General features: G+C 35.5%; 60 protein-coding genes (2 of these 60 cut by a window edge). 7 read left to right on the top strand and 53 right to left on the bottom strand.

The annotated features are described in order from the left end of the window. The 22 genes from Q4Q55_RS00210 to Q4Q55_RS00315 form a co-directional block, all read right to left on the bottom strand. A protein-coding gene (locus Q4Q55_RS00210) for a right-handed parallel beta-helix repeat-containing protein (RefSeq protein ID WP_303370809.1) crosses the window boundary here: on the bottom strand, positions 1-3,479 show its 5' end (the start). The gene continues 10,498 nt to the left of window position 1, outside the view; the window shows 3,479 of its 13,977 coding nt (coding positions 1-3,479); it begins with the start codon at positions 3,477-3,479; its stop codon lies off the left edge, out of view. 272 nt (positions 3,480-3,751) lie between these two features. Then, the gene (gene bsh / locus Q4Q55_RS00215; protein WP_303370810.1) at positions 3,752-4,729 is read right to left on the bottom strand and encodes a choloylglycine hydrolase; all 978 of its coding nucleotides are present in this window, start codon (positions 4,727-4,729) and stop codon (positions 3,752-3,754) included. A 9-nt stretch (positions 4,730-4,738) separates the two neighbouring features. Continuing rightward, entirely contained in the window at positions 4,739-6,148 is a 1,410-nt protein-coding gene (locus Q4Q55_RS00220) for a nicotinate phosphoribosyltransferase (protein ID WP_303370811.1), read from the bottom strand. A 70-nt stretch (positions 6,149-6,218) separates the two neighbouring features. Then, complete coding sequence (gene rbr, locus Q4Q55_RS00225) at positions 6,219-6,764, bottom strand: rubrerythrin (protein ID WP_303370812.1); 546 nt, start codon at positions 6,762-6,764, stop codon at positions 6,219-6,221. Positions 6,765-6,855: 91 nt separating this feature from the next. Next, entirely contained in the window at positions 6,856-7,401 is a 546-nt protein-coding gene (gene rbr, locus Q4Q55_RS00230; protein WP_303370813.1) for a rubrerythrin, read from the bottom strand. A 57-nt stretch (positions 7,402-7,458) separates the two neighbouring features. Next, positions 7,459-8,004 (bottom strand): rubrerythrin, encoded by a 546-nt coding sequence (rbr, locus tag Q4Q55_RS00235; protein ID WP_303370814.1) that lies wholly within the window; start codon positions 8,002-8,004, stop codon positions 7,459-7,461. Positions 8,005-8,117: 113 nt separating this feature from the next. After that, on the bottom strand, positions 8,118-8,945 hold the full coding sequence (locus Q4Q55_RS00240) for a DUF4013 domain-containing protein (RefSeq protein WP_303370815.1): 828 nt from the start codon (positions 8,943-8,945) through the stop codon (positions 8,118-8,120). Positions 8,946-9,063: 118 nt separating this feature from the next. Next, positions 9,064-10,035: a methenyltetrahydromethanopterin cyclohydrolase gene (mch, locus tag Q4Q55_RS00245; RefSeq protein WP_303370816.1), complete on the bottom strand. Its 972-nt coding sequence runs from the start codon at positions 10,033-10,035 to the stop codon at positions 9,064-9,066. A 347-nt stretch (positions 10,036-10,382) separates the two neighbouring features. Then, on the bottom strand, positions 10,383-13,241 hold the full coding sequence (locus tag Q4Q55_RS00250) for a hypothetical protein (RefSeq protein ID WP_303370817.1): 2,859 nt from the start codon (positions 13,239-13,241) through the stop codon (positions 10,383-10,385). 123 nt (positions 13,242-13,364) lie between these two features. Beyond that, entirely contained in the window at positions 13,365-14,009 is a 645-nt protein-coding gene (locus Q4Q55_RS00255) for an Ig-like domain-containing protein (protein WP_303370818.1), read from the bottom strand. A gap of 24 nt (positions 14,010-14,033) precedes the next feature. Further along, entirely contained in the window at positions 14,034-15,986 is a 1,953-nt protein-coding gene (locus tag Q4Q55_RS00260) for a HEAT repeat domain-containing protein (RefSeq protein WP_303370819.1), read from the bottom strand. A 13-nt stretch (positions 15,987-15,999) separates the two neighbouring features. Next, positions 16,000-16,500, bottom strand: a complete 501-nt coding sequence (locus Q4Q55_RS00265) for a nitroreductase family protein (protein WP_303370820.1) — start codon at positions 16,498-16,500, stop codon at positions 16,000-16,002. Beyond that, entirely contained in the window at positions 16,501-18,057 is a 1,557-nt protein-coding gene (locus Q4Q55_RS00270) for a ClC family H(+)/Cl(-) exchange transporter (protein ID WP_303370821.1), read from the bottom strand. It abuts the gene before it with no gap. Positions 18,058-18,071: 14 nt separating this feature from the next. Continuing rightward, a complete protein-coding gene (locus Q4Q55_RS00275; RefSeq protein ID WP_368660123.1) occupies positions 18,072-18,473 on the bottom strand; it encodes a methylated DNA-protein cysteine methyltransferase in 402 nt (133 codons plus the stop codon). A gap of 243 nt (positions 18,474-18,716) precedes the next feature. Then, positions 18,717-18,944, bottom strand: a complete 228-nt coding sequence (locus tag Q4Q55_RS00280; protein WP_303370822.1) for a hypothetical protein — start codon at positions 18,942-18,944, stop codon at positions 18,717-18,719. A gap of 94 nt (positions 18,945-19,038) precedes the next feature. After that, the gene (locus Q4Q55_RS00285) at positions 19,039-19,926 is read right to left on the bottom strand and encodes a hypothetical protein (protein ID WP_303370823.1); all 888 of its coding nucleotides are present in this window, start codon (positions 19,924-19,926) and stop codon (positions 19,039-19,041) included. A gap of 190 nt (positions 19,927-20,116) precedes the next feature. Further along, the gene (locus Q4Q55_RS00290; RefSeq protein WP_303370824.1) at positions 20,117-20,434 is read right to left on the bottom strand and encodes a transcription factor S; all 318 of its coding nucleotides are present in this window, start codon (positions 20,432-20,434) and stop codon (positions 20,117-20,119) included. A 55-nt stretch (positions 20,435-20,489) separates the two neighbouring features. Then, positions 20,490-20,921 carry a hypothetical protein gene (locus Q4Q55_RS00295; protein WP_303370825.1) on the bottom strand — a complete coding sequence of 144 codons (432 nt, stop codon included), beginning with the start codon at positions 20,919-20,921 and terminating at the stop codon, positions 20,490-20,492. A gap of 105 nt (positions 20,922-21,026) precedes the next feature. After that, positions 21,027-21,353, bottom strand: coding sequence for a DUF2149 domain-containing protein (locus tag Q4Q55_RS00300; protein ID WP_303370826.1), 327 nt, complete (start codon positions 21,351-21,353; stop codon positions 21,027-21,029). A gap of 7 nt (positions 21,354-21,360) precedes the next feature. Next, positions 21,361-22,005 carry a MotA/TolQ/ExbB proton channel family protein gene (locus Q4Q55_RS00305; RefSeq protein WP_303370827.1) on the bottom strand — a complete coding sequence of 215 codons (645 nt, stop codon included), beginning with the start codon at positions 22,003-22,005 and terminating at the stop codon, positions 21,361-21,363. Positions 22,006-22,021: 16 nt separating this feature from the next. After that, entirely contained in the window at positions 22,022-22,732 is a 711-nt protein-coding gene (locus Q4Q55_RS00310; protein WP_303370828.1) for a DUF2162 domain-containing protein, read from the bottom strand. A gap of 218 nt (positions 22,733-22,950) precedes the next feature. Beyond that, complete coding sequence (locus tag Q4Q55_RS00315) at positions 22,951-24,825, bottom strand: hypothetical protein (protein ID WP_303370829.1); 1,875 nt, start codon at positions 24,823-24,825, stop codon at positions 22,951-22,953. Positions 24,826-25,047: 222 nt separating this feature from the next. On the opposite strand from Q4Q55_RS00315, the gene Q4Q55_RS00320 reads away from it, so the two are divergent. Both Q4Q55_RS00320 and Q4Q55_RS00325 read left to right on the top strand, forming a co-directional pair. Next, positions 25,048-26,349 (top strand): phenylacetate--CoA ligase family protein, encoded by a 1,302-nt coding sequence (locus Q4Q55_RS00320; protein WP_303370830.1) that lies wholly within the window; start codon positions 25,048-25,050, stop codon positions 26,347-26,349. Between the two features lies 1 nt (position 26,350). Beyond that, positions 26,351-26,791, top strand: a complete 441-nt coding sequence (locus Q4Q55_RS00325) for an acetolactate synthase (protein WP_303370831.1) — start codon at positions 26,351-26,353, stop codon at positions 26,789-26,791. 19 nt (positions 26,792-26,810) lie between these two features. Here the strand turns inward: Q4Q55_RS00325 and Q4Q55_RS00330 are convergent, their stop codons facing one another. From Q4Q55_RS00330 to Q4Q55_RS00350, 5 genes are all read right to left on the bottom strand, one after another. Continuing rightward, complete coding sequence (locus Q4Q55_RS00330) at positions 26,811-27,971, bottom strand: MFS transporter (RefSeq protein ID WP_303370832.1); 1,161 nt, start codon at positions 27,969-27,971, stop codon at positions 26,811-26,813. Positions 27,972-28,021: 50 nt separating this feature from the next. After that, entirely contained in the window at positions 28,022-29,011 is a 990-nt protein-coding gene (locus Q4Q55_RS00335) for an NADH-dependent flavin oxidoreductase (RefSeq protein ID WP_303370833.1), read from the bottom strand. Between the two features lie 84 nt (positions 29,012-29,095). Continuing rightward, complete coding sequence (locus tag Q4Q55_RS00340; protein WP_303370834.1) at positions 29,096-30,079, bottom strand: beta-ribofuranosylaminobenzene 5'-phosphate synthase; 984 nt, start codon at positions 30,077-30,079, stop codon at positions 29,096-29,098. A gap of 213 nt (positions 30,080-30,292) precedes the next feature. Continuing rightward, complete coding sequence (locus Q4Q55_RS00345) at positions 30,293-30,943, bottom strand: adhesin (RefSeq protein WP_303370835.1); 651 nt, start codon at positions 30,941-30,943, stop codon at positions 30,293-30,295. A 40-nt stretch (positions 30,944-30,983) separates the two neighbouring features. After that, the gene (locus Q4Q55_RS00350) at positions 30,984-31,484 is read right to left on the bottom strand and encodes a ferritin (protein ID WP_303370836.1); all 501 of its coding nucleotides are present in this window, start codon (positions 31,482-31,484) and stop codon (positions 30,984-30,986) included. A 181-nt stretch (positions 31,485-31,665) separates the two neighbouring features. Here Q4Q55_RS00350 and nudC point away from each other — a divergent pair, with 181 nt between their 5' ends. Then, positions 31,666-32,457: an NAD(+) diphosphatase gene (gene nudC, locus Q4Q55_RS00355; RefSeq protein WP_303370837.1), complete on the top strand. Its 792-nt coding sequence runs from the start codon at positions 31,666-31,668 to the stop codon at positions 32,455-32,457. Here the strand turns inward: nudC and Q4Q55_RS00360 are convergent. From Q4Q55_RS00360 to Q4Q55_RS00405, 10 genes are all read right to left on the bottom strand, one after another. After that, positions 32,428-33,606, bottom strand: coding sequence for a MalY/PatB family protein (locus Q4Q55_RS00360; RefSeq protein ID WP_303370838.1), 1,179 nt, complete (start codon positions 33,604-33,606; stop codon positions 32,428-32,430). The genes nudC and Q4Q55_RS00360 overlap by 30 nt on opposite strands. Beyond that, positions 33,593-34,111 carry a nitroreductase family protein gene (locus Q4Q55_RS00365; RefSeq protein WP_303370839.1) on the bottom strand — a complete coding sequence of 173 codons (519 nt, stop codon included), beginning with the start codon at positions 34,109-34,111 and terminating at the stop codon, positions 33,593-33,595. Before Q4Q55_RS00365 ends, Q4Q55_RS00360 begins: the two co-directional genes overlap by 14 nt. A 39-nt stretch (positions 34,112-34,150) precedes the next feature. Next, a complete protein-coding gene (locus Q4Q55_RS00370) occupies positions 34,151-34,399 on the bottom strand; it encodes a hypothetical protein (protein ID WP_303370840.1) in 249 nt (82 codons plus the stop codon). A gap of 171 nt (positions 34,400-34,570) precedes the next feature. Beyond that, positions 34,571-34,714 (bottom strand): hypothetical protein, encoded by a 144-nt coding sequence (locus Q4Q55_RS00375; protein WP_303370841.1) that lies wholly within the window; start codon positions 34,712-34,714, stop codon positions 34,571-34,573. A gap of 83 nt (positions 34,715-34,797) precedes the next feature. Beyond that, entirely contained in the window at positions 34,798-35,589 is a 792-nt protein-coding gene (locus Q4Q55_RS00380) for a hypothetical protein (RefSeq protein WP_303370842.1), read from the bottom strand. A gap of 129 nt (positions 35,590-35,718) precedes the next feature. Further along, positions 35,719-36,321 carry a flavodoxin family protein gene (locus tag Q4Q55_RS00385; protein ID WP_303370843.1) on the bottom strand — a complete coding sequence of 201 codons (603 nt, stop codon included), beginning with the start codon at positions 36,319-36,321 and terminating at the stop codon, positions 35,719-35,721. Beyond that, positions 36,322-36,960 carry a flavodoxin family protein gene (locus tag Q4Q55_RS00390; RefSeq protein ID WP_303370844.1) on the bottom strand — a complete coding sequence of 213 codons (639 nt, stop codon included), beginning with the start codon at positions 36,958-36,960 and terminating at the stop codon, positions 36,322-36,324. It abuts the gene before it with no gap. A 112-nt stretch (positions 36,961-37,072) separates the two neighbouring features. Next, complete coding sequence (gene acgM, locus Q4Q55_RS00395) at positions 37,073-38,095, bottom strand: radical SAM/SPASM domain protein, ACGX system (RefSeq protein ID WP_303370845.1); 1,023 nt, start codon at positions 38,093-38,095, stop codon at positions 37,073-37,075. A gap of 427 nt (positions 38,096-38,522) precedes the next feature. Further along, positions 38,523-39,800 carry a serine--tRNA ligase gene (serS, locus tag Q4Q55_RS00400; RefSeq protein WP_303370846.1) on the bottom strand — a complete coding sequence of 426 codons (1,278 nt, stop codon included), beginning with the start codon at positions 39,798-39,800 and terminating at the stop codon, positions 38,523-38,525. Between the two features lie 333 nt (positions 39,801-40,133). Then, entirely contained in the window at positions 40,134-40,505 is a 372-nt protein-coding gene (locus Q4Q55_RS00405) for a helix-turn-helix domain-containing protein (protein WP_303370847.1), read from the bottom strand. A 174-nt stretch (positions 40,506-40,679) separates the two neighbouring features. On the opposite strand from Q4Q55_RS00405, the gene Q4Q55_RS00410 reads away from it, so the two are divergent. Both Q4Q55_RS00410 and Q4Q55_RS00415 read left to right on the top strand, forming a co-directional pair. Beyond that, positions 40,680-40,865 carry a hypothetical protein gene (locus tag Q4Q55_RS00410; protein WP_303370848.1) on the top strand — a complete coding sequence of 62 codons (186 nt, stop codon included), beginning with the start codon at positions 40,680-40,682 and terminating at the stop codon, positions 40,863-40,865. 353 nt (positions 40,866-41,218) lie between these two features. Continuing rightward, positions 41,219-41,542, top strand: a complete 324-nt coding sequence (locus Q4Q55_RS00415) for a hypothetical protein (RefSeq protein ID WP_303370849.1) — start codon at positions 41,219-41,221, stop codon at positions 41,540-41,542. A gap of 60 nt (positions 41,543-41,602) precedes the next feature. Here Q4Q55_RS00415 and Q4Q55_RS00420 read toward each other — a convergent pair whose 3' ends face one another. The 8 genes from Q4Q55_RS00420 to purF all read right to left on the bottom strand — a co-directional run bounded on the left by Q4Q55_RS00420 (position 41,603) and on the right by purF (position 49,332). Further along, positions 41,603-41,953 (bottom strand): arsenate reductase family protein, encoded by a 351-nt coding sequence (locus Q4Q55_RS00420; protein ID WP_303370850.1) that lies wholly within the window; start codon positions 41,951-41,953, stop codon positions 41,603-41,605. Between the two features lie 39 nt (positions 41,954-41,992). After that, on the bottom strand, positions 41,993-42,637 hold the full coding sequence (locus Q4Q55_RS00425; protein WP_303370851.1) for an HAD family hydrolase: 645 nt from the start codon (positions 42,635-42,637) through the stop codon (positions 41,993-41,995). A gap of 52 nt (positions 42,638-42,689) precedes the next feature. Beyond that, positions 42,690-43,769 (bottom strand): acyltransferase, encoded by a 1,080-nt coding sequence (locus tag Q4Q55_RS00430; protein ID WP_303370852.1) that lies wholly within the window; start codon positions 43,767-43,769, stop codon positions 42,690-42,692. Positions 43,770-43,873: 104 nt separating this feature from the next. After that, on the bottom strand, positions 43,874-45,058 hold the full coding sequence (locus tag Q4Q55_RS00435; RefSeq protein WP_303370853.1) for an MFS transporter: 1,185 nt from the start codon (positions 45,056-45,058) through the stop codon (positions 43,874-43,876). A 312-nt stretch (positions 45,059-45,370) separates the two neighbouring features. Continuing rightward, positions 45,371-45,865 carry a methylated-DNA--[protein]-cysteine S-methyltransferase gene (locus Q4Q55_RS00440; RefSeq protein ID WP_368660125.1) on the bottom strand — a complete coding sequence of 165 codons (495 nt, stop codon included), beginning with the start codon at positions 45,863-45,865 and terminating at the stop codon, positions 45,371-45,373. 4 nt (positions 45,866-45,869) lie between these two features. Next, a complete protein-coding gene (cfbC, locus tag Q4Q55_RS00445) occupies positions 45,870-46,664 on the bottom strand; it encodes a Ni-sirohydrochlorin a,c-diamide reductive cyclase ATP-dependent reductase subunit (protein WP_303370855.1) in 795 nt (264 codons plus the stop codon). Beyond that, positions 46,657-47,904 (bottom strand): peptidase U32 family protein, encoded by a 1,248-nt coding sequence (locus Q4Q55_RS00450; protein WP_303370856.1) that lies wholly within the window; start codon positions 47,902-47,904, stop codon positions 46,657-46,659. The genes cfbC and Q4Q55_RS00450 overlap by 8 nt, the downstream gene beginning before the upstream one ends. 6 nt (positions 47,905-47,910) lie before the next feature. Further along, complete coding sequence (purF, locus tag Q4Q55_RS00455) at positions 47,911-49,332, bottom strand: amidophosphoribosyltransferase (RefSeq protein ID WP_303370857.1); 1,422 nt, start codon at positions 49,330-49,332, stop codon at positions 47,911-47,913. A 185-nt stretch (positions 49,333-49,517) separates the two neighbouring features. Between purF and Q4Q55_RS00460 the strand changes: the two genes are divergently transcribed. After that, entirely contained in the window at positions 49,518-49,901 is a 384-nt protein-coding gene (locus tag Q4Q55_RS00460; protein WP_303370858.1) for a hypothetical protein, read from the top strand. 103 nt (positions 49,902-50,004) lie between these two features. Here the strand turns inward: Q4Q55_RS00460 and Q4Q55_RS00465 are convergent, their stop codons facing one another. The 6 genes from Q4Q55_RS00465 to Q4Q55_RS00490 all read right to left on the bottom strand — a co-directional run bounded on the left by Q4Q55_RS00465 (position 50,005) and on the right by Q4Q55_RS00490 (position 55,483). Next, positions 50,005-50,898 carry a hypothetical protein gene (locus Q4Q55_RS00465; RefSeq protein ID WP_303370859.1) on the bottom strand — a complete coding sequence of 298 codons (894 nt, stop codon included), beginning with the start codon at positions 50,896-50,898 and terminating at the stop codon, positions 50,005-50,007. Between the two features lie 9 nt (positions 50,899-50,907). After that, entirely contained in the window at positions 50,908-51,876 is a 969-nt protein-coding gene (galE, locus tag Q4Q55_RS00470; RefSeq protein WP_303370860.1) for a UDP-glucose 4-epimerase GalE, read from the bottom strand. A 10-nt stretch (positions 51,877-51,886) separates the two neighbouring features. Then, entirely contained in the window at positions 51,887-53,065 is a 1,179-nt protein-coding gene (locus Q4Q55_RS00475; protein ID WP_303370861.1) for an NAD(P)/FAD-dependent oxidoreductase, read from the bottom strand. 4 nt (positions 53,066-53,069) lie between these two features. After that, complete coding sequence (locus Q4Q55_RS00480; RefSeq protein WP_303370862.1) at positions 53,070-53,237, bottom strand: 4Fe-4S binding protein; 168 nt, start codon at positions 53,235-53,237, stop codon at positions 53,070-53,072. A gap of 113 nt (positions 53,238-53,350) precedes the next feature. Next, positions 53,351-53,776, bottom strand: a complete 426-nt coding sequence (locus tag Q4Q55_RS00485) for a universal stress protein (protein WP_303370863.1) — start codon at positions 53,774-53,776, stop codon at positions 53,351-53,353. Further along, a complete protein-coding gene (locus tag Q4Q55_RS00490; RefSeq protein ID WP_303370864.1) occupies positions 53,777-55,483 on the bottom strand; it encodes an ATP-binding cassette domain-containing protein in 1,707 nt (568 codons plus the stop codon). 86 nt (positions 55,484-55,569) lie between these two features. On the opposite strand from Q4Q55_RS00490, the gene Q4Q55_RS00495 reads away from it, so the two are divergent. Beyond that, positions 55,570-55,866 carry a hypothetical protein gene (locus Q4Q55_RS00495; protein ID WP_303370865.1) on the top strand — a complete coding sequence of 99 codons (297 nt, stop codon included), beginning with the start codon at positions 55,570-55,572 and terminating at the stop codon, positions 55,864-55,866. A 4-nt stretch (positions 55,867-55,870) separates the two neighbouring features. Here Q4Q55_RS00495 and Q4Q55_RS00500 read toward each other — a convergent pair whose 3' ends face one another. Both Q4Q55_RS00500 and uvrC read right to left on the bottom strand, forming a co-directional pair. Further along, entirely contained in the window at positions 55,871-56,413 is a 543-nt protein-coding gene (locus Q4Q55_RS00500) for a zinc ribbon domain-containing protein (RefSeq protein WP_303370866.1), read from the bottom strand. Between the two features lie 99 nt (positions 56,414-56,512). Next, on the bottom strand, positions 56,513-57,671 hold the 3' portion of the coding sequence (gene uvrC / locus Q4Q55_RS00505; RefSeq protein WP_303370867.1) for an excinuclease ABC subunit UvrC. The gene runs 593 nt beyond the window's last position; only the last 1,159 of its 1,752 coding nucleotides appear in the window; its start codon lies off the right edge, out of view — the gene reads right to left on this strand; the stop codon is at positions 56,513-56,515.

Genomic DNA, 57,671 nt, shown 5'->3' on the forward strand with positions numbered 1-57,671 from the left:
CCACCTGCTGTGGCTGTATTTTTTAATGCGTCTGATAGGCTGAATCTTAAATCATGTGTTGCATTGTTGTCTTCGAATTTGGAATTTATAATTGCACTGTCCTGTCCGTCTATAAATCCTGCACCACCTTTGATTGCATGATTGTCTGTGAAGTTGGATTGTTCAATTACAGTAATACCGCCTTCCAAATAGAAAGCACCGCCTTCAATAGCTTCATTGTCTTCAAATGAAGAATTGAATATGTAATTGTAAGAACCGTTTACTGCAACAGCACCTCCAAGACCGCCGTTTTCATATATTCCAACAGCAGTGTTGTTGATGAATGTTGAATTGTAAATATTAACGTCCTGACCTGAAATTGCAATACCTCCTCCAAGAGTTGTGAGTTGATTCAATACATCATTAACCTCAAATCTTAAATCATGAGTTGCAGTGTTGTTGTCAAAGACAGATCCTAAAACTGTAGTGTTAGATGCCTTGATGTATGCTCCTCCTCCACGGATAGCCTTGTTGTTAGTGAAGTTTGTATAGTTAAGGGAGTTTAAAGTACCGTTAACATAGATTGCACCTCCAACAATTGCCTGGTTTGAAGTGAAGTTTACATCTTTAATTGTGGTATCATAACCATTTACAGCAATTGCACCACCATGACCACCATCAGGATTAATACCTATAGCATCGTTTTCATAAAACAATACATTGTCCAATAAGGTATTGTTTCCGTCAATAGCGATTGCACCACCTTCAGTTGTGAAATCATCCAATATTGGGTTTAAGTTGTAGGTCAGCTTGTGAGTTGCATTGTTAGCTATGAATTGTGAATTTATGATTGAAGTATTGATACCCTGGATAAATACAGCTCCACCTTTAATAGCCCTGTTGTTTGTAAAGTTGACATTATCCACAGTGGTATTTGTACCGGTCACATAAAGCGCACCGCCTGCAACGGCTTCATTGTCATCAAACAGGTTATCGGTAACATTTGTATAATAACCGTCAATAGCAATAGCACCACCATGACCACCGTCAGGATTAATGCCTATAGCTGCATTGTATGTGAAGTTATTATCATAGATATTTGAATAATTACCGCTTATAGCAATAGCACCACCTCTAGTGGATAGCTTATTTACCTCACTTGATATAGGGAATATCAAATCATGTGTAGCATTATTATGATAGAATGTGTTGTTGGTAATATTAGCATTAGTACCTTCAATATATATTGAACCACCCTGAACAGCATTATTGGAAGTGAAGTACATATCCCTAACAGTAGCATTAGCACCATCAATATAAATTGCACCACCACTAACCGCTTCATTCAAAGTGAAATGACTGTCATAAATGGTAGCATTGTCACCTTTTATAACAATAGCACCACCATGTCCTCCATTAGCATATCCACCCATAGCGGTGTTTCGTGTAAATGTAGTGTTGTCATAAACGTTTACATCATTACCTTCAATAAATATGGCACCACCCCAGGTACGGAGAGTCTCAGCACCCGGTTTAATCAAATCGACATCACGGGTAACATTATTCCATTCAAATGTTGAGTTTGTTACATATGTGTCGTCACCTTCAATATAGATTGCTCCACCCTGAATAGCTTTGTTTTCTAAAGCAGTGATATTGTTAATGCCAATATCATAACCTTTAATGTAGATAGCACCACCTTTAATAGCTGTGTTTGAATCAAATTCAATATCTTCAGCAGTAATATAATCACCATGAATATATACTGCACCACCAAAGATAGCATCATTTTCAGTGAAGTTATTGCTGTTGAAAGTAGGAGAACTACCTTCCAAGTATAAAGCACCACCTAAACCTGTGCCATCTGAATAATTGCCTTCAGCAGTGTTATTATTGAAATTGTTGTTAACGATTATTGCATAATCACCATCAATATAGATTGCACCGCCTGAGGTAACTAAAGCTGAATCATCATGAACAGAGCCTGTAAAATCATGAGTTGCCCCATTGCCGTTGAAGGTTGAAGTTGAAACCTCTACGTTATATCCTTCAATCTTGCATGCTCCTCCGGCAATTGCACTGTTATTTGTAAATGTGGAATTGTCGATTTTAATATAATCACCACTTAACTGAACAGCACCTCCCATAGGAGCCTCGTTCAATTCAAAAGTACAATTGTGAACATAGGTGTTCTTTCCGGAAATTGATATCGCACCACCATATTTCAAATCGGCAGTGTTGTTGTAAAATTTACAGTCGAGAATTACTGTATTATCCCCAACGATATCGATTGCACCGGCATAGGAAGCAGCTTTGTTTGAAATGAATGTACAATTTTGAACAAAATTGTTTCCATCACCATGATTTTCATCTGAAAATGCTATGGCCGCACCACTTCCGTCCCTGGAAGGTTCACGGGAATGATTGCCGTAAGCATAATTTGAAACGAATGTTGTGTTATACACTTTGATATAACCATGATGCGCTTCTATACCTGAACCATAGACAGCCTCGTTTCCTTCAAGATAATTATTTGTGATTACAACATTCTGTGCCAACAGACAGTATGCTGCACCGTGTACCGCATTGGTATTGTTAATGAAAATATTGTTGTCGAAATATGATGAACGCACCTTGTCATAAACTTTAATACATAATCCTAAAGACTGTTTTACACTACTGAATTGTTTTGTACCTGTATTGTTAATGAATACATTGTCATATCCTTTAAAACCATCAGAATATTCACTGTTGGATTGTCTTGTTGAAACATCAACCAACAAAGAACCAGTATTATTGTAAAACTTACATTTGGACAATTCGTTATTTGATCCGTATGTGATGAACCTGATAACAGAACCAGTATTACTTACTGTATTGTTGATAAAAGTACAGTTGTTTATAATGCTTCTGGTCATGTATGATTTTGTCATTCCGGCTGTAATCATATAAGCACAAGCCTTATTGTAATAATTCTTAAAGACAATGTTGTTTATGCTGAAATCTGTACAGCCGTTAGTATCTGTCTGTAAAACTACGTTATTAGTGAACTGAGACAAATCAAATACTGCAGGTGTAGGGTCATCTATACTGCTTCCACCATAGATGTTTACATTTTTCTTAATGATAATTGAACCTGATGGAGCACCTGAAAATGTAAGTCCGTTGAGGAAAACATTATCCCCGTTATTTACATTGTTCATTAGAGCTGACCTTAATGTTGCATACGAACCGTCAGTAACATATACATTTCGACCCAGAACATCTTCATCACTAATTCCTAAAACATCATTTTGAGAGCTTTCGCTGATATTTTCTGAAGCAATCTCATTATCATCCAATATTACCTCATCAACACTATCAATTTGAACATCATTATCTCCAATATCAGTTGTTTGTGTTAGATTAAAGTCATTATCATCATCAAGCGCACATGACGCCTGAATAGCAAATATAAGAATAATTATAGCCATTATCACGATTAACTTTTTGCCTTTCATTTTGCGTTTTCACCCCCTGGTCCAGTCAATTAATAAAAAAGAATACTAATCGGCAAAAGAATCATTATTCATTTATATATTTGCTTTAAAGAATATATAAGCATGCCTAAAATTTAAAAAGCAATATTGGAAAATTAATAAAAAATATCCATTTAGAACTGAATTTTATTGAACATTATTCAATAATAAAATAAAAATTAAATGTTAAATGCAAATTACATAAAAAAAGATGACAAGACTGATAAAAAAATATCTGAAAAATAAAAAAAAGTTTAATTAATGAAATTTATTTGTTCTTCATTAATTAAATCATAATTTACCAACTCGCTTGAATCCAAATCCTCTTTATTCAAATCCAAAGCTGTGATTTGTGAGTTATGATAAGTTCTGTAATACAGCATACATTTATTTGTATTATAGCATGATGTGTATATGGTATATTCATACAAATTTGGATCTGCTATGAAAGTGCATCCGTTTTGCTGTTCAACAGAACCTAAAATATGGAAAAACTGACCAACGCTACTTGCTTCATCCATATCTGAATATGAATTTGCACGGGTAAATGCAACTTTTGCAAATCTGGATGCGGATGAGAGATCTCCTGGAAGGCCAATGCCACCCATTCCACGGGAATATTCATCCAAATCAATATCTCCTCCAAAGGTATTTTTCGGATTTTTGTTTGACAGGCTTCTGTAGTTATTTAAATAGAAAAGCTGTTTATCAAATGGAGGGTTATTGGTAAGCACCCCTACAGGATTGTCATATACTTTCAAACCGTCTTCAAGAGGTTCAATTACAATAGCTTCCTTTTCATCAGACATCATCCAATGAAGGGGAGACAACGGCAATTGCTCTGAGAAATTAATGTTTACCAGATTGATTTCCTTTAACAATTCGCGGGCTTCACTTACGCTTGCAGCCTTTGAAAGCAGATACGGAATAAACTCAAATGGAGTCACATTAACCATATTCTCTTTTTCTTCCAGATAACAGGCGTTTCCGGCAAAGTTCAAACCGGCAATAGCCAATCCTTTTTCATTGCATGCATCATAGTATAAAGGATAGCCATCCACACCTGCAGCTATACCGATTATTGCATAATGTGATTCAATATCATCAATTTTCCTGAATTCGAATTTATAATTTCTAGGAGTAACTGTAACCCTTTCATGATATGAAATTTCATAATCGAAGTTACGGCCAAAATAATGGTCATCAGTTATATAATTGCTTGCAGTACACATATTTTCACCTCATAAGAAATTAGAATAGTTTAAAGCTCTTGCTTTAATGTCACCAAATTTTTCATCAATCAAGAATTCCCCATCCTTAAATACAGTTTGAAGATAGTCTTCACCTTCACTGTCAATTGAAACTGTTTTAAATGAATTATTTTCACTTATCAATTTAAATCTACCTGTTTTTGACTTTTTACTTGAATCAAGTGGATTTTTAAATATATCCTGCCATTCGCCATCCCTTAACTGGGCAGAACATTTGAATGCATTTCTTTGGGTGTCTCTGTTAACTGCGCTGTGCAGTCCTCCACCCATACCGAATATGATGTTTTCTGCAGCCCATCCATTGGACTTCATGGCAAAAAGAATATCCCTTATCTTTTGATAGTTTAAACCATCACCCCACAGCAATCCAATATTCAAATCAAATACCTTGTAGCCTTTATCTGTCAGATGACTTCCGAAACCTTCAGAAAGCAAATTCAAACAGTCGATTGTGGTGGAAACAGGCTCTCCACTATCCGGTCTGAATACTACCTTATTGTTTTCCCCATCAAGGAAATTCAAAATGGCTTCGTTCAATTCACCGCCTGACCTGCCGGCTTCTGTTAGGAAGTTTCTGTAATTATATGAATCAATTACAATTGACAAAACACCTTCCTTGGCCTTGTTTATTACATTCAAGACCTGGTTCATTTCACCATCAGGTCCGAGTGAAGTCATTACACTGTGTTCTGTTGCCTGAACAGAAAATCCATACAGGTTGGAATCATTATAGTAATTTTCTGGAATTGTAAGAGCTGGAATTGTGTCGGTTCCGGAAAAACTGAGCAAATGAGCAGATCCACAAAGCATTGCAGATTCTGTTGAAGTTGCACCTCTATATCCGAAATCATGCAACATGAAATCAAGATTGTCTTTGACGGATCCTGTTATTTCAAGATAGAAATTGGAAAGCTTTCTAACTTCCGCAGACAATGTTGCAACGGTTGACGGATACCAGACTTGCAGAAGCAGGGATTCAAGATAATTCGGCAGCCAATAAGATTTCTTATCTGTATTTTCAACAGTCATGAGCACATTGCTTACATCGACTGGTGTTCCTTCACTAACTGCCTTGATTTCAATCGGAAGTTTTCCTTCATGCTCATCGAGAATATATTCCCAACCCTTTCTGTTGAATATTCCTTCTCCAATGTGGTTGGCAATCAATTCATCCGCCTGATTGATTTTCTCTTCAGTTACTACGTTGCCTTCAAGATACTTCTTGATAATGTATTGAAGGCCGTAAAAAATAGTTTTGTTAAATTCGGCACCCACCCTACTTTCAAGATAGGAATATATTTTTTCTGTACCCTTAGGGTAGAAGTAGTGATGAGTTACCTTATAACTATCTGTTAGCAAACAAATATTGTTTTCAATCATAATACCACTTAAATACATATTAATATTTAATATGATAAATAAATTTACTAAAAAAAAATAAAAATTAGGGTTATTTGTAACCCATGGTTTGTTTTCTGTAATGTGCCTGAGGATGGTCGCACATCGCACAGACATCTGGAGCGGCCTTTCCCTTATGCAAATATCCGCAATTGTTGCATTTCCATGTAATCTCACCGGATTTTTTAAAAACCCTGTCCTTCTGGATATTTTTTGCAAGAATTTTATATCGCTCCTCATGTGCTTTTTCGATTGTTGAAGTCAACTCAAAAAGCTCCGCAATTTCCCTAAATCCTTCTTCACGGGCAGTTTTAGCAAAGTTTTTGTACATGTCTGACCATTCGTATTTTTCAACTTCCACGGATTCCTTTAAGTTGGTTAAGGTATCCGGAACGGCACCGCCATTCAACAGCTTAAACCATACCTTTCCATGTTCCTTTTCGTTGGCTGATGTTTCAAGGAATATGTCCTTAATCTCTTCAAAGCCGTCCTTTTTGGCCTGAGAAGCGTACCATTCATATTTTATGTGCGCATATGCTTCGCCTTGAAGGGCGATTTTTAAGTTTTCTTCAGTTTTAGAACCTTTTAATTTAGGCATATTATCAACTCCTAAACTTAAAGGCTTTTTTATCATATAAAAAGATTTGGTGAGTGTTTGGTTACAAAAAAAGAAAAAAAAGAAAAGAAAACTAGATATAACTGGTATCTTGTTTTCTGAAGTGTGCTTGTGGGTGATCGCATAACGGACATACTTCAGGAGCGTCGGTTCCATAATGGATGTAACCACAGTTATTGCATTTCCATGCAATTTCTTCATCTTTTTTAAATACTTTATCAGCTTTTATTTTATCAGACAATGCGTTGTATCTGTCTTCATGTGCCTTTTCGGTAGCGCCAGCTGCATCAAATAAATCTGCAATATCATCAAAGCCTTCTTCACGTGCAGTTTCAGCGAATTCCTTATACATTGAAGTCCATTCTTCGTGTTCACCTGCTGCTGCATCTGCAAGGTTGGTTAATGTATCCGGTACTTTACCGCCATTCAACAATTTAAACCAAATTTTAGCGTGTTCCTTTTCATTGTCAGATGATTCCTGGAAAATATCTTTAATCTCGACATAACCATCCTTTTTAGCTTGGGAAGCGTAAAATTCGTATTTGACACGTGCCTGGGATTCACCGGCAAGTGCTGCTTTTAGATTTTCTTCAGTTTTAGTGCCTTTTAAATCTGCCATAATATCATCCTCGAAAATTAGATTATATTAAAAAAATAAGAAAATGAAAGAGTTAAATTATTTGTAATTTTGAGCTCTTTCTTCGAAGTGTGCTTTTGGATATCCGCAAACAGGACACATTTCAGGTGCTTGAGGACCTTTGAATATAAATCCGCAGTTTTCACATTTCCATTCGATTTCATCTTCTTTTTTGAATACGGATTCAGCTTCGACATTTGCAAGTAAAGTTCTGTATCTTTCTTCGTGTTCTTTTTCAATTTCTCCGACTTTTTCGAACAGGAATGCGATTTTAGCAAATCCTTCTTCACGTGCGGTTTCAGCGAATTCCTTATACATTGAAGTCCATTCTTCGTTTTCACCGTCTGCTGCTGCATTGAGGTTTTCTATTGTGTCTGGAATCTCTTCATCGTGCAAAATTTTATACCAAATTTTAGCATGTTCCCTTTCGTTTTTGGAAGTTTCCATGAAAATATCGTGGATTTGTACGTATCCTTCTTCTTTTGCTTTAGCTGCAAAGTATTGGTATTTTGTGTGTGCTTGAGATTCGCCAGCAAATGCTGCTTGTAAATTTTCTTCAGTTTTAGTACCTTTTAAATCAGTCATAATTAACATCTCCACTGATATACTATATGATGATTATCATTTAAAAATATTTTCAAACAATCATAAAATATGAAAAAAATTCAAAAAAAAAAGAAAAAAGATAATAGCCTAATTTAAGCTATATCTGAATATAATAAACCTATTGCCCTTTGTGAAGCGAAAGTCAAGTAAGGAGTTATAATAACTGAAAGAATTGAGAAGGATGGAACTTGTCCGTATAAATAAGTTAAAATTGATTGTATTACAGCAATAATGATTGCCATTAAAAGAACAACACCAAGAACCTTACCAAAGCCTATTCTTGAAATGTCCCTGAATGATTCCGGAATGTTTAATGCTTCACCTAAATCGCCTGTATTTGCAAGTCTTGATTCACCCATGGTATAAAGGAATGCAAAGATTATAATTAAAACAACAGCAATTAAAGAAGTTATTGCAATTGAAGTACCTAAACTTGCTAAAGCAGATTCTGATACGTTTGAAAAAATAGAAGCGCCTGCAACAGTTGCATTGGCTGGAGCTAAAGCCATCTGCTGTGAAATGTTAATAATTTGTCCAGGAATGTTGGTAATTAAAGCAACGATAGCTATAATGACCGCAGGAATTATAAAATAGACTATACTTACGACTAACAATAATATACCGGTTACTAAATCATTCTTCCAGTCAAAACTTGGGGCATCATCAACCTTATCAATACCGGATTTTAGAATTCCTACCTGATAACCTGAGATGATTAAAGAAATAATTAAGGCAACAACGGCCAAAATAGCTGTAATGGCTAAATATGCCACATCATAATATGCACCGAATACACCAGCAACGATTCCACCTGCAATCACTATCCCCATAACAAATGTTAGTAAAATATAAATTACAAGTTTTTCCAAGTTCTGTGATGGAAAAATAAATGCTTCTTTGATAATATCCATGATTTCCATATGTATACACCTTTAAATTAAAAAAAAACTCATCTGAGTAATGAATATATTTAAAATTAATACTATTTAAAATTAAGCAAAGAAAATAAAAAAAAGAAAAAAAGAATAGATGAAAAATCTATTCATCTACACCGAAGGATTTTTTAAGTAAGTCTGCGTTAACAAATCCTTCTTTATAAATTTTACCTGTGGTTAAGTCGTTGATGACCACTTCTGCAGGAGCAAACATTCCTTTATCTATTTTGTAGAAATCAAATTCTGCTTCTTTAAATACATCGAAGAATGGTTTGCCGTATCCGTCAGCAGCGGAAGATGGTAATTTTGCTGCCACATCAGCAATGTCATCATTTTCATCAGATTCGACATAGTAGTAAGTTCTTCCACCGAAGAGTACTGCATCATTGGTTTTGCCCATTGCCTTAAGTCCGTCAGGATCAACCGGTGCAATAGGTGCAATACCTGCAGCGTGTTTTACTTTAGTTACATCGAATTTAATAGCTTCAAGCATTTTGTAAGTTCCGTTTTCAACTACCCTACCGGAGATTTGAATAGATCCAACAAGAGAAGAAGTAGGAGCTACAAGCAAGTATACATTTTTAACGTCAACGTCACATTCATCAGCAATGTATTGGGCAACTTCATCACCAGGCAATACGTCAGCTTCCAAAGTTAAAATTGCCAAATCTGCATCTTTGTCTTCATATCCAATTTCTTCATAAGTTTCTGCCGGTTTTAAAGCTATTGCTCTAGCAGGACCAGAACCTAATGCAAAGAAATCTCCTACAGAAACGGACCAACCTGCTTTTTGAGAACCTAAGGTTGAAATTGAAGGTGAATCTGTTTTAATCTTTACTGAAGGAAGAGCGAATTTTTCAGATAAATCTCCAGGAATTGAAATTCCCACATCAGCAAGCCCTCCAAGACAAACTTTTGTATAGAGTTCACCTGCTTTGAAACTTCCGTCAACATTTACACCACAGTCAATGACAGTAGCTCCATTGTCCAAAGTTTCTACAGCGATGTTTAATTCATCTGATTTTTCAATCATCACATCTACGGTCTTTTTAGCTTCTACGTTTACACTTACCATAGTTTAACCTCATATCAAATATTAACTTAAAATCAATAAGTTATTAATTAAGATTTTATTTAAGGTATTATTTAACATTTTTGTGCAAAATTCTTTGGCTTCTTTAAGCTGAAGATGAATTGCACTTTACTGAGTATTAAAATTTTTTCATTAAAAAAATATTACTTTTCAACTGCTCTTTTGGATAATCCCTGTTGGTCAAGACGAATTCATATATTCATATGAATGGAAATGCTTTGACAAAACAATATGCATGGCCTAAGAATCTCCGGCTTCTTTAAGCCTGAGAGGTTCAAAATTGCCTAATTGAATTAGATTAAAAAAAGAAAGATAAGATAGAAATAAGTCTATCTTTTAATTGTAATTACGCTTTTGGCGGAAATTGCATAGTTGGAATTTCCGGAAGAAATTATCACGTTATGCTTGCCCACAGCCAGGAATTTGGTGTTGAATTTGGCTACACCTTTTTTATCTGTTTTTACAGAGTATGTTTTGTATGTTTTGGCTGTGAATACTCTGAGATTTACCTTAATGGAACCTGCAGCCTTTTTAGTTGCCTTATCTTTAACGGTTACCTTAAAGAATTTTGATGCTCTGTATTTGTGAGCAACAACAGGAGCTTTAACGGTTGTTTTTGCTTTGGTTATTTTAATTGTTGTTTTTATTTTTGTTAAAGAATAGTTAGGATCTGCTGAGGTAATTTCAACATTGTGGCTTCCAACATTGATTTTGGAATTTACCTTGAATGTTGCTACTCCATTCTTGTTGGTGAAAACATGATAAACCTTGTATTTTTTACCAGTGAATACTTTAACAGCCAAATCTATGCCTTTTATTTTTTTAGAAAGTGTTATGGAAATTGTCTTTCCTGAATTATATGTGGTTGTGAGTTTTCCTGCCTTTCCGGTCAAGGGAAGCTTGTTTATTTTGACATTTGTCAGAATTTCTTTAGCCACCTTATAATCCGGAATTTCAGAAATTACAAGGACTGCGACTTTTCCAGCATCACTTTCAATGGCGAATTTGGCCATTCCATTTTCATCGGTGAATGTGTGGCCAAAAAGACCGTTGGAATATGTGACTATAATCTCCTGATTGGAAATCGGCAATTTAGTTTCACCGTCCAGCAATTCTATGCTGACACTGACGTTTCCAAAGTAACTGCCTTTTTGTGTAATGTTGATTATTGCTTGTCTGGTTATGGCTTTGGCAGCATAATCGGGCATGTTGGATACTTTTGTCCCATTATTTGAAATGTATGAGCCATTATAGTTAATCCATGTTGCAGGGTTTAGTTTATCATTGATGAGTCTGTTGAATATCAGCTCATCTGAAGAAATGGCATTTACTCCCCAGAAGTTACTGTCGATATTTATGTTGTCTGCAAAAATGCATGACCCGTAATAGTCTGTTCTGACAAGTCCCTTATCTATAATATTTCTTCCATAGGTAAATCTAGGGAGGTTATATTCTCCGCTCCAGTCCTCCAAATCAACTGAATATAAATCGTCATAATAGCTGAATATATACTTAATATACATATCGCCCTGTTTTGCAAAAAACTCATCAGTGATGTTGTCATTGTTTTGAGCTTTATTGTCCGCAAATATACAATTTTTAACCTTTCCGCTGGATTGGTTTGCGTAAATGGCTCCCCCATTACGTGCGGAGTTATTGACGAAGATGGAATTGGATATTTCAATTGCTGTATTGAAGGCGTTTATAAATATTGCCCCTCCGAAGTATCTTGCAGTGTTGTTTTCGAATTTGGAGTTGGAAATAGTCAGTTTGGATTCTTTTTTAGCAAGACTTCCTTCATCATACCTTGCAATATTGATTGCTCCTCCGCATATGTCCATGCCGTTGGCGAAGCTGCAATTGTCAATTGCCAAATCAATATAAGAAGAGCTTCCGATGTATGTGTAATTGGTGAATTTGGAGTTTTTAACAGTTGCCTTTGATGAGACGAGCAAAATTGATTTGGAGCTGAAATCACAATTGTCAACTGTGAGTGCATTCTGGGATTCCTTATTGACCAGAGTATTGGTGAATCTTGAATTTGCAATCAGACCAATTCCAATGTCAACAGTTCCGTTAATGAAACTGCAATCGTGGATGTTCAAATTCATGTTAGCATAATCCGGCAATTCGCCACCAAGTAAATCCAGATACAATTCTATGTTTGAGTTTATAAAATCACAGCTTTCAATATTGGCTTCAGTGTCATTGAAATTGATTGTGGAGTTGACGAAATTACACCTTGAGATGTTGTTTTTGGAATTGGATAAAAGCAAAGACGCTTCATTTAATCCTTCCTCATGCATTCCGCTTCCTGAGTATTTTTCATTGGTGAAATTGGAATTGGTTATTGAAACTTCATAGTTATTGGTCTGCCAGACGCCAATGTCGGCACCAGCTATCTCATCAGGTTCATAATCGACAGGATTGGGAATTATGTAATTGTTTATGAAATTACAGTTGTCAACTATCAGATAACCTGTTTTTTTATCATTTCCAGAAACGTATATTGCTCCTCCCCTGTAAGCGCTATTGTCTATGAATGTGGAATTGATAATATTGGTTGTGGCTGCAACATCACTCAGTCCAATTGCAATTGCTCCTCCAACGGCTCCTGAACCCCAACGGGCGATATTGTGATTGAATGTACAGTTTATGATATTTGTTGTTGTGTCCAATTCATTGCCCCAAACGTTTATGGCAGCTCCCATGCTGGAAGGATTGTTATCAAAAATACAATTTTCAAATGTTACATTTGAGCTTTTGATTAGTATTGCATAATTGCTTTCATATTTGCTGAATTTAATGTCCTTAATTAGAACATTGGCTGCATTTGAGATGTTCAATATTCCATAACCACCATTTGCACTGATAGTGGTTTGATTTGTTCCGACAATCCTTACGGATTTGTTTACATTAATTCTCAAGTTGTTATCCAAATCAGACTTATAAGCAACGTAAGATTGCTTTTTGAGATATACAGTGCCATTTTCATCGGCATTTTTGAGTTCTTCCCTAATATCTGAAAAGGTACCGCTATCCTGAGCATTGTCAGCCATCAAATCTGCAGATGATGCGTTTTTAACAATATCAAGACCATCATCTGAAGCTGAAACCATCCCAATGCCTATTGTCAGAATTAAAAGTATTGAAATTAGTACCAAACTTCTTTTTAGGTATTTTACCATGATTAATCTCCTTTAATTTTTCAAGATATATATAAATATTTGATAAAGTGTATATAAAATTCTTTTGAAAAGGAAATAATCTAAAAAAAAGCAATAAAAAAATAAAAAAAATGATTTGAAATGTCAGTTTAAACCATTTTCATCAACATCTTTGGAATGTTCGACCAAATCCTCATATTTTTCACCGACACCCATACCATGATTACCATCAGGGTCAACAACAGTACCTTCACTGTCATAGTACACATTTAATTTTGAATCATAAGATATTGAATCGCCGGATGAATTGGATTCCTGTGAAGAGGAACTGGCATCAGCTGATGATGAATTTTCCTGAGAATGTGTGGTTTCCTCAACCTGAGCTGTCTGGTTAGAAGAGACCGTGTCATTTTCCTCAATCACAAGTTTTTGAACAACATTGGATGCATTATATTTATCGTTTCCATTATACGAAAGCATTATGCTGTAATTTCCAGGAGCCATATCCTTTAAAACCAAGCTGCCCCGACCGTCATTGTCGGTTGTAATGGAATAGTTGTTTTTAGTTTCACCGTCACTTAATGAGATGAGTATTTCCTCACCTGAAATGGAATTTCCTTTCGAATCTGTCAGCTGAAACTTAACTGCATCCCCATTTTTTAAGGCAGAACTAGTTAAGATATTGATTGAGGTTGCATCTTTGCCTTGGTTTGGATTAAGAGCCACCAATCCCACCAGAACTGCAATGACTACAACAATAGCTAGAACAATAACAATTTTTCTATCCATATCGAATCACCTTCATATATTATATTAGAACTCCTCCCCTAATAAAGTAAATGCCTGAATGGAAATTCCAATATCAGGGTCATTAGCATAAATAAAGCGTAAAAATTCCTTATCAGTAATATTATTAACAATTGATCTTCGAACGTGGCCTTCTGAGGTATCATAATAGAGGTCTTTAAGAAATTCCTGATTGTGTATGCGTTCGATAACCTTTACCCTCAGTTCATATAAGTTTTTATCGCGTGCAAGAATCCTCAATATCTTCTCGTCCACAATCTCTTCAATATATTCTTCCCGTTCAAATTCACTTATTGTGTAATCGGTTACCTTTTTGTATAGCGCATTGTTTTTGACATCAAGAAGGTCCTTTTCATCAAGTTCCGATTCAAGGTCCTGGCGAGTTTCACTGTCAGATATTCTATTCGCAGCTTCACGACGAACCCATGAATGAGAATCATTTTGAGCAATCTCTGAAAGCAGTTCCTCATCATCAATTCTTTTAACAGCTTCCATCCGCACATAATAGTTCTTATCGTTTTGTGCAACATCAGATATCAAATCATCATCATTTATGCCTTTTAGAGCTTCCAGACGAACCCAAGGATCCTTATCATTTTTAACAACATCAGCTAAAGTATCTTCATCACTGATGCCGCAAACGGCATCCTGACGCACCCAGGAATCTTCAGCCTCTTTTGAGATTTCGGCCAGCAAATCGTCGTTTTCAATTTTTTTTACAGCTTCAAAACGAACATTGAAATTTTCATCTTTTTTGGCGATGCTCTCTAATATTATTTCATCATTTATTCTTTTAACGGCATCCCAACGGACATAATAGTTCTTATCGTTTTGTGCAACATCTTCAAGTATTATTTCATTGTCAATGCCCTTAAGAGCTTCCCGGCGAACCCATGCGTCCTTGTCAGTGTTGATGATTTCCACCAGAATGCCTTCATCAGAAACTCCTTTTATGGCTTCGATGCGCACCCATGAATCCATTGCATATAAAGCAATGTCTTCCAGCAACTCGCGATTTTGAATTCCTTTGACAGCTTCCAAACGAATCCATGAATCCTCTGCATCTTTCGAAATGTCTGCAAGGAGATTTTCATCGCTAACTCCTTTCAATGCTTCTTCACGAACTAAAGTGTCATCATCAAATTTTGCAATCTCTGAGAGGAAATCCTGCTTTTCTATTCCTTTTACAGCTTCAAGACGAACCCATGAATCCTCATCGCCTTCAACAACATCAATCAGTGCATCCTCATCATCAATGCCCTCCACAGTCTTAAGACGAATCAGGTAATCCTCAGCATTCTTTGCAATATCTATCAAGAGTGTTTCATCATGAACCTTTCTAAGAGCTTCAAGGCGAACTTTTTCATTCCTGTCATATTTGGCAACATCAGCCAAAACGTTTTCGTTACTCAGTCCCCTGACTGCTTCAAGGCGAACTCCTGCACTCTTATCCCTTTGAGCAATGCTTGCAAGCAAGTCCTGGTCTTCTATTCCCTTTACGGCTTCACGGCGAATGCCCGCATTTGCATCATTTTGAGCAATATCCGACAACAATACCAAATCGTTCATTCTTTCAACAGTTTTGAGTCTGTTGTATTCGGATTCATCGTTGATTGCAATTTCCGCCAGGACACCCCCATCTGTTATACTTTCAACTGCCTTTTTAGATATGATGCCCATTGTATCGTCCTTTACAATTTCACCCAATAGAACATCATCATTTATTCTCTCAACAGCAGCCAGACAAACGTTTTCATCTGAACTTTTTTTAATGATGTCCGATAAGATCAGATCGTTTCTGATACGTTCGACTGCAGCCAAACGAATATCTGCTTCGGAGTCATTTATTGCAACTTCAGACAATTTATTTTGATCATCCAATTTTTTAACCGCTTCAAGCCTTACTTTATGGTCTTTATGTTTCCATTTCGGTTTTATAATTTTATCAAATAAACCCATCAAATCACACCAATCAATACCTGTCAAAATGAACCTTGGACTTATCCCATCTGCTTTTCACTTTTCCTTTACTTTCCGGCCATCCCACACAGATTACAGAAAAGGGAATGCAGTAATCCGGAATGTTAAGATACTCCTTTAACTTCAATGTCCTGTCTTCTATCGGATGAAAACCCAGCCAGACTGCACCCAGGCCTTCATGTGTTGCCTGAAGCAGTATGTTTTCATTGCATGCCCCGAGGTCCTGTTCAATCATTCCTATTACTCTGGCCCGGTTGAGATTTCCCAATGTTATAATCAGATGTGACGCTCCCGCTGCAGGGGTGGCGAACTTATGCATCTTTGAAATTGTCTGTTTATCTTCTGATTTTGAAACAACGATAAACTCCCATGGTTGCGAATTGCAGGATGAAGGTGCCTGCATTCCAGCTTTCAGCAAGTTTTCAATCAAATCATCGGAAACTTTTTCATCCTTGAACTTGCGCACACTATGTCTTTTAAAAACTAAACTCATTTAACCACCAAATAATTCTTCAATTTCCTCTCTGACGAATGGATAATCATTAACGTCAGTCAAAATGTTTACCTGATCGGAGTATTTTATATGGAAATCCTCTGTCGGAATTACATATTTGCCGTTTCGAATTACTGATACTACAATTGCATTTTTTGGAAACGGAATATCCTTAATTTTAAAGTTGATATAATTGCAGTCCAGGGGAACGACATATTCAGACAATACATGTTTGGATGGCTTTTTAACAAATTCCCTATTTTTATTTAAAAGCAACCTGTCATACAATGATTCATAAATAGGTTCGTTTCCCAAAAGTGTCGGAACCACATAAGCTATCAGAGACACGATAATCATTGCCACCAGCGATTCGGTTGAACCGCTCATCTCGGCCAGAAGAACAATGCCTGTTATAGGAGACCTGACAGTTGCTGCGAAAAATCCGGCCATTGAAATTATTACAAATTTGTAAATCAAGGAATGCTGCCAGCCGAATGCCGGAACAACAACAGATCCGAATACTGCTCCAATATAGGCACCCAATACAAGAATCGGTAGGAATATCCCTCCAGGAGCTCCTGATGAGAATGAAAACATTGAAAAGAGATACTTGAAAAGCAGCAATATCACCAATACGCCTAAAGAGGGCATTGCTATTCCCAATAAATCCATCATGAAGTGTCCGCCGTCACTGATTTCCGGCATCACCAATGCCACAACACCTGATACCATGAATACCGCTACAAATTTAATCCATGAGGGAATTTTGAGTTTAGAGACAAAATCACTTGATTTAATCATTCCCACATTGTAGATATAACCCAATACACCAATGATTATTCCCAGAATTATTAAAATCCAGTAGGATTCGAGGGGAATGTTCATGAGCTGAAAGCTAAGTGCAGTTGCTTGACCAAAGATGACCTTTGATATGAAATCGGATACAATGGCGGCAACAAGTGCGATGAACACCAGAGTTTTATCAAAACCGTGATTTATTTCTTCAAAAACAAAGATTACACCAGCCAGCGGTGCATTGAATGCAGCTGTAATACCGACAGCAGACCCGACAAGAATCAGTCTCAATTCATCGGTTTTGGATCCTTTGAATAATCTTGCAACACCTTTACCGGCCATACCTCCAATCTGAACGGAAGGACCTTCAGGACCAAGTGACAGTCCACCCAAAGCTGTTAGGACCCCAGATACGATTTTGGAAAAAAGAACTTTTGCCCAATTGGCCTCCATGTGGCCTTTCACCTCAGCATATACCTGAGGTATGCCGCTTCCGGCAGAGTCAACTTCCCATTTTGTTAAAAAGTCTACCAGAAGACCCATAACTGCAAGGGCAATAAAAAATAAAATTGTATAAAGAATATTTCCATTAATAACAGTTAAATAATCTCTCAAAACATGCTCAGAGCCATAAAGTAAAAATCTATATAAGCAAACCATTAATCCTGCGAATATGCCCACCATAACGCCCTGAACGGTTAAGCGAAAAATATATTTTGGATTTTCAACCACTGACTTTAATGTTTTTTCAAGATTTTTCATCAATTAATTGTTTATTATAAATCATATAAATTATTTTCATAGTTTTCAACAAAATATCGGATATTCTTGCGGCCTTTCTTTGTGAAAGTATGACCTTCCTTTGAAAGTTTTTCCTTTTGATATTCAATTCCACCGGGATATTTTGGATTCAACTCCCCCTCTGATTTTAAAGTCCTCCAGAATGAAATTCTATCATCTGTTCTCTCGCAACTGGCTTGTGCGCAAAGAGAAATGAATATTCCCGCAGTCATGGGACATGGGAATTGTGCATCATGCCTATCTGCAAGAAAGTCCCTAATTTGCTTGGCCGTGATGAGTTTACCTTCAGGAATCTGAGCCATAATCTCATTGTACTCCAAAGAGGAGCTATCAACATTCGGGAGCCCCATACCTTTTAATGGATTTTTCATCTTCAATTTCAACAATCCTAGGCATATCTTTTGAATCGTTTAATTTTTCATTGAAGCTTTTATGAGCCATTAACATCACCACATTAGGTAAAGCTATTTTGAACACGATATTATTTAAAATTTATTGATGAAAAAATAAGTAAATTAATCATTGAAATATTTTGAGGGCATATCAAGGAATGATTTAAGTCATTCATCATTATCGGACTAACATCCAATGTATTGAACACTTTTCGAAAAAATTTTTAATCATAAATTTCTTATTTCTTCAATTGTTAAGCCCGTGGCTCTGGATAACTCATTAAGTTCAACATTATTTCTTAAAGCTTTAGCAATTTTCTTAGTAGCTTCAGCTATACCCTCAGCTCTAACTTCAACTCTACCTTCAGCCAAAGCATCCTCCCTAGTTTCAGCCAAAACCTTCTGATTAACTTCATTAATAGCCCGAGTTACAACATCCATCGCTTTTGGAGTCATTTTAACAACCCCTCATTATTAAAAAAAAATGAAGGATAAAATTATTTATCCCAATAATTACATTTTTCATGAAAAGATACTTCAAAAAAATACATCATAATCTTTTAATTTCATCAATAGTTAAACCAGTGGCTATAGATAAATCTTTAAGGTCAACAGTATTTCTTAAAGCTTTAGCAATACTTCCAGTAGCTTCATCTATACCCTCAGCCTTACCCTCAGCTCTACCTTCAGCCAAAGCATCCTCCCTAGTTTCAGCCAAAACCTTCTGGTTAACTTCATTAATAGCCCGAGTTACAACATCCATCGCTTTTGGAGTCATTTTTACCCCCTCACTTATTTTATTTTGTTCATCTTTTGTAAGAAAATTTTCTATTTCAAGTTCTACAACTGATTTAAAAAATTCAAACCGATTTTTATCAAACAATTCCTTTTTTTCTATAATTTTTGAGATATCGTGAAGTATATTATATTTGTTATCAAATTTAGGATTAAGAGACATTAAAAGTAATGTAATTTCTTCAGAATGACTTAATTGTGTATTTGATTCAAGCTTTATATTAATATTTCTAATATACTCTTCAAAGTTAACATCACCCAAATAGAACCGACTTGGAATGAAACATTTCGTTTGCCCCATTCTTTGAGGTTTTTCATCATCTAATTTATGGGTGAAATTAAATATGGTAGTATCTACTGTTTTTTGATATTTTGCCTGTGCAACTATATTATAGTTGAAAAACCTATCCAAATGTTTGGGTTGAGATTTTGGATATTGAAACTCAATATGAGATATAGTATCATTTTTCAATAGACACAAAAAATCCAAATATAACTTATTCCCATTTAATGTTGTTAATTCCACATTCAATACTTCTTTAATATCTTCATCAATACCAATGTAATTTAAAAAGTGTTTTCCATAAACTGAAATGATAATTTTCAAAATTACATCGTATATGTCATGAATGTCACGTACCATGTTCAACCACCAATTTATTTTTAAGCCGACTAAATTTGAAAATCAAACATGTTTGTACTTTAATATTATTATTTAAGAAGTATATAAAGTTTATTTTTAAAATTAAGTAAATATTACAAGATAAAATCAATATTACAATATAAAATCAAGAAAAAAATATTAATGCTAATGAACACCCTTTGCTTTAAATTCAATTGGAGCTTCTCCAGGTGTTGCCGCAATTGGCGCATCGGATAAAATTAGTCGGCGCCTCATCAGCAGATCTTGTCTGTACTGTCCACCAGTAGCCTTTTGTTCCTCCGCATTTGTAGCAGGTTATCCTTGTAGTCGGCAGAGCAACATTATTTCTATCAGTAACAATAACTTTTGCTTCGGGATTGGTTTCCCCTTCAAAAGTGTATTGCTCTTCAATATCCTTAGAAGTCAATGATTTTTCATAACCACATCTACATTTAACCTTACCTTTATCAGGCATTAACATTGCACCACAATCAGGACAGAATTCCATATTATTAAACACCGTTAAAAATTAATAAGTATCAATTTAATTGAAAGTAAATTGCCTAATGCTTATGGATATCCCACTTGTACAATATGTAGTTGAATATCAGCATCAGAATTGAAAATACAATCAGGTAGAAATATACATTCAATATCAAATCAAATCGGACACCATCAAAAACCATTACAAGATAATCGAAGGGGTCAAAAACGTTAGCTCCAAACAGCAATGGAATTAAAAGCAAAAACAACAAATCAAAAACGACAATACATGCTACTGCGAAAATAAATCTCTTTTTGTTGTTTGGCAGCTCTCCGGATTCAATCATGATATCTATTCCGAAAACCACTAAAAAATACAGTCCGAAAAGGCTTCCTATATACATCACATCAGTAAGCTTAAATTCAATGAGAAAATAACATGCTACAATTGCCACAATAAATGCAGTGATAAAATTAATTATTGTAGCTCTCAAAAAAGTCCTACTAATCATATTTCCACCAAATCCAATATACTTTTAAGTGATATTAATGTTTGTACTTTAAAGCATATAAGATTTAAGAATTTGTTTTAAAAAAAAAAGTTTTGTGTGAAAGGTTTAGCCTTCCACCATTATCAGCTTACCCGTAGCAGGGTCCTTATAAACTTTACCCATCTCGGTATAACCCTGACCTGAGCTGTTTGAAGTGTCTGGAGTCTCATTCAGCTGTTGACCTTGGTCAACTTCCTTTACCTGCTGCTGTTGCTGCATCTGCTCCTGAACATTCTGATCAGGGTCAATCATTGCCTGCATGTTCCAGCTTATGATAACAAAAACAAGAAAACCAACAGCAATGACAAGCATTGCATCCACTAGGTTGGATGTACCTGCCATCGGGTCTTCTTCAACTCTTTTAGATCGTCTTCTACTTTGTTTTCTAACCATAAAATCACTATTTGTTCATATAATCTAAGACAGCATCAATCAAAGCATCCAAATCAGATAAATAACGGTCATACCATCCTGATCTTATTTTTCCGAGAACATAACATAATGCTCCGGAACCAATACCTACAATAGTTGTGTTGAAAGCAACTGTTAAGGAACTTGCAAGGGTGTTGATGTCACCGGCACCTAATGCTGCAAGTCCGGGACCCATCGGGATTAAAGTACCCATAAGTCCTAAAGTAGGTCCGATACGAGTAATAATATCGGTTTTTTGTAAAGTGCTTAAAGTTTTTTCTTCCTCAAATTCAAATAATTTACGTGCCAGTGCCTCTCTTGAAGAATCTCCTAACTTTTCAGAAGATGCTATTTCTGATAAAACCTTTTTCTGAGATTTAGGTATTTTAGCAGATGAAATGATGTTTTTCAACTCATCCACTGAACCTGCCGCATTGATATCATAAATCAAATCTCTAATGGTGCCTACAGGAACCTTTCTTCTTGAAGTATACTCAGCAATCACACCACCCAAATTAATGATAGTTATGATTACAATAATAAGCAGTATAACCAATACAGGAATGGTCAGACTCTGTGAGATGACATCAAGAGAACCTGTTAAAAACTCCCCACCTGGAATATTCAAAGCCATATAATTCACCTAATAATTATTCTAAAATGCTTCTCCCTCTTTTAGTCAAAACGATACCCGCAACAATCAGAATGGCAAATGCCAATATAACCATAAGGATATCCTGAGGAGAAGCTATACTAATAGGACTTAAAGTTTTAGTTAAAACTCCTGCGATGTTTGGAATTACAATTGCTGAAAGTAAGAAATAAGCCCCCAACAACAACATGAAGTTACCTAAAACAATCGGATAAGGTCTGTTGATAAACCTGATGATTGTATTGGAAGCCAGAAAAGTTACAACCATGACAGCAACTAAAGCGGCTGCCGCATACCAACTCAAATCAAGTGAACTTACACCGATTGTTGGTGCAACAACCAAAACACTTGCAATAATTGAACCAAAACAACATGGACAAGGAGCTATAATAGCTATGGAAGTGGCAGTGGATGTATTTTTATCATGTATTTTCCACTCTCTTATTGTAAATAGACCTGCAATAATCATTATTAAAGCCATGATAATATAAAAAATTGAATTATAACTGTATATTGCCTGTATTAACTGTTCTGCAAATAATGCTGCAACAGCTGAAATGGCAACTACCCCGCCACCATAAGCAATACAGATTACTGCAAATAATTTCTTTGGCAAATTAGCTAATCCTGAAGCCAAACCGATTTTTACACCAAAAACCATAACTGATGCAAAAATACCTACTTGCCATAAAACACTCATCATATCCATATTAAATTCCCCATTATCAAATAAATTTTAAAAATTTACAGTTAAATATTAGTTAAATAAAGTATATAAATTTTTTAAAAAAACGATGTGTAACTAAACAACCATCAATATAATATTTCTTATACAACAATAAAACCTTTTTGATTAGAAAAAAAGTGCAACAATGCAGGAAATAAAAAAAATAAAAAAAATATTTCACTTGCGTGAAATATAATAATTTAAGGTTTTGAATAACTAACACCAAATAAAGCACAGACCATGAATACGGAAGCAAGAGTGTATACGATATTATACGGATTTACCTTGCTTGCAGGAAGCTCATCAACAATCTTGTCACTAACATCCTTGATACTTGCATTGGAAGCATTGGTATCCTTACCAATTTTTTTGGTTGCGTTAGTGCTGTTTGCTAATGAACCCACATCTAAATCTTTCAAATGAATTGCTTTTGGATGTGCGTCCGGACGATAAGGGTCCGGATGAACAGGATTATTGTCGAATAAGCCCAATTCATAAGCTATTGCATCTCCCTGTTTTTTGCATAAACTTGAAACAATCCATTCTTTTTGATTTGAATCATATTTCAAGGCATAAGATATGTAGTCTTTATTATTGGCGCCATTTACCCATATGAAATAGAATACTAAATCCTTCCATAATGGAGTATGAATCAGATATATATTATCACTTATTCGGGACCCGAAAACTTCCAGAAGTCCGTTGATAGCTTTTTGAGTGCTTAAACCCTCAATTGTAGCATATCCTGCTGAAGTGAAAATATAAAAATTTTCATAATCTTTTATAACATCAATGCCGCGTGACCTGAAATAGGCTATAGCTTTTCTGGCTGCATCAACACCAATCTGTTTAATGTCCTCTGGAGTTATTGTGCCAGAAGTTTTACCTCCAAGACCGCCTGTCTGATGAACATCAGGATTTAAATTGTTTTCTACTTTCAATATCTGTTTAGAATTTGATTGATCATAACTCATTACGGTAATCATCCCATTTTCAGAAGTGTTATTCTCCATATTTAACCCAATTAAAGATTCATTTTCTTTTGAATCAGCACTAAAGCACGCACTTTTATCTGGAGTCTTATCTATTGACCAAATAAATGCATCACCATCAGAGTCTTGTTGAATACCCAATAAATCATTAGATGATTCAATCTCATTATTATATCCTAACAACGGTTGAGCCATATCCTGCCCAAATTCCTGTTCAAGTGAAAAATGCTGGAGACTTTCATCAAACTCAGCACCTTTTTCAAAAGCATCAATCCAGGATTCCACAATATTCCAAAGATCAACGTATTTTTGCGAACATACATCACCAGAACATAATGAAGTAATAGCTCCATTATTATAGAACGCCATAGTGAGAGATTCTCCTTTCTTAATAAAGAAAGCGATGTTTATTAAATCTGATTTCAATGAAGATAATGTTACAAGATTACCTTTTTCATAAGTTACATATCCATTAGAAGCATCCACTATTCCATTTAAAACATTTTCGGTAGTTACATCAGTAATTTCGGTTGAATCGACAGTTGTAATTACTAAGATATCCTCTGCAGATTCGAAATCCAATAATTCACAAGCAGCTGTTGTTACATCATAACCAAGTTCATAACCACTAAAAGACGCTGAGTTATCGTTGACCAATCCTGAAATGACTAAATCATTATCCAAATTAATCGCAACAATCTCTTCAACATCCAAATCCAATAACTCATCATCATCCGAATAGCTTGAATCATAATATTCATATGAAGATTCGTCACTGTCATCTATTAAAATCACATTTTCACTTTCATCAACATTAGAATCTATTGAAATGCTTTCAATATGTTCTTCTAATTCCTCAAATGCAGAATTTGATATAATGTCCTCCTCGCAGGACTGAGAAACACTATTTTCAACTTCCACAGTTGATGTATCGCTACTTTGTGCAATTTCAATTTGAGTATCTTCTTGATTAATCGATTGTGTGTCAACATCCGATGCAGTTATATCACTTGCTGAAACAGCTCCAAGCAAACATAGAGCCAAAATCAATGAAGTAACCATAACAACACCGTGTTTTATCATGAATTACTCCTAATTTTTTGTATAATCAAATTGCGCAATTATACATACATCAAATTAGTAATACCCGTTTACTATTAAACCAATATTAAACAAGCATTACTGGTTTAATGTATTGATTTTATTTTAAAAAAAAGTTACGATAAAATTCAATTTTAAACTAGAAAAATTTTAAAGTTAAAAAAATAATATATTAGATTATATTAAAAAATAATGAGGCAAAATATGTATTGGAATGAAGAAATTGAGACAATGCCCAGGGAAGATCTTGAAGAATTGCAATTGAAAAAGCTTCAAGAAACTGTTAAAAGAGCATTTAATAAAATACCCTACTATAATCAGAAATACAGTGAAGCTGAAGTATATCCTGAAGATATTGAAACATTAAAAGATATTGAAAAACTGCCGTTCATCACAAAAGATGACCTGAGGGAAAGTTATCCCTTCGGACTTTTTGCAGTGGACATAAAAGAAATTAAAGAACTCCATTCATCATCAGGCACAACAGGAAAACCTGTAGTATCAGGATACACAGAAAAAGACCTTGATACATGGGCCGAAACCATAGCTCGCGGATTAACCATGATGGGAATTGGTGAAGACGATATCCTGCAAAACACCCACGGTTACGGAATGTTTACAGGAGGATTTGGCGTTCACTACGGATCCCATAAAGTTGGGGCCGCAATCATTCCGATTTCCACCGGCCAGACACGCAGACAAATCGAAATTATGAGCGACTTCGGCACAACCGGATTGATCTTTACTCCTTCATACGGCATTCACTTGGCGGAAGTTGCCCTTGAGGATGGAATTGATCCAAAAGGGTTAGGACTCAAAGCTATCGGATTTGGAGCTGAAGGCTGGACTGAAGAGATAAGACAAAGAGTGGAGGAACTCTTCGGCACCAAAGCATACAACATTTATGGTCTAACCGAACTGATGGGACCTGGCGTCGGAATAGAATGCAGTGCGCAGAAAGGTCTGCACATTGCAGAAGACATATATTATCCTGAAATCATCGATCCAAAAACCGAAAAAGTCATTGGAGCTGAAAAGCCTGGAGAACTGGTTCTTACAAATCTTCAAAGAGAAGGAATGCCAGTAATAAGGTTCAGAACTAAAGACCTGACAAAACTCACTTATGAAAAATGTGAATGCGGAAGAACACATGCCAGAATGAGCAGAATTACCGGCAGGTCTGATGACATGATTAAAGTTAAGGGAGTAGCTATCTTCCCATCACAAATCGAAAAAGCATTGCTTAAGGTAGGTGATGCAGAGCCTCATTACATGATTATAGTTACAAGACCTGAAACTTTGGATGAAATCGAAGTCAAAGTGGAAGCATCACAGGACATTTTCTTTGACGGCGTTAAAGAGATGATGGCAATTCAGCAAAAAATTGCGAAATCCATTGAAAATGAAACAGGCATCAGAGTGAAAGTAACACTTGTTGAACCAAAAACCCTACCTAGGTTTGAAGGAAAAGCAAAAAGAGTAATTGACGAAAGGAATCTGCACTAAGGTGAGAGAAATGAAAATAAAACAGTTATCAATATTTTTACAGAACAGAATGGGAAGCTTGTCAAAACCTTTGGAAGTTTTAAGTGATGCTGATGTGAATATCAGAGCCATGTGCATGGCAGACACTTCTGAATTCGGTATTTTAAGACTTGTTGTTGATGACCCTGAAAAAGGAAAAGAAGCACTTGAAAAAAATAACTTCCTTGTGAAAATTACAGACATCATCGGTGTCGAAATGAATGATACACCGGGCGGTCTTACAACAGTTTTAAAAATCATTAAAGACAATGAAATCGATTTGGAATACCTTTATGCATTTTCACATGATAAGGCTGAAAAAGCCATCCTGCTTCTCCATGCAGACAAACTTGATGAGCTAATTGAAGCGCTTGAAGAAAACAACATAATCATTGTTCAAGCAGAAGAAGTTTATAATTTATAAACTTCAATTTTTCTTTTTTTTAACCGTATTTAAGATTGATTTTCATGATTTCAATCACATAATATAGCATTAAAAATGCCACCATTAAAAATGCAAAGCCTCCAACGAATATTGACATCACACCAAAATCAGTTACCAGAAATCCTCCAATTGCAGTTCCCATAGCTATTCCACCATTTAAAATGCTTAAAAATACACCATTTGCAAGTTCAGGAGAATTCGGAAGAACTGACGCTTCAACATATTGGATGAGATTATAACCCATTCCGTCCAGAACTCCAAAAATCATGAACAGCATCAAAACAGGAATCAAATACTGGGCAAACAGATAAAACAGTGAGAATACCAATCCGCACACCAACTGAAATATCAAAAGTGTCGCTTTATCTTTATATAGAATCAGCTTTCCACCAATCCATGTTCCGCAGATTGAAATTATGCCGTAAACGAAAAGGAGAATGCTTAAATTGTAAGTGTATATATGACTTACTGTCTGAAGAAAATAGGGCATGTAATTATAGACAATGCTTGCTCCAATCGGCATCATGACAATACCCAGTGAGGCCAGGACAAATTCCACTGATTTCAAACTGGATAGTGGAGCATCAAATCTTTTGGATTTGCCGGGAATTTTGGGAAAGAACACCAGTATCAGTGTCAGCGTTAAAAAATTAATTGCAAATATCCAAAGCATTGCAATCTGATAACCGAATACTGTTCCAAGGGCTGTTGTTATCGGCAGTCCGACAATGCTTCCAACAGATATTCCAAGAAGAATTTTAGTAATGTAATCCTGCTTTTCACCCTCAGGAGCAATCTCTTCACAAACAGTAAGTGCAATTGATATGAATGCAGGGTAAAAGGCTGCAGACAAAACCCTGAAAAACAGAGAAACAGATAAACTATTGGAAAATACGATTACAAGATTGGAGATTGCGAATACTGACAGAATTGAAACGAAGGTTATTTTTCTCTCGAATTTTGAAAATAATATAGGTATGAACAGTCCACAGACAGCTATTGTAAATGTAAATGAACTTACATATAATCCAGAAATGGCTATTGAAGTGTGAAAATGTGTTGAAATTTGCGATATGATACCGACAATACTTAAAGGAGTGTTAATCCCAAGTGTTGCCATCATAAGTATATACAGCAATGATTTCGAATCAATTTTCATAATATCCACTGATACCCCAAAAAATATATTAAAAACAATATTACAAATCATCAATGCCTAGGCTTAAATATAAAGCAATCGCTAGTTTTCTTCCAATAACAATTGTTGCATGTTTTGCATCTGCTTATGCCATTTCCGTCGACTCTCCAATCAAGCAGGAAATATGGATCTGCAACGAATGGCCTTTGCATTGAGAAAAATTCAATATTTGTCCTGTTAAGAATCTCATTGAGTTTATTTTGATTTGAAAATCCCCCGCCCAGGATAACTGGAATCTTTAACTGGCCGGCGGCCTTATCGGCAAGTTCCAACAGGTCATTGTTTTTGTTGTCTCTTGTGAAATATTGTGGTGAACGTGGTTTTGTAATCTGGATGCTGTCTGCTCCAGCACTTTCAAGGAGTTTGCAGATTTCAATGCCGTCATCATCGATTACATTCACACGACAGCTGACATGAAGGTCAAAATTGGCTTTGATTAATTTTACAAGTTCAGTGGCAATCCTTACCCTGTTTTGTGTGTTTCCGCCATACTTATCATTGCGTCCGTTGAATGTTGGGGAAATAAATCTTGAAAGGAAATAGTAGTTTCCCATATTAATCTGTACTCCGTCAAATCCTGCAAAAGATATTTTTTTACAGGAAACCAGCAAATCAGCTTGAATCCTTCGAATATCTTCAAGAGTCAATTCATGAGGAGCCAGATTCTGGTTATCTCCATTGCCATATCTAATGAATCCTATCTGGGCAAACACAGGAGTGTCATACATATGGCAGGTATGTACAACTTCAGAAAAATCATTAATGAATGTAGGTGAGTTGATGGAATGTGAATATGGGCTGAAACCGTCATTTGGATAAATGGAAATCAGTTCTGTTGTAATTATTCCAACACCGCTTGATGCGATTTTTTCATATCTTTTCAAGACTTCAGGAGTTAACTGTTTGTTTTCCTGATTTTCGGACTCCCACAAACCTGTTCTGATAATTCGGCTTTGAAGTACCAAATCACTGAAACGGCAAACATCGAATAAATCTTTCATAATATTATTTTGTTAAATTATATATAAAAATATAATAAATCTAGTAATTTTTTAGAAAAAAAAATAAAAAAAGTATTGGAAATATTATTTTTCAATAACAAATCCATGGTTTTGAGCTTTGGTAACGAAGACTGTTCCTTTATCACCAATAATCTCTTTGGTTTTTTCTACAATTTCCTCATTGGATTCATCGAATACTGTGTATAAGACTGGACCAAATGAAGAAATACCTACACCATATGCTCCGGCTTTTTCGATTGCCTGCATGGTTGGCAAGTAACTTGCATCCAGGGAATGTTCCAGTTTATTGAAACCTACCTTTTGAAGTTCACTTATAGCCCATCCGAAGTTTTTGATATCTTTTTCAAGCATAAATGGAACAAGGTTCATTAAAATCAGGTGAGATACCTGTTCAACTTCCTCTTTTGGAATCGGACAGTAAGTTTGGAACACATCCACTTCATCATCGCCTTCCATGTGTTTTTCGATGTGGGGAATTGCAATCAGTATCTTCCATTCTTCCGGAAAATCATATCTTGCAATCAATGTTGCAGGTTTTGCTTGGGAAGCACCTGAAGGCAAAAATAAAGGTTTTTCCTCTTTACTGTGACCACCATCTAAAATGAATCCTCCTAAATCGTGAGTATATGTTCCGATACCTGAAGTTCCACCTCTTCCAACAATGCTGCTCAGTTCACGGCTTTCCACTTCAATGCCCATTGTTTCTGTGATCAGATGGGCTGTTGAAACTGCAATTTGTGTTCCGCTTCCGAATCCTGAATGTGGAGGATAAGTCTGATGTACGATAAATTTAAATCCGGAATCAATATCAAAATGGTCTATTGTCTTTTGAGCTGCATCGGGAATTTTTTCCTTACATTCCAAGATAGCTTCTTCGTCTGTAACTGTATCTGCAAATTCAAGTTCAATTCCGCTATCAATTTGCTCAACTTCCAATACAAATTGTGGATCAGCTAATGCTAGACCAATACCACCATCGACACGTCTATATGACCCGTTCAAATCTATAAGGGACATATGAATTCTTGAGGGTGCTTTAATAATCATTTTTTCACTTCCTTACAATATTACTTATTAATCTATGTATTAAAGCATATATAATTCTTTTCATGATTAATATAATACCCTTTATAGACACAAATTATTTGGATGAAATCAACCGAAAATGGCATTGACATACATTACATTAGTCATACCTCTAATATGCACTTTGATATACAATTTAAAAAGAGAAGCAACCCTTCGCACTTTTTCATTTTTTTAAAACTCAAGATTGTCAACGGTTTCGACTAATTTTAAAGCCAAATCATAGCTTACATCCATTTTTTCACATGTGAAGCATTCATACACAAGTGTTGGAATTCCAGCTTCGGCTGTTGGCTCTGTAATGTAAGGAGGACTTGACCTGAATTCAGGAGCATAATAAACTATTTCCTCAAAGTTTGCCAATATCTCGTTTAAGAACTTTGTTGACTTTTCATCAAAACCGGGCGCAAATAAAAAATTAGTAATCTGATAGTCTCCAGGACCTTTCGGGCCACGATTTGAGTGAATATCTAAAAATAAGTCATATCTCTTATTGATAATGTCATTCCTGACAAATTCCTGGGCTAAAAGCTGACCCTCATCTCTGCCTTCGCTTTCGGATGACGAATCATTAACGTTGATGTTGTAGAGGTAATAACAGTGTTTCAGGTCATCTTTTGAAGACAGCTTTTCATACAATGCCCTGTGAGATTTACTTTCAAGAGGATGCATTCCAATCAGATAAGCTATTTTAACATTGGAATCCTCATTACCAAAAGGACCATGAATATGTACACTGCCCAATTCATTTTCACCAATCAATTGTGCTTTCAGCTGTTTAGAATCAACTTGAGCAACATCAGTAGGTTCTTTGGGATAACTCATGATAACACCTAAAAAAAATAAGTAATGACTAGAATATAATCTAGTCTTGGGATGGTGCGCGTGCACCCAATTCTTTGTTTAATTCATAAATCAATCTGTTGTCGCCATCGGCGAGTTTGATTTTTGCAACCAGTTCCATTGCGTTTTCTTCCTCTTCAACTTGTTCTTCAACAAACCATTGCAGGAAGTTGTTGGTTGCATGATCTTTTTCTTCAATAGCCAAATCAACCAAGTCATTGATAAGGCCGGATACCATTTTTTCATGTTCTAAAACATGTTCAAATGCAGCAACAGGAGAATCCCATTCAGTTTGTGGTTCTTCGATTGCAGTCAATGTTACGGAAGCTCCTCTTCTTATGATATAATCATAGAACTTCATTCCGTGTTCCAGTTCTTCTTCGGCTTGCACTCTCATCCAGTTAGCAAATCCTGCCAAGTCTTCATCTTCAAAGTAAGCTGCCATGGACAAATATAAATATCCTGAGTAAACTTCAGCATTTAACTGACCATTTAAAGCTTTTTCCATTTTTTCAGATACCATTTTATCACCATTATGAAATTTGTATTTGATTTCTTATATAGTTTAAGTTACAGTTCAACCACCATCATATCAGGATTTCCCAACCGATACCCTATTTGAACAAGGCCTTCAAGATAAAAAAAAATAGAGGTTGCATTATTGGAGCAACAATATAATAAAGACTTCAGATAAACATTCTAACATGATAGAAAAATCCATTTATGAAGATTATCAGATTGATTTCAGCGACTCATATGAAAGTGATGATGCATATTACTTTATTTTCAACGATGAAAGGGAACTGTACCTGAATGAGAACAAAACATTACCTGTAACTTTAAATGATTTTAATAGTGATTTTAAACTGTATATCGGTAAATACATGGATAAAGACGCTTTTGTTGTCAGCGCCAAAGGAGAGGGTGAATCTTTTAATCTAAAAGAAATATATGGCATTGACAAGGACATTTACCTTATGGCGACCAGAGCAGTTCTGGTGCATGATTGGTACATTCAAAATCAGTACTGCGGCAAGTGCGGGACAAGAACCGTGCTGGATGAAAAGGACATGATGTTAAAATGCCCATCATGCAATCAAAACCATTATCCCCGCATCGCTCCTGCCATTATTGTGGCAATTAGAAAAGGTGATGAATTGCTTATGGCTCAACACAGCTATCATGAGCAGATCAGATATGCATTAATTGCCGGATTTGTTGAACCGGGTGAAAGCATAGAGGAAGCCGTTCACAGAGAAGTTTCAGAAGAAGTAGGAATTAAGATTAAAAACCTGAAATACATGAAAAGTCAATCCTGGCCGTTTCCAAATTCATTAATGCTTGGCTTTGAAGCGGAATACGACTCCGGGGAAATAAAAGTTGATGGAGATGAAATCCTGAAAGCCAAATGGTTCAAAAAAGATGATATAATCAGGTATGACTCAGACATCAGCATTTCAGACTGGCTAGTGCAGACCTTTATTGACAATGTTTAATGCCATCACTCCGGCCTTTAACCTTCCCAAACCCTCTTTTAACATTTCTTGAGGGCATGCAATATTCATCCTGAGGAAGTTATCGCCGCACTGTCCGAAATCACTTCCTGCAGATAAAAACAGCCCCTGATTCTGGCGTAGAAATTCTGATAAAACTTTTGAATGAATATTCAAAGCAGAACAGTCAAGCCACAGCAGATAAGTTGCATCACATTCAACCAATTTTACAACTGGAAGTTCACTGGCCAAATACTCCCTAACGATTTGCTTATTTTCAAACAGCACTTCCCTAAGCTCATCCAGCCAATCCTCACATTCTCCATATGCTGCAACCACAGCTGCAGTTGCAAAGACATTGCACGAATCGGAGTTGTCAATGTGCATTTGCGTTTTGATTTTGTCTAAAATTTCCCTGTTTTTTGAGTGAACGACGGAACTTTGAAATCCCGCTATGTTAAATGATTTTGAAGGTGATAAGCATGTAATTGCCTTATCATAATCTGATGATGTTTCAAAGGGATTATATCTGATTTCAGGGTCAGTCAGGTCGCAGTGTATTTCATCGGAAATCAATATGACATCATGTTTTTTGCACAGCTCCCCGATACGGTTTAAATCATCTTCAGACCAGATTTTTCCAACCGGATTTTGCGGATTGCACAGTATCATCATCTTAGCCTGTGATAACTTCTCATCCAAATCATCGAAGTCAATCCTATACTCTCCTTCCCCGTATATCAGCTCGTTTTCCAGAACTTTTCGATTGTTGTCTTCAATCACATAGAAGAACACATGATAGACAGGTGTCTGAATCAATATCTCATCACCGGCATCCGTCAGGCACCTTATCATGGAGGATATAGACGGCATTACACCCATTGAGTACAGCATATTCTCACGAGACATGTTAAAGTCATAGCGTGAGTGCCACCAGCCAATGTATGCTTCAAACAGCTCTTCAGGAACAACAGTGTATCCATAAACAGGATGATTTGCTCTTTTTAAAATAGCCTCCTGAATCTGCGGTGCGACCTTAAAATCCATATCAGCAACCCACATCGGAACATCATCATCGAACAAATCCCATTTCAGGGAATTGGTGCCGTGTCTTTCAATCAGGCCCTGAAAATCATATTTAGTATTTTTCATAGTGAATTCTTTCCTCATCAAATTTATCCATGAACTTGTTTTCCCACCCTTCGGCAGGATATCCTACAGTTATAATGCAATAAGGTTTCAAATTGGAAATATCATGTATCCCCACAATTTTGGCTATTTGCATCATTCTTTCCTTGTCTGGTGCGACCCCATTCCAAAGACCACCCAATCCAAGATTAACTGCTTCAAGCAGCATGTTTTCAGCCACTGCACCCATATCCTGTTGCCATACGCTTTTATAGAATGCCCTTTCGATATTTGCTACAAGCAAAATAGCAACCTGTGCTGTTGAAAGTCTTGGCTTAATTTTTGCAAGTTCATCCAAAGTTTCGCGATTTTTAATAACGACAAATTCCCATGGCTCGGCACCCAATCTTGATCCCGGTGCCTGCATTCCTGCCCGGATTATTTTCACAATATCATCATCGCTTACCTTTCTGTCGCTATACTCGCGAATGCTTCGTCTTGTGTTAATAACTTCTTCAAAATCAGACATAATAATTACTAAATTAACCAAAATATAAATAATTTTTCATTATTTTGCACCAATAACTCTGTTTAGATATGGTATTCTATTTAACATTGCCATGTGATATGAAATTCCAACCGTCCTATTATTAAAATCAAAAACAGCTGCAGATATCATCAATATGATTTGTAAGTCAAATGATTTAAATACACCCATAACTGTATTGACAAGTGAAAATAGAGCCTTTTTAAAAAATACTATTGTTTTGGATATGAATTCAAGATTTAAGTTGAATTTATCAAAGTTTTTGAACAAATATTAAAATTATCAAAAATTATTGGAATTGTACAGATTTTTGAAAGATTGGGTTAGATTGGACTCATTCCATCTTTTTTTTAATTTTTTAAAGGTCTGATTGAATTTTAAAAAAAAAACAGTCTTTTTAGGAGATATACCATGATTAATGCCAATTAAATCAATCAGACCTTATTTTAAATTTTTGACTTTAAAAAAGTCACAAACACCACCATATATCTCTTGAACGAATATTCCAGAACTTATCTTTGAAATCATTGACATGCCCGGTTTGATGACCTGCTTGGTTATCGCAAAATCAACAAATCCGAACATGTAATTACTGTTATGTCACTCATCACTGAAAAAAATAGTTGAAGTGCGAAAATGTGTTTTTTCACACTTTAGAAAAGTATTTATTATTCTTCAAAGCAGGATCTTTCATGCACATTGAACTCAATATCATTGTCATTGCAGTATTCCTCAACATGATGTAAAATCTCCTCGACATCGTCTTTTGAGTATTCGTTTTTAAAGTAATATACAACTGGTTGAGCGTTTGTATACACACCAATTGTTAGGAATTCATTGTTGAAAACACGTATTATAAGAGTGTTATATATTTGAATATCCCTTATGATATCGCCTTTGGCTTTTCCCAATGCAATTTCATTGCCTATTACTTTAACTTCAGAATCCTTATAGACTCTTTTCAATTGCAATACCTTATCCTCATCGGTTAAAACATCATTTTCAGGTTCTATTTCACTCAATTTTTCTCTGAATAGGCGTGCGTTGTGCAGTTTTTCCTGAACATCCTTAAGTTCCACTTCCAAGTTTTTCTCATCTTCAATAAGGGAGTTGATGAATGCTTCAGATCCGTTGTTGAAGTTCTCATACATTTCAAGCACGTCCCTCGGTGAGAGAATTGAATGGTTTTTGTAGAAATCCTTTGTATGAGGTTTTACACGTATGCTCAATGTTTTGAGTTTTGTCTTTTTTGATTTTGGACCCATGTCAAAGAATTCATCAGCAAATTCGTTGCCTCTTCTGTGAAGGGAATTCATTCTTCTTGTAAACATTCTTTCAAATTCTTCACGGGACATATCTTCCGGGAAATTGAATTCAAACTCACCAGGAGTATATGAACCGCCAAATCTTTCATTTCCGAATACGAATTTTCTTGAATCTTTTTTGTTTTCGTTTTCCATTTTACCACCACAAACCTGTATACATATTTTATTTTTGTATACAATATTATATGGTGATGAAGTAGTATATAAAGGTATGCATTTTTTAAAAATGTATACTTTTAAAAATTTTTAAAAAAATAAGTAGAATCATCCGCTTAATTCGACTGAAATATTAAATACTTTTTCAAAATCATCAAGAAGTTGTTTTTCTTTTGATTCAACGACATCAGGTTTGTTTTCATAATCGTTTTTTGAAATATTTGAAAAAGTTTCGATGACGACTTTCCCATTCAGCATTTTAAGCAAATCTTCGGATTGTTTGAGGTGAGGTCTGACTGATGCTTCAAAATAATCCCTAGGATAGTTAATGGTGTAAAACAATCCCACATTAACCTTACCTTTAAATTTATTTCCTGTTTTATATGAAACCATCGAGTAGATTAATCTTTCAAGCAGAGCCATATAATGGCTGGACGGATGTGAGAAAAATATAGGAGCCCCAATTAAAAGACAATCACAGCTGAAAATCTTTTCAATCAATGGGGAGAGTTCATCCCTCCAATAACATTTACAAACTTCATCATCCCTTTTGCAAATCAAACAAATCCTGCAACCGCTTAACTTCAGTTTATACAAATCAACATATTCAACTTCAGAACCTGCGGACTCGGCACCCTTCAAAGCGAATTTCATCAGTTGTGCGTTAACCCCTTTTCTTTTTGGATCCGCATTGATTACTACAGTCTTCACCTAACCACCCTTACTTAAATTGGCGCCAATCTCAAAAGCCTTTTCAATATCTTTAGGATACTGCAAAACCAGCTGCTTTTCTTTCGCTTCCTGTGAAAAGCCAGCCATATTATATTTGGAGTAGTCATGAACCTGCAGAGTGTCACAGACAGGATATGAAATAACATTACCATTCAGATATGAAAATAAAAACTCGACACTGGACAGACTATCCTTCATTGATTTTTCGTAAAACTCCCTTGGGGCATTCATTGTATAGAATATTGCAACATTTACTTTTCCCCTGTAATAGCTGGACCCATCGTCATAAGACATTACACAGAATATCAGCCTTTCTATCAATGCCCTGAATTCGCTTGTAGGCTCTCCAAAATAAATTGGTGATCCGATCAGCAATGTATCGGCTTCAAAGATTTTTTCTATTACTTCAGACAAATCATCATTCCAATAGCATTTGCCTTTTGTTTTATCTTTCTGTTTGCAAACAAGACAACTTCTACAACCCTTAAAAACCAAATCGGATAAATTAAAATATTCAGTTTCAGCCCCGACAGATTCTGCACCTTTTAATGCAGCTTCCATAACTTCAGCAGTATTCCATTTCTTTCTAGGACTTGCATTAATCACAATTGTTTTCACAATAACACCCTAATAATTATATTGCTTTTAAGACAATATAATTATTCTCTTTTAGCTATCGACATTCAGAAATTATTTAATAATCAGACAGGACAATTGCCAATCTCAGGATTCAAACCTCTTTCCAGCATTGAGGGTCCGGAGAATACATATTATTCGTTGTACCATAACTTACCGCAGGACAGCCCCTGCAAAATCTTAACAATTCACATTTTCTGCATTTTTCAAATTTTTCGAATTTCCTATATTCATCCATATCTCTTCCAATGAATATGTCATATATGGATTGTGAAAGTGCATTTCCCACTTTACTGTCCATTCTACGGCATGAGAAAACATCCCCATTTGGCAATATTGTTAAATGATTATTTCCACAGTTGCATCCATCATATATCACCTCTTCTTTGAGGTTTTCAGGTATTGTAAACAATTCTTTTTCATATAAGAATAATGTCCACAAATGGTCTTTTAGCGTGAACAATGTATCCGTATTTTTATACTGCTGATATTTAGCCCATAATATGTCCAGCAAATTCTTATATTCCCTGGGAGTTATCTGTACTGACTGCAAACCTGTTGGACAGTACCTTGCAAAACTGAATAATCCTGCTTTATTTTCAACAACAACATCAACCAAATCAGGAATCTCTTCAATATTCCTCTTTGATACAGTTGTCATTATGCTTGCCCTAAGACCTGCGTCCTGCAAAGTTTTGATTTTTTCTAAAGTAATATCAAATGAGCCCGGTTTTCTGAAATAATCGTGAGTTTCTCTAAGTCCATCCAAGGAAAGTTGATATTGTCTACAGCTTAAACTTTTAAGCCTTTCGGCTACTTTATCAGTTATGTGAAATGGATTACCTAATATTGAGTAATGAATGTTTTTTTCATGCAATCGCTCAATTAACTGCCAGAAATTAGGGTGTAAAATTGGGTCCCCGCCAGTAATACTAAAATAAGGTGTCCTATTTACTTTTTTACAAAACTCCAAACAATTGTCTAAGACAATTTTCATGTTTTCATAGTCCATTGTTATTAATTCTTTATCTCTGTCCTCTGAAAAGATATAGCAATGTTTGCATCTTTGGTCACAATTATCCAATATATGCCACTGAAAAGCAAAAAAGTTATCCATAAAAAACATCTCCTAAAAAAGAAATTTTAACGTTTAAAATCTTTAAATCTCTTGAATCCATATAACAGCAATAATGTTTTCTTTACTGCTAAACCGAAATTTCACATTAAATAAAATTCTCCTTAAAAATTTCATTAGCTATACTCTTAGAATCATTGCATATAAGCTATATGTTACCTTAAAGTAACCTCTTGGCCAATCATACAGTAAAATCAAAGAAAATAGCATGAAATAATTAAATCAATAAAAAAAACAGTTAATAAAAGTTAATTTTTAAGTAAAAAAAAAGGAAATTCAGACTATATCCTCATAGTCTGGAATTTTCAAAAATTCGTTGCTTGATTGAACTGCCTTAAACAAGTAGAAATTGAGGAATCCAACTTCCTGAGTCAATGTGCTCTTTCAAGCATAGGATTACACTTAAAACCTATTTTTTAGCTTCAATGACAGTTTTTCCGTTCATGTAAGGGACCAACACTTCAGGAATTTTTATGCTGCCGTCAGCCTGCTGATAGTTTTCCAGAATACAGCACATTGTTCTTTCGGTTGCAATAGCTGTACTGTTTAAGGTGTGCAATATCTGAGCATCACCTGATCCTGCCCTTCCAAAACGTGTTTTTGTTTTACGGGCCTGATAGTCTTTACAGTTGGTGCATGAAACCAGTTCTCTGAATGCTCCTGAACCCGGAAACCATGCCTCAAGGTCATATTTGATTGCGGCATTGTCGTTTAATGCAGATGATACGATTGCAATTATCTGATATGGAAGGCCTAATTTCTGATAAATCCTTTCGGTTACCTCCATCAGGTGGTCGTGCTGATTTCTTGAATCTTCAGGAGTGGAATAAATGAATTGTTCGATTTTTTCAAATTGGTGAACCCTGAATATTCCTAGAGTATCTTTACCGTGGGAGCCTGCTTCTTTTCTAAAACAGGTTGAAAGTGCACAATACCTTAAAGGCAAATCATCAGGGGATATGATTTCATTTCTGTGAAGTGCAGCTAAAGTCTGTTCTGCAGTTGCGATTAGGTACATGTCCTCATTTTCCACTTTGTATAATGTTTCGTAAAATTCACCCAATTCGGATGTTTCTGCTGCCACTTCCCCTTTAACAAAGAAAGGAGTTTGCATTGGAATATATCCTTCGCTTTCAAGTTCGGAAAGTGCAAATTGAATTAATGCTAAGTTCAGATGCAATATATCTCTTTTCAAGTAGTAAAAACGTGCACCTGCAATGCTTGCTGCGGTTTCAAGGTCAGCACCATCGATTTTTTTAATTAAATCAACATGATTTAAAAGCTCAAAATCATATTCTGGAATTTCGCCATAAGTCCTGACAACTACATTATCGTCTTCAGTGTCTGAAATAGGCACATCCTCATCAATGATGTTACCTACTTTGTATCTGTAATCCTCTCTGAGTTTTAAATAATCGTCATTTTTTGCACTTAATTCCTTAATTTCTGAAGCCACTTCTTTAGACCTTTTGATTACTTCATCCAAATTACCTTCTTCTTTTGCCTTTTTAAATGATTTGGACAATTTATTTTTTTCAGATCTGAGTGCATTTAATTTTTTTTCACCTTCTCTCCATAAGGTATCGTATTCAATTACTTTTTCAACATTTTCAGTATCTCTGAATCTTTTCTTTTCAGAGTCAATTATGACTTCCGGATTTTCTCTGAATAATTTTATATCTAACAAATTTTGTCCCCTAAAATATTTTAATCAAATAATAATTATGATTTTTTTGTTTTTTAAACTTATTCATTGATATATATTTATAACCGAACTGAAAAATTGATTTCAAAACGAAGAATTTACATCAATGCTTAAAAATGATTAGATTTCAAATGAAAATGATTTATATCCCAATATTTGATGTATAAACTATTAAACTATGTTTAAACACCTGAAAAAACAGGAATAGAAATAATGGGCTTTAAAATGATATTCTCCTAAATTACAGGATTTGGTTGAAAAAACAGATAGTTTGTAAGGGGACACCGCACCCCTCAATATTTTTTTAATGTTAGTTTATAATAATTTATCGCTGAAGACATCTCTTAATTCATTTTTAGTATTATCTGAATAATTTCCGCTGTCAACAGTCACCATTGCAATTTCAAAAAGTATTTTATTTAAAGATTTGCCTTTTTCAGTTAATTTGTATCTGATGTTCTTTTTATCGTATTTGTCAACAATCTTGTGAATCAAACCGTTCTTTTCCATATCCTTAAGGCAGTTGCTTAAGACCTTATTTGAAAGATTTGGTTTGTCTTCTTTAAATTCATGAAAACGGGTTTTTCCAAAGAATAGATCATGAATAATATGGATTACCCACTTTTTTCTTATTAACTGGATTACATTATCTATTGGGAAATTTTTAAGTTTCTTTGTAGCTTCCATGAGTAATACCTCCCTAAAATTGATAGGTTATTATGACTTGTTTTTAAAGTATTTAAACTTTTCGCTTTTTTTGAAAGTGACCAAATGGTTACGAAAATCATTTATATAACTAGAATATAAGTTGCTAGTAGAAGTTGCAGAAACTGTAGCTTCTAAACATTGGAGATGGCAAAAATGTATAGAATAAACACTTGGAATGAAAATGAAAAGTTTTTCCCTAAAAAAATTGCACAAGATCTTTTAGATGAAAGGACATCTTGTGTCAACACAAGTTGTTGTATCGATACAACCAAAATTACCTCAGGTCCCTGCGGTAGTGATATTCAAACCAGTTGCTGTATCGATACAACCAAAGAGTAAGATTTCTAAATCTTACTCTTAAATTTATTGAACATAATATTTGCAATTTGTGAATTCGTCATGAATACCTGCCAAAGTTAAATCCTCAATATTTCATTGGATTTCCATCATGGAATTTTTTGAGATGACATTAAGTTATCCCCATTTTTCCGAACCTCATATCCCGATGGATAAAACTCCCACTTCCCAAAAAAAAACAATGGGAAAATCAAAAAATTCCGCTATCTCTCTTTTTTACGATGAACTTTAACTGCCATGCAACAAAATATTTAACTGCCTCAATCCATTAAGTTGAAGTACTTCAACCTAGAAATATATATAATAGAATTAACTAATTTTTAGGAGATGAAAGTATGGAAATTAAATACAATCAAAGGTCTTACAACTATCCTAGTTTAATTAAAGGTCTTTTGCACGAAATATCAAAAAAAGATTTTGACCATTTCCACATTGTCTACAGTAACGACAATTACGGCAATTTCTACAAGAATGAAGACAAATTAATTGAATTTAGAGAAGACCATATCAAAGAGACCTGTGAAAATGGGGACGTAATTTACTGGGATTATGCAAATATCTGCAAAATCAAAGTAACTAAAAACCATGACCCTCAAATCGAAGAAATCGATGAATTTGATGACAATGATTTGTGGACAGGAAATAGAATCCAGTTCTAAAATAAGATAATTCGTAGAGAAATTAACAAATCTCTACAATTATTAATTTTAAATTAACCATTATAACAATTTTTCTTCCCATTCCTTAACTTTAAAGCCAACTAAAACAAAATCATCCCCTACAACGATTGGTCTTTTGACAAGCATTCCGTTTGTTGCAAGAATATCAAATTGTTCCTGTTCGGACATATCGGGAAGTTTATCCTTAAGTTTATTTTCACGATATACTTTTCCGCTTGTGTTGAAAAATCTTTTCAGGGGCAATCCTGATTTATTATACCATTCCTCAATTTCCAAAGCGGACGGATTGTCCTCTACAATATGTCTTGAGTCATAATCGATATTGTGTTCATCTAACCAGTTTTTAGCTTTTCTGCAAGTTGAGCATTTTGGATATTGTACAAATAACATAATACTAGATTGGCCTTTAAGTTAAAAATAGTTAATGAATCAGATTAAATCCATTAACTGGCAAACATCATCAATGACTCCTATTGGATATCCATCACAGTAATCCTTTTCGCCACCATATCCCCATTTGACTATTACACAATCAATACCTGCATTTTTGGCTGTTTTAATGTCTGTTTCGGAATCGCCAATGTAAATTGCTTCATCCCTAGCTACATTAGCCTTCCTGATAAGGTTGTTGACACCGACTGGAGAGGGTTTTGAAGGATAGTCCGGATTATGTCCTTCAATATCTAAAAAATCAATATCTCCCAGATATCTATTTACAAAATTTTTAATGGAATCGGTTGTCCTGTTGGAATTGATAGCCACAAGCATTCCGTTATCCTGCAATTCTTTTAAAGTTTCGTGAATTTTTGGAAATGGAAGAGAATGAGTCTTTTGAGATGAATTGTATAATTTCTGATATGTGTTTTTAATCAGGTCAATATTTTCGGGAGTGTTTTTTTCCTTTAATATTAATGATACAATTTCATCAATGTTTCCGCCCAATCTTTCAATATATTCATCATGTGTTAAAGCAGGAAATTCATGAATGGTTAAAGCCTTGTTGAAGCATATTACAACATCATCTACCGTGTCAAACAATGTTCCGTCAAAATCAAAAATCAAAAGTTTTTTCATATATTACCTCACACAAAAAAAATAAAAAAAAATGTATTAATAATAATACATTCTAATGGGCTCCACTGAATTGCCTTATGAACGGTATATGATTACATATAAAGACTATCAGGAATGCTATGACGAATACCGCAAGCCAATTAAGAGGCAACCAGATTAAAGGATTCCACTTGTAGAACAGAACAATATGCTTTCCAATATATTTAAGTGTGTTTAACGGGAAATAGTGGACTAAAAAAATACCATAACTGTAAGTACTTATTGCAAAAATTATCTTAAAAGCAAAGGAATCCTTAAAGAACGAATACACTTTGTTTTTAAGTGATTCAGGATGTTTAGACGAATATTCTGCCCAATATTTAAACAGTATGAACAGACCAGTAGCCTGCATTACAGGACAGATTGTCAAATAAGTGTACCACATTATCTTTTTCAATCCGAGTCCGCAGTTAACTGTATGTCTCATGTTCAGGAAGGTGAACACAGCAAATATTATGAAACCTAATATGATCATGTTTCTGTCTGAAAGTTTGAAGTCCTTATTTGCCAGATAATAACCAAGCACAAAATAACCCAGATATCCTGCGAAATAACTTAATTCCAACTCGTGGAACGGATATTTCTTAAGAATTCCCAATACCATCACAATTAACCATACCACAAGGAAATATTCGACTCCTTTAAGTTTATATTCTTTTACAAATGAATTGACAACCGGCAGGAACAGATAAACCCCTATCAGCATCCATATAAACCAGTACTGCTTATCCAGATAAATGTGAATAAAAGAAGCTAGTGAACATTCATAACCATTTACAAACATCAGGAGAAACGGAAGCAGCAGGCTCCATGGTATAAACGGTATCAGTATCCTTGAAAATCTATGTTTCAGGAAAAATTTTAGGTCATAATCCCTGTTTAAAAGCAGACTTCCACTTATCATTAAAAATAAGGGCACACCCATTACTGAAATGTCAACCCACAGCACGGAAGAAAACCATTGCCAAGTTCCAACATGCCATGAAGTTGCAAAACTTCTAAAGACATGAGCCATAACAACAAGCATGATAGCCAGTGCCCTCAACTGGTCCAAATAAAAAATTCTTTTTTTACCATTAACTATCTTATACATAATATCAATTTTCAAAAGCTAAATTTTAAAATAAAAGTGAATAACAACATTATATTCAGTATAATATTTGTATTATAATTATATAAACTTTCCGTAAAATTGATTCAGTTTTTCAGGGAATATAGGCAAATCGGTAGAGCAAACAAAGTTATTACGGCAGATATGAAATAAACAGGAGCATATCCGCTAGCCGAGGATACGAAGCATCCTAAAAGTGCCGGTCCGAAACCCATTGTTGCATCACAAAATATGAAAAATGTTGATACCGCATATGATCTGCGATTTTCGGATGAATTTCTGGTTACAATAGTTGTGCATGCTGAATTCAGCGTTCCAAAACCTAAAGCGGCGCCGATTGCACAAATGAATACTGTTAAATAAGATGGAGCGATTGCTATTAAGAACAATCCTATTGCCTGAGCCACGATGCCTGTAACGCAGATTATTCTATCGCCATAGTTGTCCTGGATTTTACCGGCAATCGGTCTTGATAGAACCAAAACGATTGAATATATTATGAAAAACCACGAAAATACCGTAGTCAGATTAACCTCTACAGCATAAAGCCTGTAAAAAGATAGAATCGAAACATAACCCAGACTTGTCAGTGCAGTGAAAAGAGAAACAGGAATTGCACCAATTTCGAAAACCTTTTCAATTCCAGAATATTCATAATCACTATTTTTAACCAAGTGAGGATTGCATCCCGGATCATGCTCACTTACATCAACAAAATAAATGAAGACCAATGCAAGGGCTGAAAAGATACTTGCAGCTAAAAAACAGCCGTTTGAGCCTACATTATCATATAGAAATCCGCTGATGTAAGGACCAAGACCTACAGCGATTGTGGTTCCCAGCATGAAATAACCGAAAGCCTCTCCAAAGCGTTTTTTTGGAAGCACGTCTGATGCTATTGTAACGATTGCATTGGCTGTTGCCCCAAAACCGATTCCATGGATAAAGCGGACAATTATGAGCAGAACAACATTATCGACCAGAAAATACAATAGGCATGCTAAAAAATGAATGCTCATGAATATCAAGGCTATCCTTTTCCAACCAACATGTTCCAAAGCATTTCCTGAATAAATTCTTGAACAAAGTCCACCAAAAATATATATTCCAGAAACAAGACCTGCAACAGTGGCTGATGAACCCAATGATGTTGCATATTCCGTCACAGTTGACATTAACGCATACATTACCAGAGCTGAAAAGAGCAAAGCTCCGAATACCAAAAAGAAGTCTTTCGTAAAAATCCTTTCATCGTCATAGCGTGCATTCATCATATTCTATTTTATCTTTCAGATATTTTAAAATTATTGTGCAAGAACTCTAAGGATTCTTTAACAAAAACCAAAAAATACATTTTTCATTCTTTTAAAAATGATATTAAACTATTCTACTGTAATAATAGATGAACATACACCACGAGCAAATGAAAAGCAATCCCCAAAAGAAAATATAATAACAATATAGATTTAAAATCAAGATGAACAAAAAAAACAACATTAAAACAAATAAACAGCAAATATAAGATAACCATCTAATTCAATGAAGACAAATACTACAGTCCATTACAAAGAAAGGTTATGTTATTAGGGGAGCTTTTTCCCATTTTTTTCTATTTTCAACAGCTCTATTTTTCTGTCAATTCCGCCGGCATATCCTGTTAATTTTCCATTGGCTCCCAACACCCTATGACACGGAATAATTATGGAAATCGGGTTGTGTCCGACTGCACCGCCTACAGCCTGGGCAGACATTGCAGGAGATATTCTTGAAGCGATTTCACCGTATGTCAATGTTTCACCGTAAGGAATCTCAGACAATATTTTCCATACTTTCTGTCTAAAATCAGATCCATGGGGTTTTAGCATGAAATCGATTTCTGGATTGCGTCCGTTAAAGTAATCGTCAAGCCAGGTTTTTGCCTTTTTAAAAATAGCCAAATCATCATTGCGGACAGTTTCAGATGTGATTGATGATAAGAAATGTTTCTGACCATAGAACCATACGCCGCAAATTGCTTCGCCATCACTTACGATTAGGATTTCTCCAAGAGGTGAAGCGTAATCGGTGGCATAGTAGATTTTTTCACAGGTACTGTTTAAAGAACTCTTCGAACTCTTCATCATCCATAGGCTCCGGAGTTGATACGTTTTCATTATCCATAATACTTGAAGCAAGGCTCATGTATTCATGTGCTTCATCACTTTCAGGGTATTTTTCTACAACGGTTTTTGCATCTAATTCAGCATCCTGAATTAAATTACTTCTATGAATAACTCCAACTATATGAGTTCCTATTCTTTTTGCAAAGTCTTCGACAATTTCCTCTTCCCTCTCGACATTTCGGCAATTGCAAACAATTCCGCTTAAATTTCCCTTAAGTTTTTTAACACCTTTAACAATATTATTTGCAGCATAAAGTGACATGTATTCTCCGGATGTTACAATGACCACTTCATCAGCGTATTTTTCACGAAGAGGTACTGAAAATCCGCCGCATACAACATCCCCCAACACATCATAGACAACGACATCCAGGTCATCATCAAAGATTCCAAGATTTTCAAGGCGTTTCATGGCCACAATGACCCCACGTCCAGCACATCCGACACCAGGTTCCGGACCTCCGCTTTCTACACATAAAATATCTTTATAGCCTTTAAAAACCAGATCATCCCTTCCCGGTTTTCTGTTATTCTTTAGAGTATTGATAACAGTGGGAATTCTTTTTCCGTATAGCGTACGTGTTGTATCTGCCTTTGGGTCGCAACCTATAACCAAACAATTTAAATCTTGACTTGCCCAGACAGCAGACAGATTAGCTACTGTAGTGCTTTTTCCGATTCCTCCTTTTCCATAAATAGCTATTTTCTTAATCATCAGAATTCCTCTCAACTAGTTTATAAACAAAATCATTTTCCCTTACCTTTGTCGGAACGGCTATTGCTACATTACAACCTTTTTCAACCTTGCCGACACTTTCTCCTTCTATTTGCATCGAATCAATCATATGAGTAATGGACCCTGTAGTCCTGCCCTGAATCATTATCCTATCACCTAAAGCCAAATCATCCCATATCCTAATTTCAGCTGCACCAACCCTGCCGTAATAGTTGACAACCTGACCTATGTCTTTTTTAATGAACTTTGACTGGTTATCTTCACTTGTCCTGAAAGGAGTTGAAAAATAAAAATTGGTGTCAAAACCACGATTGAAAACACTTGAAAGCTCATCCATCCATTCATCCCTAACATCATATCCCTCAGGATCAGCCAGATAGTCATCAATAGCCTGTCTATATACTCCAGTCACCATCGCCCCATAATCAGGACTTCTTGCCCTTCCTTCAATCTTAAAAGATGCCACACCGCTTTTCATAAGGTTCGGGATGTATTCTATCATGCACATGTCCTTTGGAGAAAAGAAATTAGTTCTATATGAGCCATCATCGCTTCCAGTGACCATGAATATTTCCTCTTCAACATCAGAGAAGTTGACCACATTGTCATCACCTTCCTCGTAGGTCAAAGTCCAGTTTTTGCGGCAAGGCTGCAAGCAGTCCCCGCAGTTTGCACTTCTGCCATAAAGTCCATAGCTTAAAAAGCATCTGCCGGAAATTGCCATGCAGATTGCACCATGAATGAAAATTTCAGTTTCGATTGGAGACTTTTCGGTGATTTCAGTGATTTCATCCAATGAAAGTTCACGAGAAAGGATAGCTCTTTTGGCACCTAACTTTTTAAGCGTTTTTAAAGTATAAGAATTAGTTACGTTTTCCTGAACGCTGATATGGGCCTCAAGACCATGAGCGACAGTATCTTCAATAAGACCTATGTCGGATAGAATAAGACCGTCGATTTCTGCTGAGGAGATACTTTCCAGATTACTTTCAAGCTCACCGGCCAAGCGTTCATTTAAAATGATATTTGTGCATAAATATGTTTTAGCCCCATATTCTTTAGCGATTCGTGAAACTTCACTTAAATCATCCAAAGAGAAATTTTTAGCATTGGCCCTCATATTGTAGTCATCAAGGCCAAAGTAAACTGCATCAGCACCATTTTCTAAAACTGCACGCAAAGAAATAAAATTTCCTGCGGGAGCCAATAATTCAACCATATAAATCTAAGGTTTATAGTAAGTTTCAGCTTCAAGACCTTCAGGAATTTCTGTAGGATATTCCTCATTAAGACATCCCAAGCACAAATCATTTTCATCCATTCCAATAGCCTTAACCAAAGCCGGAAGGGTGATGTATCCTAAAGAATCTATGTCAAGCTGCTCTTGAATTTCTTCAACAGAGTAATTGGCGGCAATCAATTCTTTTTTAGTTGCCATTGCCACACCATAGTAACATGGCGCAACTACAGGGGGACATCCTACCAAAAAGTGTATTTCAGCAGGTTCTGCTTCCTTTACAAGGTCAAGCAGTTGTTTGGAAGTGGTTCCCCTTACGATACTGTCATCAATTAAGATAATCTTCTTGCCTTTGATGGCCTCTTTAATCGGATTAAGTTTGAGTCTGACTGCAAGTTCCCTCTCTTCCTGAGTCGGCATGATAAATGTTCTTCCAACATACCTATTCTTAATCAGACCCTCACCATATGGAATGCCTGAAGCTCTGGAATATCCAATAGCCGCAGGAATTGATGAATCAGGAACTGGGATAACAACATCAGCATCAATCGGATACAATTCATGCAATTGGCGACCGATATTCATCCTGGTTTCATAAACATTAATGCCGTCGATTGTACTGTCAGGCCTTGCAAAGTATACATATTCAAACATACAGTGTGAAAGCTTGCATTTTCCTGCACTTTCTAACATACGGGAGTTAATTTCATCATCTTTAAAGTAAACAACTTCTCCAGGTACAATATCCCTGATGTATTCTGCATTAATCACATCGAATGCAACGGTTTCTGAAGCCAAAATATATTCATCATCTCTTTTTGCAATGGCAAGAGGCTTAATTCCCATGGGGTCCCTTACGCCATAAAGTTCGCCATCAACAAGAATAGTTAATGCATAAGATCCCACAAGTTTTTTGCATACTGCTTCAATAGCGTCCAGAACATTCTTATCGTTATCGTAATGCTCCTTTTTAAGCAGATAACAGATTACTTCAGAATCGCAATCAGACTTGAAATAGAAACCTTCATCAATAAGTTCATTTCTTAACTCTTCAGAATTAACAATGTCTCCATTGTGGGCCATTGCAATAAATCCATCACCAAAATCAGTTACAAACGGTTGTGAATTTTCCAGTTTTGACTGGCCTGTGGTTGAATATCTCACATGGCCTATTGCCATGTTGCCCTGTAGATTCTGAATATCATAATTTCCAAATACTTCAGTCACTAAACCCATTCCGCAGTAATGATTTAAACCATTGGTTGAGTTAAAAGTAGCTATTCCTGCTGATTCCTGACCCCTGTGCTGTAAAGCATACAAACAATAATAAACAAAAGATGTGACATTTTTAGATTCATCACTGCAATGAATTCCGACAATACCACACTTATCTTCCATCTCGCCTTGCATTTATAAACTCCCTATAAAATAGTATAATAATAATTTTGACTAATCTAGTATAAAATAATAATGTTTCAGATATCATTATCAGAAAATTTTCAAAAATGTTGAAATAATTTTTAACTCCCATCCAATATGCGAAAAAAAGAAATTTTTAAATCATTATTAAACATATTAGATAATGTGATAATATGATGTTGCATCCCAAAGATTACAGAAAGGAATTCGAAAGCGCCAATTTGAAAAAGATTTTGCAGGAAAGGGATAGGATCATTGAGTTCATGCATGACTTTGAAAATGACAACATACCTGAAAAGTATTATGAACGTGACCCAAGTCCTGAACTAATCTATTTTAGACATATAGAATACTTAAAGGAAATCTGCGATTTGATGATATTTAAAATGGATAAAAAGGACGGTAAAATCGTTAGATTAACCCCATTCCTAGCTATTGAAGAAGTCATATCCAAATTTGATGAGGAAAGACGAAAGCAATTCTTCGCTGACCTTAAAGTTAAGGACGAGGAACTGTACAGCAGCTATATGAAATGGAAAGAACAGCAAGAAAATGACTAATCGAATCTGAACACGACAAAAAAAAGATGAAAGCCAACAATGTATGATTATCCTATCGAATTAGTGTAAAAATCAACAATGATGTTGCAATAATACCTGATCATCAGTCCCAAAAGTTTTCAAAAGTATTGGAAACATCATAATCATCCCTAACTTCAGGGATTTTTTCTTCATTATCCTTGTTTAGTTCTTTTCTTAACTCTTCAGAATTCTCATCTACAAATATCAGGGCAGTTCTAACAATGTTCAGCCATTCGACAGCTTTGAATTTTGATTCTGCGGCAATGTAATTTTGACCTACGATGATGCTTTCAGGACGGAACTTGTCTGTGGCAACCACTATTCTATCTCCGTCAACCAGATCCTGTCTAAAAGTATCCTGCCAAAGCTCTTCAAGATTAAAAATCTCAAGAATATCTTTTGAATAGATGTCCTCATAGCGCAATTTAAATGCATCGAAATCGGATTTGATTTCATCAATATCCTCAATCATCTCCTTGTTCTGTTGGGTTAAGACCTCATTTTCTTTTATCAATTTATTATAGTCATCCAACAGGTTATTATAATTATGAGTTACTTTCATCAGTTTGTTTTCTAAAGTATGGATATTGATCAGGTTTAGAGAATAAGATAAAGTGGACTTGATTATTGAATTCAGGATTTCCTTTTGAGCCAGATTAAAATCAATGGATTCGTCTTCAATAATTATGTTATTGTAATCAAACAAACCAACATTGTTAAAATCAGTTTTCAATTCATTATACAGAAGGTTATATGTTTCATCCATGCCATAGCTGCCGATGAGTATTATATCAGCGCCTTTAGCTACTTTTTTTACAATATTTAACTCTGTTGTAGGAATAATAGATGAAACAACTATATTGTAATCCCTTTCCAGTTGAATATTGCCAACAGCCTTTGAAACCATTTGAGCAACATCCAAGCTTTGAACAATAATACGAACATCAATTTTTGACTCATTAGTTTCATTATCCATGGAAATTACCTAAAATCCATTTATTTTTTCATGCCACTTCCATGCTGAGGATACAATTTCTTCAAGGTCATATTGTGGAGTCCAACCTAATTTTTCATGTATCTTTGAAGAATCAGCAATCAAAATGGCAGGATCGCCTTCACGGCGCTCATCAATCCTGACTTCAAAATCACATTTAGTGACTTTTCTGCACATGTCTATAACTTCACGAACAGAATAGCCTTCACCATTTCCCAAGTTAAAGACATTTGACTCCTTTTCACGGCATAAATATTCATATGCCCTGATATGTGCATCGGCCAAGTCATTGACATGAATATAATCACGGATGCATGTTCCATCAGGAGTATTATAATCATCCCCGAATATGGAAATACTGTCTCTTTTACCAATGGCTGCATCAAGTACCAATGGAATCAGGTGAGTTTCAGGGTCATGCAATTCCCCAATCTCACAATCAAAGTCACAACCCGCCGCATTGAAATATCTTAAAGATACATAATTGAAATCACCTTTTTCAGCTTCCCTTTCCAAAGCCTTTTCGGTGATGAATTTGGAGTGTCCATAAGGATTGATTGGTTTTAAATCAGTATCTTCAGTGATTGGAATCTTTTCAGGGTTCCCATAAACTGCAGCAGTTGATGAAAGAATAAATTTATCAACACCAAATTCCCTCATGATTTTCAAAAGGTTTAATGTGTTTTTATAATTGTTTTTAAAGTATTTCTGAGGAAGTTCAACAGATTCTGCTACTGATGAAAAAGCAGCAAAGTGGATAACTCCATCAATGTCATATTTTTCAAAAACTTCTCTTAAATCAGAACTTCCAAAGTCATAATTTTCAAAGTTTCCCCATTTGACGAAGTTTTCATAACCTTTACAGAGATTATCGACTACAACTGTATCATAACCCGCATTATGAAGTGCCTTGTTAGTATGGGCTCCAATATAACCTGCTCCACCAGTAACTAAAATCATTGAAAACACCTTAAATAAATTTACCTAATTTGAGTAAAGCTTTTGGAGATATTTTTATTAATTTCTGAACAATTTCAGTTGTTGAAATTTTCTCAAAGCTTTCGCCTTGGAATGCATGTCCGATACTGTCCAGTTCCTTATCATCCAATGTAAGTAAGTATTCCTGTACTTTTTTATACCTCTTGATTTCATGATCCAACTCTTCATGAGCCATTTTATCATATTGTTTGAGGAATTTTTTAGAACAGTCCTCTTTAATTGCCAATGCAGCAACCTTACCTGCGCACATTCCACCGGTCATTCCAGAAATGATTCCTCCACCGGTCAATGGGTTTACCTGACCTGCAGCATCTCCGACAACCATAATATTATCATCATAAAGTTTTTTGGTCATTCCTCCAACAGGGTCTCCGCCCACATTCATTTCAACTGCCTGAGCGTTTTTCAAGTAAGGTGAATTAGCAACAAAATCATCCAAGTACTCCTTAGCTGTTTTTTCTGCTTTGTGAGGAAGAATTGCCAAACCTACATTTGCAATGTCGTCACCTTTAGGGAAAATCCATACATATCCACCAGGTGCGCATGAACCCAAATAAAATTCAATTACTGCAGGTTTTTCAAATTCCACGTTACACATTTCATATTGTACACCGGATTCCATTTCTTTTGGCTTTGCAGCAGGCCTTAATCCAGCCCACCTTGCAACGTGACCTTCAGGACCGTCAGCAGCAATCAATATTCTGCATTTGTAATCTATTTTTTCTCCCATGCATTCAGTGTAAACAATATAACCGTCATCAACTTTATCAATGCCTGTCACCAATGTCTTGATTCTGATTTCTGCACCGGCTCTTGCGGCATCCATTGCCATGTGCTTGTCAAACACTTTTCTTTCAAGAATATAACCTGCTTCAGGTAGTTTAACCTGGTCTTCGGTTAACCATACGTCAGTTCCATCAGGTGTTTGGATTCTTACACCTTCAATTTTTTGAGTAATCCAACGAGGGGACGGTTCAATTCCCAACTTTTCCAATCCCTGAATTGAAACACCTTCAGCACATCTTTTAGGTGAACCAATTTCTGATTTCTTATCCATCAAAATAACTTTTGCGCCACCTAATGCAGCATGTTTTGCTGCACTAGAACCTGCAGGTCCAGAACCTACTACAATAACATCAGTTTCAATCATATTATCATTCCTCTTTTTCTAATGCATCAATTGGACATGCTTTAATGCAAGTGTCGCAATCTTTACAGTCATCTTCATCAAATACCAATGAGTATTCTCTTACTTGAATTAAATTTCTTGGACAAACTCCAGCACATTCTCCGCAGAATGAGCACCAATCTTTAACAATCATATATTATCTCCTTAAACTAAACAGTTTATGTTATGAATAGTAAGTTTTTCATATTATTTAAAAGTATAGTAAAAAATAGCCATCAAATTAATTAAAAAAGAAAAAAATAAATATTATTTGACCAACAGCACAGGCACATCGGAATTTCTTAAAAGTCTTTCTGAAACTGAACCAATTTGAGTGTCTGAAACATTGTTTTCATCAAATGATACGAATCTATTGTTGTTGGCTCCATGAGCATGGATAACCACCAAATCAGCACGAGTCTGGTCTGCGATGAATTTCATGTCTCTTAAAGGGTCTGCAGTGAGCAAATGCTCAACGACTTCCACACCAACTTCATTTGCTTTTTTGGTTACTTTTGCTAAAAGTTCATCACCGGAATCCTCTTCTGAATCATAGCTGTTGAATGAAAATTCCTCCAATACATGAACTGCAGCAATTCTGGAAGAAAATTTTTGGGCAATTTCAATAGCCACCTCAGCAGCTTTGAAACTATATTCAGATCCATCAATAGGCACCATTATCACATCAAACATCTAACTGTCCCCTTTCAGGTAATCAGCATGGCAGAAATCTATGAAGTTATCGACGATTTTGTCCATATCTTCACTATCATCGATTATTTTTCCGTCGTCCATGAATATTGCCCTGTTACTCAATTCCTTAATGAAGTCTGTGTTATGGGAAATCATCACTACAGTGATGCCGTATTTTTTAGAAATCTTTTTAAGAGAGTTGGTTACGGTTCTTAATGTAACAGGATCCAGATCACCAAACGGTTCATCCAAAAGCAGGAATTTAGGTCTTGAAACCAGAATCAGTGCAAGCATTACACGTACCTTCTGACCACCTGACAATTCATAAGATTTTCTATGCAGGATATCCAAATCCAAATCAAGACTTTCAAAAATATCAGCCACTGCTTCCTTAGTTGCAGTTTCAGGGAATTTTGGGAATAAATCATTCAAAATTTCAGCATCCAATCCAACTTGTCTTAAACGCTCTTTTGCCTCAATTTCCGGAAGGTCAGTTAGCAGATAAAATGAATCCAAGAGTTCCTCACTAAGGCCTATTTTTTCTGCCCTGGCTTTGGCTTCGTTAATAATGTCCTGATTCTTGTAACCTAAACGAACAGCAAGCTGATTTAATACAGTTGCATAATGGCTTAATGCAAATTCCTGATGCATGAAACCCAATTTGGATCTTATCTTCATACGTCCCATACCTGGAATGTCAATATCATTCCATTCACCATCAACATTGTACAACACTTCTCCCTTGTCAGGATCGTCAAGTCCGCCAAGCATTCTTAAAAGAACTGTCTTTCCGGCTCCGCTCGGACCGATTATGCTTAATATATTTTCCCTTTGTACTTTGAAATTAATATCTTCGATTTGAAGTACTTCTCCGCCTGTAAGTAAATAGAATCTTTTGAAAACATCATTCACTTCAATAACGTCTTCATCGGTTGCAATGTTTTCGATGTCGACTATCGGTTCCATGTCAGCCATGAACTTGTCGCAAATCTCTTCGGGAGAACCTTCATCTACGATTTCACCGTCTTCAAGCAGGATCACTCTGTCGGCCAAGTATTTTTGAACATCAGGCAAATGGGAAACGACAATAACGGTAATATTCAATTCCTCATTGATTTTTTTAACTGCATCCAATATTTCTTGTTTTGTTTTAGGGCATGCCATGGTTGCAGGTTCATCAAGAAGTAAAGCTTTAGGCTGTTTTGCAAGTTGTCTTGCCATGATAAGTCTCTGTTTTTCACCACCACTCAATACTGATGCGTAATGGTCTTTCTTGTGTGTTAAAGAAACAAGTTCCAATATTTCATCGGCCTCCTGACCGAATTCACTTTCAGCAACCTCAAAATTAGTGTCACCTTCATCAAAATAGTTACGTGCATATAATTTTCTCAAAACATTTTCACGCACAGTATCAGGCCATAATCCAAAAGACCTCTGAAGGTGAATTGCAGTCACTTTCTTAAGATTATTATAGTAAAATTGAGATGAGTCGGCATTGACACTGTCGCTGCCAACAGTGATGCTTCCGGCATCAATATGTTCAACACCTCTTAAGGCTCTTAAAAGAGTAGTTTTACCGGAACCACTTTTACCCATAATTCCAACTATTTCTCCCTCTTTAACTTCAAAGCTAACATCTTTCAATGCCTTAACTTTTGTACCATCATCAAGTTCATAATCTTTACTTACATTTTCAACTTTTATCATTCTTAATGCCCCTTTATAATATACAGATTTATATCAATGAAACTATTTATAGTTTAATCATTATACATTTAAAACAAGTGATCAAAATGGCTAGTGAAAACAAAATTCAAGAATACATGGACAGTTTAGAACAGGAAAAAATAATGATTGAAACTCATTTTGCCAATATTGAAAGAATATTAAAAGACAATCCCAAATTAGACCAGGAAAAAGCATTTGCACTACTGTCTAACTTCAACACATTAAATATTCAATATGACCAGTTATGCAATGATATTATCAAATTCATAAAGATTTTTAAAACTAAAGATGAACAGGAAATCCGTCTTTACAAAACTGATGAACTTGTAGAACTGCTTGAAGAAAAGATAAATGGATTATAATTTTTTAATAATTATAATTTATTTCAATACTTCCGGATGCATTTGTAGTTGAATTACGAGCTACAACATCACCGTTTTTTAACAGTTCGATTGTAAGTTCCCCGTCACCATAATCTTCTTTTTGAGCCATAATTGATACTCTTTCCCAAGGTGCACAATCAAGCAGAAACATTTTTTCACCGCTGCCTGACTGATCTACAAGATAATTAGGGTCACCCATTTTGGAGTACCATGTGCCGTCGTATTTTACAACAGCAGTAAAAGGATAAGAAGATGAATGGTTAACAGTACCATTATCAGTTATAACATTTAAAGAATCTTCAGGAGAAGGTTGGGAGTTATTGTAAATGAATGAAAATAAAAGCAATGCAATAACAATAATACCCAAAACAATAACAATTTTTTTAGCAATGCCTACATTCCAACTGCTTGATCTTTTAGTATTATTGATTCTATTACCCTGTTGGTCAGTTAAAAGATAGGCACAATTATCACAATACTTTGATGAGACTGAATTTTCATAGCCACATCGTGGACATTTTACCATAATTTTAAAACCTTTTTAATTACTATAAAAACATTATTAAAATTCTTATATTTAAAGTTAATGGAAAATTAGTTATTCAATCTAAAAATTGATAAGACCTTAGTGATAATAATTATAGACGTTTTCAGCCGTTTTCTTATTCATGCCCTTGATTTTGGATAAATCTTCGATTGATGCTTTCTTAATATTATCTATTGTTTCAAATTCTTTCAAAAGTGAAATCTTACGTTTTTCACCAATTCCAGGGATATCGTCAAGAGAAGAAGCGGAAATATTCTTGCTTCGCAATTTTCTGTGATAGGTTATTGCAAATCTATGGGATTCGTCACGCACTTGCTGAAGCAAATGCAATGCATTATTATTTTTTGGAATAATGATTGGTCGTTTGGCATTTGGAAGATATATCTCTTCAAATTCCTTTGCAAGACCAATTATAGGAATATGATTTAAGTTGAGTTTATCTAAAACTCCACAGGCCATGCCCAGCTGTCCCTTACCACCATCTATCACTATCAGGTCAGGTTCAGGGTCAGAATCTAGAATTTTTAATCTGCGAGTCAGCAGTTCCTCCATCATGGCAAAATCGTTCGGTCCGGGAGTTTCCATTTTGAAATGTTTATACATTTTTTTGTTGGGTTTTCCATCCTTAAACGACACTTTTGAACCGACTGCAAACTCTCCGGAAATGTTACTGATATCATACCCCTCGATTACATTAGGCAATTTTTCAAGTTTGAGGTATTTTTTAAGTTCTATTAAGGCATTTTCCATCTTTTTCTTTTGAAGTTTGATAATTTCAGCATTCTTGCGAGCCATTTTTACCAGCCGCAATTTGACACCTTTCTGAGGAACTTTAATATGAACCTTATTTCCCCTCAAATCACTTAACCAGTCTTCAAGCAATTCCTTATCATCAATATCTTCATCCAAAAGAATCTGCTTTGGAACATGCCTATTATATCCGTAGTACTGCTGAATAAACGCAAACAAGATTTCTGATGAAGAATCATACTGGGAGCCGCTCATTAGAAAATCGTCACGTCCAACGATTTTTCCGTTTCTAATGGGCATTATGATTACTATGACTTCATTTTTATCAGGGGCAATAGCTATTACATCCTGGTCCAGGTCATCGTCGACCAAATCCACAAACTGTTTTTCCATAATCTCTTCGATTGAGGAAATCTGATCTCTGATAACAGCAGCTTTTTCATATTCCTCATTAGTTGCCGCCTCATTCATTTCCTTTTTAAGGTTT

Origin of the sequence: Methanobrevibacter sp. (genome assembly GCF_030539555.1) — an archaeon.
In the GTDB taxonomy this organism is placed as follows: domain Archaea; phylum Methanobacteriota; class Methanobacteria; order Methanobacteriales; family Methanobacteriaceae; genus Methanocatella.

Bases quoted from the DNA above. Each gene is read 5' to 3' on its own strand.
- Q4Q55_RS00500 (WP_303370866.1), bottom strand. From the start codon at position 56,413: ATGGTAAAATGTCCACGATGTGGCTATGAAAATTCAGTCTCATCAAAG.
- Q4Q55_RS00280 (WP_303370822.1), bottom strand. From the start codon at position 18,944: ATGACTCCAAAAGCGATGGATGTTGTAACTCGGGCTATTAATGAAGTT.
- Q4Q55_RS00485 (WP_303370863.1), bottom strand. From the start codon at position 53,776: ATGTTTGATGTGATAATGGTGCCTATTGATGGATCTGAATATAGTTTC.
- Q4Q55_RS00410 (WP_303370848.1), top strand. From the start codon at position 40,680: ATGTATAGAATAAACACTTGGAATGAAAATGAAAAGTTTTTCCCTAAA.
- Q4Q55_RS00285 (WP_303370823.1), bottom strand. From the start codon at position 19,926: ATGGTACGTGACATTCATGACATATACGATGTAATTTTGAAAATTATC.
- Q4Q55_RS00345 (WP_303370835.1), bottom strand. From the start codon at position 30,943: ATGAGTTATCCCAAAGAACCTACTGATGTTGCTCAAGTTGATTCTAAA.
- nudC (WP_303370837.1), top strand. From the start codon at position 31,666: ATGATAGAAAAATCCATTTATGAAGATTATCAGATTGATTTCAGCGAC.
- Q4Q55_RS00255 (WP_303370818.1), bottom strand. From the start codon at position 14,009: ATGGATAGAAAAATTGTTATTGTTCTAGCTATTGTTGTAGTCATTGCA.
- Q4Q55_RS00380 (WP_303370842.1), bottom strand. From the start codon at position 35,589: ATGGAAAACGAAAACAAAAAAGATTCAAGAAAATTCGTATTCGGAAAT.
- Q4Q55_RS00495 (WP_303370865.1), top strand. From the start codon at position 55,570: ATGGCTAGTGAAAACAAAATTCAAGAATACATGGACAGTTTAGAACAG.
- acgM (WP_303370845.1), bottom strand. From the start codon at position 38,095: ATGGATAACTTTTTTGCTTTTCAGTGGCATATATTGGATAATTGTGAC.
- mch (WP_303370816.1), bottom strand. From the start codon at position 10,035: ATGGTAAGTGTAAACGTAGAAGCTAAAAAGACCGTAGATGTGATGATT.
- Q4Q55_RS00260 (WP_303370819.1), bottom strand. From the start codon at position 15,986: ATGGGTTTATTTGATAAAATTATAAAACCGAAATGGAAACATAAAGAC.
- Q4Q55_RS00375 (WP_303370841.1), bottom strand. From the start codon at position 34,714: ATGTTCGGATTTGTTGATTTTGCGATAACCAAGCAGGTCATCAAACCG.
- Q4Q55_RS00240 (WP_303370815.1), bottom strand. From the start codon at position 8,945: ATGGAAATCATGGATATTATCAAAGAAGCATTTATTTTTCCATCACAG.
- Q4Q55_RS00295 (WP_303370825.1), bottom strand. From the start codon at position 20,921: ATGATTAGTAGGACTTTTTTGAGAGCTACAATAATTAATTTTATCACT.
- Q4Q55_RS00220 (WP_303370811.1), bottom strand. From the start codon at position 6,148: ATGATTGAAAACAATATTTGTTTGCTAACAGATAGTTATAAGGTAACT.
- cfbC (WP_303370855.1), bottom strand. From the start codon at position 46,664: ATGATTAAGAAAATAGCTATTTATGGAAAAGGAGGAATCGGAAAAAGC.
- Q4Q55_RS00315 (WP_303370829.1), bottom strand. From the start codon at position 24,825: ATGATAAAACACGGTGTTGTTATGGTTACTTCATTGATTTTGGCTCTA.
- Q4Q55_RS00265 (WP_303370820.1), bottom strand. From the start codon at position 16,500: ATGAGTTTAGTTTTTAAAAGACATAGTGTGCGCAAGTTCAAGGATGAA.
- Q4Q55_RS00435 (WP_303370853.1), bottom strand. From the start codon at position 45,058: ATGAATGCACGCTATGACGATGAAAGGATTTTTACGAAAGACTTCTTT.
- galE (WP_303370860.1), bottom strand. From the start codon at position 51,876: ATGATTTTAGTTACTGGTGGAGCAGGTTATATTGGAGCCCATACTAAC.
- bsh (WP_303370810.1), bottom strand. From the start codon at position 4,729: ATGTGTACTGCAAGCAATTATATAACTGATGACCATTATTTTGGCCGT.
- Q4Q55_RS00425 (WP_303370851.1), bottom strand. From the start codon at position 42,637: ATGAAAAAACTTTTGATTTTTGATTTTGACGGAACATTGTTTGACACG.
- Q4Q55_RS00310 (WP_303370828.1), bottom strand. From the start codon at position 22,732: ATGGATATGATGAGTGTTTTATGGCAAGTAGGTATTTTTGCATCAGTT.
- Q4Q55_RS00305 (WP_303370827.1), bottom strand. From the start codon at position 22,005: ATGGCTTTGAATATTCCAGGTGGGGAGTTTTTAACAGGTTCTCTTGAT.
- Q4Q55_RS00450 (WP_303370856.1), bottom strand. From the start codon at position 47,904: ATGGTTGAATTATTGGCTCCCGCAGGAAATTTTATTTCTTTGCGTGCA.
- rbr (WP_303370813.1), bottom strand. From the start codon at position 7,401: ATGGCAGATTTAAAAGGCACTAAAACTGAAGAAAATCTAAAAGCAGCA.
- Q4Q55_RS00420 (WP_303370850.1), bottom strand. From the start codon at position 41,953: ATGTTATTTGTACAATATCCAAAATGCTCAACTTGCAGAAAAGCTAAA.
- Q4Q55_RS00270 (WP_303370821.1), bottom strand. From the start codon at position 18,057: ATGAAAAATCTTGAAAAAACATTAAAGTCAGTGGTTGAAAATCCAAAA.
- Q4Q55_RS00460 (WP_303370858.1), top strand. From the start codon at position 49,518: ATGTTGCATCCCAAAGATTACAGAAAGGAATTCGAAAGCGCCAATTTG.
- Q4Q55_RS00405 (WP_303370847.1), bottom strand. From the start codon at position 40,505: ATGGAAGCTACAAAGAAACTTAAAAATTTCCCAATAGATAATGTAATC.
- Q4Q55_RS00365 (WP_303370839.1), bottom strand. From the start codon at position 34,111: ATGTCTGATTTTGAAGAAGTTATTAACACAAGACGAAGCATTCGCGAG.
- Q4Q55_RS00415 (WP_303370849.1), top strand. From the start codon at position 41,219: ATGGAAATTAAATACAATCAAAGGTCTTACAACTATCCTAGTTTAATT.
- Q4Q55_RS00300 (WP_303370826.1), bottom strand. From the start codon at position 21,353: ATGGTTAGAAAACAAAGTAGAAGACGATCTAAAAGAGTTGAAGAAGAC.
- purF (WP_303370857.1), bottom strand. From the start codon at position 49,332: ATGCAAGGCGAGATGGAAGATAAGTGTGGTATTGTCGGAATTCATTGC.
- Q4Q55_RS00330 (WP_303370832.1), bottom strand. From the start codon at position 27,971: ATGAAAATTGATTCGAAATCATTGCTGTATATACTTATGATGGCAACA.
- Q4Q55_RS00360 (WP_303370838.1), bottom strand. From the start codon at position 33,606: ATGAAAAATACTAAATATGATTTTCAGGGCCTGATTGAAAGACACGGC.
- Q4Q55_RS00335 (WP_303370833.1), bottom strand. From the start codon at position 29,011: ATGAAAGATTTATTCGATGTTTGCCGTTTCAGTGATTTGGTACTTCAA.
- Q4Q55_RS00480 (WP_303370862.1), bottom strand. From the start codon at position 53,237: ATGATTGTTAAAGATTGGTGCTCATTCTGCGGAGAATGTGCTGGAGTT.
- Q4Q55_RS00320 (WP_303370830.1), top strand. From the start codon at position 25,048: ATGTATTGGAATGAAGAAATTGAGACAATGCCCAGGGAAGATCTTGAA.
- Q4Q55_RS00465 (WP_303370859.1), bottom strand. From the start codon at position 50,898: ATGGATAATGAAACTAATGAGTCAAAAATTGATGTTCGTATTATTGTT.
- Q4Q55_RS00490 (WP_303370864.1), bottom strand. From the start codon at position 55,483: ATGATAAAAGTTGAAAATGTAAGTAAAGATTATGAACTTGATGATGGT.
- rbr (WP_303370812.1), bottom strand. From the start codon at position 6,764: ATGCCTAAATTAAAAGGTTCTAAAACTGAAGAAAACTTAAAAATCGCC.
- Q4Q55_RS00250 (WP_303370817.1), bottom strand. From the start codon at position 13,241: ATGGTAAAATACCTAAAAAGAAGTTTGGTACTAATTTCAATACTTTTA.
- rbr (WP_303370814.1), bottom strand. From the start codon at position 8,004: ATGACTGATTTAAAAGGTACTAAAACTGAAGAAAATTTACAAGCAGCA.
- Q4Q55_RS00350 (WP_303370836.1), bottom strand. From the start codon at position 31,484: ATGGTATCTGAAAAAATGGAAAAAGCTTTAAATGGTCAGTTAAATGCT.
- Q4Q55_RS00475 (WP_303370861.1), bottom strand. From the start codon at position 53,065: ATGATTGAAACTGATGTTATTGTAGTAGGTTCTGGACCTGCAGGTTCT.
- Q4Q55_RS00340 (WP_303370834.1), bottom strand. From the start codon at position 30,079: ATGATTATTAAAGCACCCTCAAGAATTCATATGTCCCTTATAGATTTG.
- Q4Q55_RS00430 (WP_303370852.1), bottom strand. From the start codon at position 43,769: ATGTATAAGATAGTTAATGGTAAAAAAAGAATTTTTTATTTGGACCAG.
- Q4Q55_RS00290 (WP_303370824.1), bottom strand. From the start codon at position 20,434: ATGGAATTCTGTCCTGATTGTGGTGCAATGTTAATGCCTGATAAAGGT.